Below are 57671 nucleotides of genomic sequence, written 5' to 3'. Positions count from 1 at the left end.
CGGTTTCGTTGCGGGCCGGGTGCAAGCAGCCGCGACCGAAGCCGGCACGCCGGCGGTGGTGTTCAACTTCGGCGTTCCCGGCGCGGGACCGATCACGCACCTGATCTACCTCAAGCGGTTGTTGGCCGACGGGCACCGGCCGGATCTGCTCATTCTGGAAGTGCTCCCGCCGCTACTCGCGAACCTGCCCGACGGCCCGTTTGAAGGGCGCATGTTAAAAGGCGATCTGCTCACGCGCAGCGAGATCGAATTCGTCGGCCGGTACGCGATGCCGGTCGATCGCCTCCTCGGTCAGTGGCGCGACGCGACCCTCTCGCCCCTTTACGAACACCGGTTCAAGCTAGTTGGTCGGATCTTCCCCAGCGCGATCCCGTGGCAGCTCCGGTACGACTGGGGCCGCACCCCGGACCCGAACGGCTGGAACGCTTCCGATTTGGAGACCGTCAGCGACGAGCAGCGCGAGCGGGGAATCGCGGGCGCGACCGCCGAGTACCGCGACCTCCTCCGACACGACCTCCCCGCCGGTCCGTCCGTTGCGGCCCTGCGCGACTTGCTGGCGCTGTGTCGTGACGAGCACATTCCCGTTGCACTGACGGTCCTCCCAGAAGCCACCACGTTCCGTGCTCTCTATCCAGCGTCTACGGAACTGAAACTGTCACGCTTCTTCACTGAATTGACTGCCGAGTTCGGGTGCCCGATCACCGATGCACGAACCTGGATCGGTGACGACGTGTTTCTCGACAACCACCACCTGCTGCGTACCGGCGCCACGACTTTCACTGACCGACTCGCGGGGGACGTAATCCTGCCCTTCCTTCGCGCGCGAAGTTTGCGGGAGGCGCGCTAGTGGCCGTCACCGTGCCAACGAGTTGGCTCCCGCACCGGACGCGAACGGGCGCGGGCGCGATTTCGCAGCGCTCGCGTCCCGCTCACGGACGGAAAGCTCGCGGAGCGGCCCTCGCGGTCGCGCTCGGGTTCACGGTCGCGTTGGCGGCTCAAATCGTTACCGGGTGGGTCGCACATACTAATTGCGTGCCGCTCAGCGACCCACAATACAGTAACAAACTTACCCTTCTCCGCGCCCACCCTGGCTTTGCGGGCGGGAACGACGGTCAGACGACGCTCCTGTTCCTCGGCAGTTCGCGCACGTTCGACGCGATCGATGCCGGGGCCATCGGCTCGGCTCTGTCGCGCGACCTCGGCACACCCGTTGAGGCGTTCAATTTCGCCCACGCCGGCGCCGGCCCGGTCACCACCGCGGTCTACTTGCGCCGGTTGCTGAAAGCGGGAGTGAAGCCGAATGCGGCGGTGATCGAAGTTCACCCGGCGTTTCTGGCCGAACAAACGTCACCGCCCCCGGAAGCGCGGTGGCTCCACCCCGTCCGGCTGCGCCCGGACGAACTCGCACTCGTGAGCCAACTTGGGCTCCCGATACCCGCGCCATCGGCCCACGGCCCGCGCGGGTGGATCGCGCCGTGGCACGAGTACCGCGTTCAGTTGCTCGACCGCTACGCGCCCGTGTTTTCGGCCCTCCAGTTCCGCCTCGCGGAGCACGCGACCGACCGGCACGGTTTTGTGCGCGTTCCCGAATTGTCCGAGGCTCAACGCTCGCGCCTGCGCGAACTGACCCGCAAACAGTATTCCGATTGCTGGGCCGACTACCGCCCGGGTGGTAGCGGGGTGAAGGGGGTGCGCGACGCGCTCGAAACCTGCCGCGCCGCGGGCATCCATGCGGCGCTACTCATCACACCCGAATCGACCGAGTTCCGCAGTTGGTTCCCGGAACCGGGGCGCTCGCAGATTGTGCCGCTCGTGTCCGAACTCGCAAGTGAGTTCCGCGCGCCGTTCTTCGACGCGCGCGAGTGGCTCGCGGACGAGTTCCTCGGGGACGGACACCACCTGAGTGGCGCCGGCGCCGATGTGTTCACCGCGCGCCTCGGGCGCGAATCGCTCGGCCCCTGGCTCCGCGCCTGCGTGACGGGAGGCGCGCCGTGATCGCAACCCGCACTGCGCCGCGCACGCGCCTCAACATGCGGTTGCGCCTCGTCGCGCTCCTGCAAACGCCCGAACGCAACCCGCGCCGGCCCGCGCGCCCGCGGATCGTGCTGGGGTGGGTCGGCGCGGCCGCCCTGCTCCTGAATGTTGCCGCACTTGTTGCGCTTGACGCACCCTGGCCGAACCTGCGAGATCCGGAATACGGGATGCGTGTCGCGCGCCTACGTGCGCGTGTCGCCGAGAACCCGAACCGGCCACTGGTACTGGTTCTCGGGTCGTCGCGAACGTGCATGGGTGTGAAGCCGGCCGCGTGGGAAGCCGTGCGTCCCGGAACGCCGGGTGACCCGCTCCTGTTCAACTTCGGGACGGTCGGTGCGGGGCCGATTCAGCAACTCATCGCGCTGCGGCGCGCGTATGCCGACGGGGTCCGCCCCGCGGTCGTGTTACTCGAATACTGGCCCCCGGTGCTCCGCCAGGACGGGGCGTTCGCGGAGCAACACCGCGTCGGTCAGAGATTGCGGTTCGATGACGCACCCGTTGTTCGCGACTACTTCTCCGATCCCGAGCGCGTCGAGCGATCGATGGTGACGGCACGCGCGAACCCGATCTTCGCGAACCGCGAGCGCTGGCTGGCGCTGGCGTCGCCCAAGTACCTCGCGATGAACCAGCACGCCAACGTCCCCTGGAGGGAACTGGACCGCTGGGGCTGGTTGCCCGGGATGGACGTGCGGTCCGACGACGCGGCGACTCGGCGCGTGTTCCTCGATCACTACCGCCCGGACTATCAGCGCCAGTTCGCCGGGCACGCGATTCACCCGGACTCGGATCGCGCACTGCGCGCGGCCGTTGCGTTCGCTCGCGCGCAAGGCGCGCGGGTCGGTTTCTTCTACCTTCCGGAATCGCCCGAGTTCCAGAGTTGGTACCCGCCGGGCGTGGAACGTGCCGCGCGCGAACACTTCGCGGGTATTGTGCGCGAATTGAGCGTTCCCGTGATTGACGCGCGGAACTGGGTGGCGGAAGACCAACTCGCGGACGGTCACCACCTGTCGCGCAGCGGTGCGGGAGCGTTCACCGCGCGGTTCGGCCGTGCCGTTAGTGCCGCGTTCCCCGCGCCCGGAGTGTACCCGTGAACCAAGCGCCCGGCGCATCGCCGCTCACCCGCTCGCGGTTCCTTCCGCAGCTGCGTAAGCCCGTTTTCGTGCAGACGGCGTACCCGCCTGCTTACAGCGCCCGCCGGCGCGCGGGGCGAACGGTCTTGTGGGGCGCGATTGCGCTCCTGGTCGCGAACGCGGCCCTGTCCGTTTCGGTCGAGACGGTGCTGCCGCAGGTGCGCGACCCGGAGTACGGTTACCGCCTCGTGCGCCTGCGGGCACAACAGCGCGCGCACCCGGGCCGGTCACTCGTGCTCGCCATCGGCACGTCGCGCACGCAGAACGTGATCGACCCGACCGCGATGGGTTTCCCCGACGAGCCCGGATCGCCCCTCGTGTTCAACTTCGGACAGTCCGGCGCCCGCCCGCCGCACCTGCGACTCGCGCTCCAGCGCCTGTTCGCCGAAGGCGTGCGCCCGGCCGCGGTCGCGGTCGAAATCCTGCCCGCGACGCTCGCCTATGACGGGTCCGTCGACGACCTGTTCCGCGAGCAGCCCGCGCGCCTGACCGCGGCCGACCTGGCGCGCCTGGCGCCGTACCTCGACGACCCGGCTGTGCTCCGGCGCCGGTGGCTCGGCACGCGGGTGAACTCGTGGGAGGCGTTCCACATGACGATCCTCAGCCACCTCGCGCCGGAGATCCAGCCGTGGCCGGAGCGCGTCGCGTTCCAGTGGACCATGACCGACGCGCACGGGTTCAGCGCCTACCCGCAAACAATTTCCGCCGCCGATCGCGAGCGCAAGCGGGAGCGCGCGTTTGCCAGCTACGGCTCTGCCGCGCGCGACCTCCAGGTGCGCCCGCTCGCCGAGCGCGCGTTCCGCGACCTCGTGAGCGATTGCCGCGCAGCGAACGTTCCGATCGCGTTCTACCTCGCGCCCGAGTCACCGATCTTCCGAAGTTGGTATTCGCCCGAGTCCCGAGCGACGCTGGCCGCGTTCGCGCGAATGCTGTCAGACGAATTGAAGTGTCCGGTATTTGAAGCGCCGACGGATTTCGCGGAAGAGGACTTCGCCGACGGGCACCACGCCCTGCGCCCTGCGGCGGCTCGATTCAGTCGCGGGCTCGCCGAGCAGCACCTCAAGCCGTGGCTCGGGTCCGTTCGGTAGGCACACTTACTTCCTTCGCCAGGTTCGCTGATGCCCGGTTCGCCGCGCCTGAATTCGCTGATATTGGGTCAACTGTCCCGCGTCGTCTCGTTCCGCGAGCGCCGCGACGGGTCGGACGACGCGCGGCCACTCGAAAGCGGTGACGCTTCTCGGGAACGGGTCGTTGCGGCCCGGTACCGGGAAGTCAAAACCAACACCGCAGGCCGCTCCTCTCGCCCGCGAAACGTGACTCGCTCGGCGCGCACGAGCCGAGGTCGATCGGCCCGGATCGCGCTGGGGATCGGGTTCGGACTGTTCGCGGCACTCACCGGCGCGCTGACCATAGCATCAGAAACGGTGAGGCCGGAGTTACGAGACCCGGAATACGTGTACCGGCTGAAGCACGCACGGAAGTGGCAGGCCGAGCGCCCCGAGCGCCCACTGGTTCTGGTCCTCGGCTCGTCGCGCGCTCAGATGGGCGTCGCTCCCGCTGCGATGAACTTCCCCGACGAACCCGGCGCGCCGGTCGTCTACAACTTCGGGTACCGCGCCGCTCCCCCGCTCGTTTCGTGGCTGACGCTCGCTCGTGCCCTTGATGACGGCGTGAAGCCCCGCGCGGTACTGCTGTTTATCGGTTTGGCCGAAACGGTCACGGGCGGGCCGGCCGAGGTACAAGCGTGGCCGCGGCGCGACGGACTTTCGGGTGCCGACCTTCGCCGACTCGCTCCTTACGACGCGGGCGGCACGGAACTGCGACGCGCACTCCGAACTGCGCGAATCAACCCCTGGGCCGTGCGCTGGGACGCGATCCTCGGGGAGTTGGCCCCGAGCACGCGGACCGGGTCCGTGAAGTTCGAGAGCCGATCGTGGGAGGAGATGGATTCGTTCGGCTTTGTCCGGTTCCCGGTCGAACACCTCTGGGAATCGAAGCGCGACCTGTTGCGGGAGAACGCGCGCGCGCAGGCCCGCGTGACCAACCGCAAGAGCATCAGCGACGTTTCGGACCGGGCGATACGCGACTTGGTGGCGCGGTGCCGCGCGGAGGGGACCGCGGTCGCGGTCGTGTGGGCACCCGAATCGCCGTGGTTGCGCGGGTTGTACTGCCCGTGCGCGCACGGGCGCGTCGAGTACTATACCCAAACGCTAGTAGACGAAGTCGGGGTCACGGTGTTCCCGGCCCCGACCCACTTCGCCGAAGAGGATTTCGTAGACGGCTACCACCTGACCCCGGACGGGGCCGCGAAGTACAGTCGGTGGTTCGCCGACACGCACCTCCGCCCCTGGTTGGCGCAGGTGGGCGAATAGCAACTTACTTTTCCGCCTTGCCCAACAGGTCGCGGCTTTTCATCCAGTCGAGGAGTCGATCGGGCCACGTCTCGACCGACTTCTCGCCCCCGGTCCACTTCGGGTCGCGGCCCAACCCGACCCCGTGCCGCCCCTTCTCGTAGATGTGCATCTCGATCGGTACGCCGGCCTTCTTGCACGCGAGGTAGAAGCGCACCGCGTTCTCGGGCACCACGGCCGTGTCCGCGCTCGTGTGGAACAGGAACGTCGGCGGGGTGTCCTTCGTCACCTGTTTCTCGTTCGAGTACAGGTCGATGAGTTTCGCGCCCGGGTTGTCGCCGAGCAGGTTCTTGCGACTCCCGCCGTGTGTCACGCCGTCCTCCATCGAGATGACCGGGTACGCGAGGACCGCGAAGTCCGGGCGGCAGCTCTCCTTCTCAACGTCGTCGTCGTTCTTCAGCTCGCCCTGATTGAAGTGCGTGGCCGCGGTGCTCGCCAAGTGTCCACCCGCCGAGAAGCCCATGATGCCGACGCGCTTGGGATCTATGCCGTAATCCTTTGCCTTCGCGCGCACCAGTCGGATCGCGCGCTGTGCGTCCGAGAGCGGCGCCTCACCGAGTGGACCGGGGCGGTCCTTCCCCACGATCCGATACTTCAGCACGAACGCGGTTACGCCGGCTTTGGTGAAGAACTCCGCGACCTGCTTGCCCTCGTGGTCGTCGGCCAGGAACCCGTACCCCCCGCCGGGGCAAACGACGACCGCGGCGCCGTTGGGCTTCGCGGGCCGATACGCAGTGAGTTCCGGTTTGTCGGTCGCCGAATCCCCGACCGCGTGCGGCGCCTTGCCGGACCACAGCGGGATCGGTTTCGGGGCGGGATCGGCCGCGACGAGCGCGATAACGAGAGAGGCACAGAACATGCTTAAAGACTCCGCAGAGAGAAACGGGTGTGAAGCAGTTCGGGGCGAACTTTTTTCCCGGGGCACGAATCGTATAATACCGATGCCTATCAAAGGAGTAGGTACTTAAACCGGGGGCGATCTGGTATCGACCGGGTGTCGGAAGTGTTCGGTGGCGTGTCGTGGTTGATCAGTTGGCCACGTAAAAAACTGATCAAAATTTAACTGCTGAACCGCAGTACTCCCTCGCGGCGTAATAACCCGTGAGCCGTCCCGGCCTCTTCGCCTGAGAGGTGCCGGTTCGGACGCAAGTCAGGCTCGTGGGAACTCGAGGGTCGGGGACACCACCCGGTCCGGCTCGGCGGCCGTTCCCGCTAAAAAATCTGGCCGATAGTTGTCCCGGAGTCCCGCCCGTTGGAAACCGGTTCAACAAACGCGCGGTAGCCCCGTAAGGGACGTACCGCGGAAGTAAACGGGCTACACACGTAGATGCCGGCGCGGAAGCGCCTCGGGACCGGGGTTCGATTCCCCGCGCCTCCACTGTTCAGATTTTCAGTGTCTCGCAGATTGTCGCACGGAGTAGCGTAACCCGCTACTCCGTCGGCGTTTACGCTCCCCTCTTCGCAACTCACTGCTGAGTGAGCGCAAAACGGCACTCACATTACCGTCGGCGCTGAACGCCGCCGTAGCGAAACACTGTTACCCTTTCTTGGGAGCGGATTTCTTCTTCGCGACGGTGGTCTTTTTCGCGGGCTTCTTCACGGCCTTCTTGGTGGTCTTTTTCGCGACCGGCTTTTTCGGAGTGCCCGAAGCTGTTGGAGGTACCGGGGCGCTGCCAATCTCGATACCGAAGATGGCTCCCAGATCGCCGGTTGCAATCACCGGGGCCGTACCCTTACCTGCGAGCGGGGCGGCAGGGATCGCCTGCTCGATCAACTCCATGTGGTCCACGCACCGGAGCGTAAATAGCAGTTCCGGTGTGGAATCGAGGCGGTTCCCGATCCCGTACATCGTTGCGGCGACGTGCTTGCACATGCCCGCGTAGTCCGGGCAACTGCACCGCATCTTGATCTCGTCCGGCTTCGGGAACAGTCCCTTCTCTCGGTCCGTGACCAGTTCCATCACCGCTTTTGATAGTTTGCCTTGCAGCAGTTCCACGAGCGTGCCGATCTTGCCCACACACAACTTTTTCAGCGCCTCCCACTTCGGCCGCGGCAGGGTCGTGATGTCGACCTCGACCTCGTACAACTCCGACCCGCTTACCAGGGCCTTGATGCGCCCCTTTTCGATCTTCAGGTCCACGACCGAGCCGTTGCGGACATAGCTCCGGCCGCGCGGCAAGCGGTTGGCGAAGTCGCTGTAGCTTTCCAGGTTCGTACACCACGCCTTCCCCCAGAACGTCGAGGCGATGGCCTTGCCTTGAACGTTCACGGGCGCAACCGGCTGACCCTTTTTGGTCCGCTTGGCGACTTCCTTCGCGGCCTGCGCGCGGCGCCGGGCCACCGGAACGTAGGGTTTGAAGCCGTACCAGCTCATATGTGGCCTCCCAAACGGGAACATCAGCCGTCGGTGGCTTGATGCAAGTCCAGTTTCACGAATTTTAGCAGCGTATCATTGTCCATTTCGGTCAACAAGACTTCCCCGCCGTCGCTCCCGCCGAGGGCCTCGTCCGCGACCCGGCGCTTCCGAGCGATCATCTCGTCGATTCGCTCCTCGACCGTCCCCCGGCAGACGAATTTGTGAACCAGCACGTTCTTCTTCTGGCCGATCCGGAAGGCGCGGTCGGTGGCCTGGTTCTCGATGGCCGGGTTCCACCAGCGGTCGAAATGGATCACGTGCGCGGCGGCCGTCAGGTTCAGGCCTGTGCCGCCCGCCTTCAGCGACAGCACGAAGAACGGTGGGCCGTCTTCGCTCTGGAACTGGTCGACGAATTCCTTCCGCTTTTTCACGCTCGTTCCCCCGTGGAGAACCAATCCGGGCCGGCCGAAGATCGTGGCGAGGAACTCGGCCAGCGGCTCCGCGATCTCCCGGAACTGCGTGAAGACGAGGGCCTTCTCCTGACGGGCAGCGACCTCCTCGGCGATCTCCGCCAGGCGGCGGAACTTGCCGCTCCGGTCGGCCGCGTAATCGCCCGTGCCGGCCACCTGAGCGGGGTGGTTGCAAATCTGCTTCAGCCGCATCAGTTGTGCCAACACGATGCCCCGGCGCTGGAGGCCGTCCGCGTGCTCCAGCTGTCGAGCGAGTTCCTCGACCGTGTGCTGGTAAAGGGCCGCCTGGTGCTTGCTCAACGCGCAGTACGCTTTCACTTCCGTCTTGTCCGGCAGGTCGGAGATCACGCGCTTGTCGGTCTTCAGGCGCCGGAGGACGTAGGGCCGTACCAGGTTCCGCAGCGGCTCGAACGAGGGCGTTGAGGCGCTTTGCAGGCGCTTGACGAACGAACCGAACTGCTTAGCCGTTCCCAACAAGCCGGGGTTCAAGAAATCGAAGAGTGACCAGAGGTCCGAGAGGCGGTTCTCGACAGGCGTGCCGGTCACGGCGATCCGGCTGTCGGCCGCCAGTTCCTTCGCCGCACGGGTCTGCTTCGTGCCGGAATTCTTGATCGCCTGGGCCTCGTCGAGAACGACCAGCCGCCAGCGGTGTTGAGTCACCCAGTCCTGGCGCACGAGCATTCCGTAAGTGGTCACGATCAGGTCGAACGAGTCGGCGGTGTCGGGGCTTATTTTACCAGCGCTCACTTCCGAAGGGTGTGTCACCGCCAAGGAGAGCGACGGCGCGAACTTCGCCAGTTCCGACTTCCAGTTCGCGATGAGCGACGCGGGCACGACCAGGAGGCTCGCCTTGTTCGGCCCGTCGCGCTTCAGATCGAGCAGCAGCGAAATCACCTGGATCGTTTTGCCGAGGCCCATATCGTCGGCCAGGCACACCCCCAACCCCAGGCGGGCGGCGAAGCGCAGCCAGCCGTAACCGGTCCGCTGGTACGGTCGGAGTTCTGTTTTCAAGCCGGGCGGGGCCGCTTCGCGCTGAGTGCCTGGGGAGCGCAGATTTTCGAGCACTGCATCTAGCCCCGGCCCGGCGGTCAGACCGGACCACTCGCGGGTCGCCTCCGGGAGTTCTTCCTCCTCCCCTTCAAGGACGTTCGCCCCGGAAAGAAGACGCATGCCCTCGAAGAACGAAAGCCCCTCGCGGCGCACGTCCCGCTCGACTTCCTTCCAGTGCTTCAAAGCTTCTTGCAACTTCTCCCGGTCCACCTCGACCCACTTCCCCTTTAACGGAACCAGGCCCCCACTGGATTCGAGCAACTGGGCGATCTCGTCCGGTGCGAGCGTTTCCCCGTCGAGGCTCATATCAACAGAGAATTGCAGCATCGCATCGACGTTGATGCCGGCGGTATTTTTCGAGTCGATCTTCACGCTGACGCGCGGGCGGGGTGGCTTCTGGGCGTGCCACCAGTCCGGCACACGAACAATTAGCCCACTCGACTCGAAGAGGGGAATCGCCCGGAGGAACTCGTATGCCTCGCGCGGCGACCACGCGAGGGGCGAGTAGATTTCCCCGGAATCGACGAGGCGCTGAACCAGTTCCGAGGACTCGGCCGCCCGAGAAACCGGCAGTAACAGGTTCAGCATCGCCGCGCGGTTCCGCTCCCCGGCGTACTGCTGAAGTGCCCGGCCCAGTGGCTCGTGTCGCACCTTGCCCTGTGGCGTCAGACCGTTAGCGAACGTCGCCAGGAACGCGAACGGGTAGTCCGGGTTCTGCTTGTTCTCGGCGAGGTGAAACGTAACGCGGCCGACGAACCGCCAGTGCGGATTGCGCTCCCGCAAGTAACCGGACACGCCGCCCGAATGCTTTGCGATCTCGCCTCGAACCAGTGAATCGAGGTCGCGCCACCACGTCGCTAAGACCTCTGACGTCAGATACTCCAGCCCGGTCATGGGCGGAGCTTGGAGGACGGCCCGGTCCAGGTCAGCCGCGGGTGGTGGGATCTCAGGAACAGATTCGCCCGATTCCGCAGTGGTGGCCTTGCAAAGTGTGGTCAGGTAGAGCCGGGTGATCGATCGCGCGAACTCGAAGGAGGGCGGCAGTGCCGCATCCGCCGCTTCGCTCGCGGAGTAAAGCATCCCTCGGGCCGCGCTCGCGTGATAGGCCTCAAGTAGCCCCTTCGAGGGCTCCTGCTTTGAAGCGCCGAGCGGCTCCTCGCGGACGAGGAGGTGCCCTTGCGGTGTGATCGTCAGGTCGTGCATCTTGCCGCTACTCGCGACGTCCGGAGAGGGGGCTGGCACGGGTACCCAGTTATTCTACACCGCCAATCTTCCGAACGGCCTCACTCCGCTGGCACGGGGCGAATAACGCCTGTGATTGCCGGGCTGTAGGAACCTAAAGTGCAGCTCACTTCCCGGACCGCTCTCAACTATCTTTACTTTCCTGGTGCCCAAGAGAAGGAAAATGAGATCGTATCACCTCTACGAGCCGAAGTGCGGGCACAGGGTGCCGCGCGCCCCATTCAAGGGCAATCATCGCCCCGCGCCCGATCGGCCGGATCTCCGGTATCGAGGCGGAGGGCGCGGCACCCTCGCGTCGTGCAGTTTTTTCAATGTCTTCTGCGACACACCACCCATTGTTGGCTTCCCCAGCAGCGGCCGGAAGGACAACCAGAGCAACATCGAGACAAGATTTGAAATTACTGCGAGAACGGGAGGTATGCTCGAAGCTCAGCGCCTCCGATTGCTATCGAGAACCGCAAATTGTCGCAGCTCTCGGTGGCTCTGTTATGTAGGAGAGCCTCGAATCGTGGGTGCGCGTCTCAAAACATCTCGCGTTCGGTCTGATTTCCCTTATGGGTGCCATGCCAGCGCGGGTTCAAATTGCTTCACATCCTCGAATCGTTCGCCACGAACGGTTCCCGGTGAGGCCGACCGACGAGACGTGCTGACCTTAGACTCGACTACTCGGTTCGCAGCGAATCAAATCGCGCCCGCTTGCCGTACTTCATGGGCCGCGCTCTGGAGATCCGCAACTCACGGGGCTTGGTCTCTTCACGTTCACTTGGCGCTATCGGCACGAGGGTTGCTTTAAAAATCGCGATCCTCCGCACGGCGGTATGTGCCCCACACATACGTGGTCGCTAAAAGCGATCCGCCAGCTCGGTGCGGTGTTGGACGAGATCGCGCTCCGCGGTATCTTCGGAACAGGGCGGAGCGGTCGAACGTGGAGCTACCATGTCGAAACGGGTACTTTGGGGCGGATCGTGTCTGGGTGCGCTACTCATCGCATTCACCGCCGGCTGTCGCCAGAAGCCGGCCCAACAATCTGGTCCCGCCCAGCCGGTGGTGCCGGTCAGCCGCCCGGTTCAACGCGAGGTCACCGAATTTGTCGAGTACACCGGCCGAACGGACGCTGTGCAGTCGGTTGGCATCCGCGCCCGCGTGACCGGGTATCTGGTTCGCTCCCCGTTTAAGGAAGGCGATATCGTGCGGGGGCCGTCCACGATCTTCGGGGCGCGGCTCCGGGAAGGCGATCTCCTCTTCGAGATCGACCCGCGTCCGTACAAGGCCCAACTGGAGCAGGCCCAGAGCCAAGTGAAGCTGGGCGAAGCTCAACTCAAACTCTCCGAAGCGAACTACGCGCGGGCGAAGGACACGTTCGATAAGGGGGCCGGGAGCAAGCAGGATCTCGACACGGCGAAAGCAACGGTCGATGAAGCGAACGCGCGGATCGAAGCGGCCAAATCCTCGGTGAAACTGTACGACCTGAACCTGAGTTTCGCACAGGTTCGCGCACCGATCAGCGGACAGGTGAGCCGGTACTACTACACGCTCGGCAACCTGATTAACCAGGACTCCACGCTGCTGACGACGGTCGTTTCGGTCGACCCGATGTACGCCTACTTTGATCTGGACGAGCGCACGCTCCTGCGGGTCCGAACGGCCATCAACCAGGGGAAGATTCAGGTTCGCACAGAAGGCACCGAGATACCCGTCGCGATGGGGCTTGAGGGCGAAACCGGGTTCCCGCACGAGGGCACACTCAATTTCGTCAACAACGTCGTCAACCCGTCTACCGGAACGATCGCGGTTCGCGGGCTGTTCCCGAACCCGAAGCCGGAAAATGGTCGGCGCCTTCTCTCCCCGGGCATGTTTGTGCGCATCCGGCTGCCCATCGGCCAACCTCGCCCCACGCTACTCGTTGTGGATCGGGCGCTCGGTTCGGACCAAGGGCAGAAATACGCCTACGTCGTGAACGAGGAGCACAAGATCGAGTACCGGCGCGTCAAGGTGGGCGCGTTACAGGACGACGGGCTGCGGGTGATCGAAGAGGGGCTGAAGCCGACGGACTGGGTCGTGGTTGGTGCGCTCCAGCAGTTGAAGCCCAAAATGGAAGTCGATCCCGAGCAGACCGCGATGCCAACTCCCGGCGCGCCGACACAAGATCCCAGCGCACCCGCTCCCCCAAAACAGTGAGGACCAACCGTGTTCTCACGTTTCTTTATCGATCGACCGATTTTCGCATCGGTGCTGTCGATCGTCATCACGCTCGCGGGGGTGCTGGCGCTGCTCAACCTGCCGGTCGCACAGTACCCGGAGATCAGCCCGCCGTCGATTTCGGTCTCGATCAGTTACCCCGGGGCGAGTGCCCAGGTCGTCGCCGATACCGTCGCCGCGCCGATCGAGCAGCAGGTGAACGGCGTCGAGGGTATGCTCTACATGTCCTCGCAGTCCGGCAACGACGGATCGTATTCACTGAGTGTCACGTTCGAGATCGGAACGGACCTGAACACCGCGCTGGTGATGGTCCAGAACCGCGTGATGCTCGCGATGCCCCAACTCCCTTCGGAGGTCCAGCTCCAAGGCATCACGATCCGCAAGAAGACGCCGGACATCTTGCAGGTCATCAGCTTTTACTCGCCCGACAACCGGTACGACATCATCTACATGAGCAACTTCGCCACGGTGAACGTGCGCGACGAGTTGCTGCGCATCGATGGCGTATCGGACATTAACGTGTTCGGTCAGCGCGACTACAGCATGCGCGCGTGGTTGGATCCGCAGAAGTTAGCCGCACGCGGGCTGACCGCGACCGACGTTGCTGCGTCGGTCCGGGCACAAAACAAGGAAGCCGCTCCCGGACAGATCGGACTTCCCCCCAGCGGGCGCGGGCGGGCGTTCCAGTTCCCACTCGACACGCGCGGCCGGTTGGTCGAGGAGGACGAGTTCGGGGACATCATCATCAAGGCCGGACGAGCCAGCCGGCCGCAAGCCCTGATCGCGAGCGCGAGTACCGGGAGCGGCGCGCGATCAGCCGGAACGCTCGGGGGCAGCTTCGCTGGCGGTGCGGCGACCAATACCGGGACGCTGGGCGACGCTCCGAACCTGAGCGCCATCTTCCCCACAACGACGAGCGCGACGAGTTCCACCAACTCCTCGGCGACGCCGGCGACGTTCAGTTTCCCGAGTTACGTCACAAATTCGTCCCCGGGCAGTTCCGCCACCGGCTCAGCGACCCTCGCCACCGGTCCCGCCACGACCGGCCCGGCGCTCAGCATGTCGTCTTCGGCCGGAGCTTCGGGGGCAAGCAGTTCGACCGATCCGACCGGAACGGCCTCGGACGTGACGGACAACGGGAGCGGAATGTCCGCGAATTCGCCGTTGGGCACGGTCGCGCCCGGGATGAGTTCTTCCGCCGGCGCGACGCGAGCCGCACCCGTCACGGGTGGAACCGTCGGGATCAGCGCACTGAACGGTGGATCTCTGGACGGTGGAACGACGCCCTCTGCCGCCATCGTGCGTTTGCGCGACGTGGCGCGGCTCGAGCTCGGTTCCCAGTCCTACACGAACGGCGCGACGTTCGATGGCAAACCGTCGGTCGGGCTGGCGATCCACTTGCTCCCTGGCTCGAACGCACTGGAAGTGGCCGAGCGCGTCCGAATGAAGATGGACGAACTGAAGGCGCGGTTCCCGGACGGGATCGAGTACCAGATCGCCTACGATACGACCCCGTTCATTCGCGAGTCGATCCAGGACGTGGTGCAAACGCTGTTCGAGGCGATCGCGCTCGTCGCCCTCGTCGTGTTGCTGTTCTTGCAGAACTGGCGCGCCGCGGTGATCCCGCTCGTCGCGGTACCGGTCGCGATCATGGGCACGTTCGCGGTGATGCTCGTGCTCGGGTTCACGGTCAACAACATCTCCCTGTTCGGTTTGGTGCTGGCGATCGGGATCGTAGTCGATGACGCGATCGTGGTGGTGGAGAACGTGGAGCGCTGGCTCGAACAGGGGTTGGAACCGCGCGAGGCCGCGTACAAGGCGATGGAAGAGGTGACCGGGCCGGTCGTGGCCATCGCGCTCGTGTTGTGTGCGGTGTTCGTGCCGTGTGCGTTCGTGGGCGGTATTACGGGGCAGTTCTACCGTCAGTTCGCGGTCACGATCACGGCCTCCACGGTGTTCTCCGCGCTCAATTCGCTCACCCTCAGCCCAGCACTTGCAGCAATCCTTATGCGGAAGCGAGAAGACAGCCGCGACTACCTGACGCGCGGGCTGGACTTCGCTCTCGGTTGGTTCTTTCGACTGTTCAACCGCGGGTTTGCGTTCGGCACGCGGATGTACACGGCAACGGTGGGGTGGTTACTCCGGCTCAGCCTGATCGTGCTCGTTTTGTACGGCGGGTTGCTCGTCGCGACGTACTGGGTTTTCCAGAAGGCGCCCACCGGTTTCGTCCCCGATCAGGACCAGGGCCGGCTCATCGTCAGCATCCAGTTACCCGACTCGGCCTCACTGGAGCGCACACAAGAGATCATGGCGCGTGTGGATCAGCTCGCGCTGAACACGCCCGGCGTGCAGCACACCGCGTCCGCGGCGGGCATGTCGCTGCTCATGTCGGCGAACAGCTCGAACTTCGGCACCGTGTTCCTCATTCTCGATCCGTTTGAGAAGCGCCAGCGCCCGGACCTCACGGCCGACGCGATCATGGCGAAACTGCGTAAGGATTTCGCCCGCGAGATCCGCGACGCGGACGTCAAGATTTTCGGGGCGGCCCCGGTGCCCGGTTTGAGTGTGGCGAGCGGTTTCAAAGTGATGGTGCAGGATCGCGGTGGGATCGGGCTTCCCGAGCTTCAGAAGCAGACGGACGCGGTCGTCGGCAAGCTCCAACCGAACCCCGCGACCGTGGGAGTGCTCACGCAGTTCCGCTCGAAGACACCGCAACTGTACCTCGATGTTGATCGAACCAAAGCGCAAGCGCTCGGCGTACCGCTCAACGACGTGAACCAGGCGATGCAGATCTACCTCGGGTCGCTTTACGCGAGCAGCTTCAACGAGTTCGGTCGCCACTGGCAGGTGACGCTTCAGGCCGAGGGGCGCTACCGCACGCGGATCGAAGACGTGAACCTGCTCCAGGTGCGCAACAAGTGGGGCGAAATGGTGCCACTGGGCACGCTCGTGCAGCTCCGCGAGATCAACGGCCCGGTGTCGGTGACGCGGTACAACCTCTACACTTCGGCCGCGGTGAGCGGGAACGTGCCCCCCTCTGTCAGTTCCGGGGAAGCGATCAACGCGGTCAACGCGGCCGCCGAACAGACGCTCCCGCGCTCGATGAGCATCGAGTGGACCGAACTGATGTACCTCCAGTTACGGGCCGGAAACACCGCGATCTACGTGTTCGCGCTCGCGGTCGTGTTCGTGTTCCTGGCGCTGGCGGCCCTGTACGAGAGCTGGGCGCTTCCGCTGGCCGTCATTCTGGTCGTCCCGCTGTGCCTGCTGTGCTCGATCGGCGGGGTGCTCATCGCGCACAAGGCTGTAGACGTGTTCGTCCAGATCGGGCTGGTCGTGTTGGTGGGGCTGGCGTGCAAGAACGCCATTCTCATCGTCGAGTTCGCCGAGGTACTGCACCGCGAGGGAAAACCGCGGCGCGAGGCCGCGCTCGAAGCGTCGCGGTTGCGCATACGGCCGATCCTGATGACCTCGCTCGCGTTCATCCTGGGCGTGCTGCCACTCGTGGTCGCTTCGGGCGCGGGCGCAGAAATGCGCCGGAGCCTGGGCATCGCGGTGTTCAGCGGCATGCTCGGCGTCACGCTCTTCGGGGTGTTCCTCACGCCGGTGTTTTTCGACCTCATTCAGCGCGGCGTGGACTCCAAGGTCTTTTCCGAAACGCTGAGCCGGGGATTCGGGGCAGGCATACTCGGCGCGCTTTTGGGGTACACGGTGGCCCACGTGTTCGTGGGGCTGGAGTTGGCACGGTCTCCGTGGGCGGAAATCGCGGGCGGGGTTTCCGGCGCGGTGTTGGCGAACGTGATTCCCCCCGCGTGGCGGTGGATCAAGGGGCACGTGAAGTGGGAGCGGTAACCCTCGGCTCAGCTAACGGAGGACTTCGGGCGTGATTTCCCACTTCTTCATCGACCGGCCCATCTTCGCGGCGGTACTGTCGATCGTCATCACGCTCGCGGGGGCCGTGGCCGTATTCAATTTGCCCGTCGCACAGTACCCCGAAGTCACGCCGCCGACAGTGGTCGTCACCGCGTCGTACCCCGGAGCAAACGCTCTGACCGTGCGCGACACCGTCGCCGCCCCGATCGAAGAACAGGTGAGCGGGGTCGAGGGCATGATGTACATGTCCTCGCAATGCACCAACGACGGGACGTATACGCTCACCGTCACGTTCAAGTTGGGCACCAACGCGGACATGGCCCAGGTGCTCGTGCAGAACCGCGTGAGCCTCGCGCAGCCGGTCATTCCCACGCTCGTTCAGCGCGAGGGGATCACGGTCAAGAAGCAGTCGCCGTCCACGCTCATGATCGTGAACCTCGTTTCCACCAACGATCGGTACCGCGATCTCGAGCTGAGCAACTACGCCACGATCGAGATCCGCGATGAACTCGGTCGGCTCCCCGGGGTGGCCGGGGTGGGGTACCTGGGTCAGCGCGACTACAGTATGCGGGCGTGGTTGGACCCAGAGAAACTGGCTGCACTCAACCTGACCGCGGCCGACGTGGTGAACGCGATCGGCACGCAAAACGTGCAGGTCGCAGCGGGGCAAATCGGTCAGCAGCCCGTTCCGAAGGGTCAACAGTTCCAGCTCACGATCAACACCCGCGGGCGGCTCATTGAGCCGGACGAGTTCGCGGACATCATCATCAAGGTGGGCCAGGGCGGACCGGCCGGTGCCCAGACGTCGCAGATGACGAGCGGAGCGACCGCGAGCGGCACCAGTAGTTCCGGCACTTCTGGCAGTTCGTCTCAATCCACTTCAACCGACCAGGCGGGTACCGCGGCTAGCCCCACCGGGCAGTCGGCCGCAGTCGTTCGGCTGCGCGATGTTGTGACTCCGCGGCGCGAAATCATCGACGAAACCGGGCGGAAGCAGACCGTCGGCGGGGTCGAACTCGGCGCACAGCAGTACGACCAGTCCGCGACGCTCGACGGCCAGCCGACGGTGGCGCTCACCATCTACGGCCTGCCTGGAGCGAACGCGCTCGATACGGCCAGCGGCGTGTACAAGAAGATGGAGGACTTGAAGAGGCGGTTCCCGGAGGGGATGGATTACCGCATCGTTTATGACACGACGCCGTTCGTCCGCCAGTCGGTCAACGAGGTGTTCAAAACGCTCCGCGACGCGATCATTCTCGTGGCGATCGTGGTGCTCGTGTTCCTCCAGTCGTGGCGCGCGGCGCTCATTCCGCTCGTAGCGGTTCCGGTCGCCGTGATCGGCACGTTCGCAGTCATGGCCGCGTTCAAGTTCTCGCTCAACAACCTCACGCTGTTCGGTTTGGTGCTGGCGATCGGCATCGTGGTGGATGATGCGATCGTGGTAGTCGAGAACGTCGAGCGCTGGCTCGAGAAGGGGCTGGAGCCGCGCGAGGCCGCGCGCAAGGCGATGGACGAAGTGACCGGCCCGGTCATCGCGATCGCGCTGGTGCTCACGGCCGTGTTCGTCCCCGCCGCGTTCATTACCGGAGTGACGGGGCAGTTCTTCCGCCAGTTCGCGGTGACGATCGCGGTCAGCACGCTGATTTCGGCGTTCAACTCGCTCACCCTCAGCCCGGCACTCGCGGCCCTGTTGTTGAAACCTAAAGACGCGCCGAAGGACGTGCCGACGCGGGCGCTCGACTTCGTACTCGGGTGGTTTTTCAAGCTGTTTAACAAGGGATTCGGCCTGACCACCGAGTGGTACGCGGGCGGGGTCAAGTGGCTGGTGCGCCTAAGCTTCATTGTGCTCGCGGTCTACGGCAGCCTACTCTTCCTGACTTACCGCGAGTTCACCCATACTCCAACGGGGTTCGTGCCCCAACAGGACAAGGGCTACCTGCTCCTCAATGTGCAGCTCCCGGACTCGGCTTCGGTCGAACGCACCCGGCGGGTGATGGCGCGCATCGAGACGATCGCCAAGAACACACCGGGCGTGGACCACACGGTCGGCATTTCCGGTCAGTCGCTCATTCTGAACGCGAACGCCCCGAACCTCGGATCGCTGTACGTCATGCTCAGACCGTTCGACCAGCGAACCGGAGACAACCAGACGGCGGACGAGATCGCGGCATCGATCGAGGCGCAGTGCCGCAAAGAGGTCCGCGGCGCGAACGTATCAGCGTTCGGCGCCCCACCGATCGAGGGGCTGGGAACGACCGGCGGGTTCAAGATCATCATCGAGGACCGCGGGAACCTGGGCCTCGCGGATCTCCAGAGGGCGAGTGACCAGATTGTCGCCGACGGGAACGCGACTCCGGGCCTTCAGGGGCTGTTCAACAGCTCGCGGTTCGACACCCCCTGGGTCTACCTCGACATCGACCGCACCAAGTGCGCCGCTCTCGGGCTGTCGATCGACGACGTGTTCAACACGCTCCAGTACAACCTGGGGTCGTACTACGTGAACAACTTCAACGAGTTCGGCCGGAACTGGCAGGTGAACGTGCAGGCCGATCCGATGTTCCGTGACCGAGTGCGCGGAATCGGGCAGCTCCAGTTGCGTAACTCCCAGGGGAACATGGTGCAACTCCGCACGGTAATGACCGTGCGCGACACGAGCGGACCTGTAATGGTGCAGCGGTACAACATGTACGCCGCCGCCGCGATTACGGGGAACGTCAGCCCGGGCACGAGCACCGGGCAGGCGGTCCCACTCATGGAGGGCGTCGCCGCGCGTGCGCTCCCGCAATCGATGGCGACGGACTGGACCGAGCTGACTTATCTCCAGAACCAGGCTGGCAACACCGCGGTGTACGCATTCGTGCTGGCCGTGGTGTTTGTGTTTTTGGTACTGGCCGCGCAGTACGAGAGCTGGAAACTCCCGCTCGCCGTTATTCTTGTGGTGCCGATGTGTTTGCTGTTCGCCGTCATCGGGGTGAACGTGGGGCATCAGGACATCTCGATCTTCACACAGATCGGGCTAATCGTACTGGTGGGGCTGGCGTGTAAGAACGCGATCCTCATCGTCGAGTTCGCCAAACAGCGCCAGGAAGACGGGATGTCGCGCCAGGAAGCAGCGGTCGAAGCGAGCCGCCAACGGTTGCGGCCCATTCTGATGACGAGCTTCGCGTTCATCCTGGGCGTGGTGCCGCTCGTGATCGCAGAGGGCGCCGGGGCCGAGATGCGGCGCTCGTTGGGGATCGCGGTGTTTAGCGGCATGCTCGGGGTGACGCTTTTCGGGATCTTCCTGACGCCCGTGTTCTTCTCCACTATTCAATCGATCGGCTGGAACTCAAAGCCCGCGACCGAGCGCAAAGAGCCGCCGAGCGATTCGCACGCGGAGGGCGAGAACAAGCCTCCGGCGCCCTTTGAACGCGCGAAATCCGAGCCACAGCAACCGCCTGCAAACACGACAACGCCGGAGTAGCGCGATCCGGCTCAGGCGATCACGTCCTTCACGACGCGCCCGTGAACGTCGGTGAGCCGGAAGTCGCGGCCCGCGAACTTGAACGCCAGTTTCTCGTGGTTAAGCCCGAGTTGGTGCAGGAGCGTTGCGTGCAGGTCGTGCAGGTGGACCTTGTCGGTCGCCGCTGCGGAGCCGAACTCGTCGGTCGCGCCGAACGAGAACCCCGGCTTGAACCCGCCGCCCGCGAGCCACACCGTGAACCCGCCCGGGTTGTGGTCGCGGCCCGTCCCGTTCTTCTCCGCGTAGGGCGTCCGGCCGAACTCCCCGCCCCACCACACGATCGTGTCTCCGAGCAGCCCCCGGCGCTTCAGGTCCGCGAGCAGCCCCGCGATCGGTTTATCGACCGCCCGCGCGTGGTCGCCGTGTTTGGGCAGGTTCGAGTGCTGGTCCCACGCCGGGTTCGCGGTGTTGTCGCCGTAAGTGACCTGCACGAACCGCACGCCCGCCTCGCTCAACCGGCGCGCCATCAGGCACTGCTTGCCGAAGGTGTCGGTCTCCTTCGTGCCGATGCCGTAGAGCTTCTGCGTCTCCTTCGTTTCCTTTGCGATGTCCATCACGTCCGGCGCGTTCTTCTGCATCCGCCACGCGAGTTCGTATGACGCCGCCACCGCTTCCAGTTCCGCGTCACCGGGTTTCGTTTTGAGTTGTTCGGCGTTCAGCTCGCGGAGCAGGTCGAAGTGCTCTTGGGCGGCACCGGCGGGAAGACCGGGCGCGAGGTTGCGGATGGTCGCCTCGCTCGCCGGTGCCCCCGCGCGCCCGACGGGCGTGCCCTGGTAGATCGCCGGGAGGAAGGCGTTGCCGTAGTTCCGCGCCCCGCCGTTACCGCTCGAGGGGGCGATGCTGACGAACCCCGGCAGGTTCGCGCTCTCACTGCCGAGCCCGTACAGCACCCAGCTCCCGAAGCTCGGGCGCGCCAAGCTCGTCGACCCGCAGTGCAGGAACAGCGTCGCCGGGCCGTGCGCCACGCCCTCCGTGTGCATCGAGTGGACGAAGCACAGATCGTCGATCACTCCGTTGACCTCGGGAAACAGGTCCGATGCCCATTTTCCCGATTGGCCGCGCTGGGCGAATTTCCACAGCGGTTTCATCACCCGTTGTGCGCTCCCGCGCATTCCCGTGTTGGCGACCACGCGGGCGTCGTCGAACTTCATTTGCTTACCGTCTTCTTTGTCGAGGATCGGCTTGTGGTCGTAGGAATCGACGTGCGACACGCCCCCCTGCATGAACAAGAAAATGACCCGCTTGGCCTTTGCCGCGTGGTGCCCCGGCTTCGCGGCCAGCGGGTTCGCGACGGGGGCCGCGCGCGCCTCTTGCGAAGCGAGGCCGGCGAGCGCGAGCGCGCCGAACCCGCAACCGGTGCGTGAGAGGTAGTCGCGACGGGAGAGAATCGGCAGCATGGCGGTTCTCGTGCGGAGACTCGATGGGAACCCCGTGACCCGGGCGAGTTCGTGCCAGTGGCCGGTCGTGCGGGGCCGGGCCAGGAAATCAATTCACGTAACGGAACTCGGCCGACGCGAACAGCGCGTGGAACACCGCCGTCCAGCCGTCCGCGTCGGGCTTGCCCTTCAGGAAGCGTTCGGCCACCGCGCGCTCGCCCAATGTCGGCTCGCGACCGAGGGTCAGACGGTACGCCCGGGTGATCCGGGCCGTATCGTCGGCGTGCTTTTCCCCGAGGAGCCGCGCCGCGGCCCGCTTCGAGTGCTCCAACACAAACGGGTGGTTCATCATGAACAGCGCTTGCGGGGCCACCGTCCCGGTGTTCCGCTTACCCGTCGTTACGCTCGGGTCGGCCGCATCGAACACTTCGAGCATTTCCGGCAGCGCGTTGCGGAACTGCGGGAGGTACACGCTCCGGCGCGCCGAGTTCGCCTTGTACCCGTAGTCCGCCGCGAGCGAATCCGGGAACGTCGGCCCGCCGCGGGTGAGATCGAGTTGACCGTTCACTGCGAGAACCGTGTCGCGTATCTCTTCGGCTTCGAGGCGCCTGCGGTTCGCCCGGCCGAACAACCGGTTCTCCGGGTCCGCGGTCACGGTTACGGACTGGCGGTACGTGCGGCTGAGAACGATGTACCGGACGAGCTTCTTCACGCTCCAGCCCATCCCCCCGGTCGCGGGGTCGGCCGGCGCCTGAAATACACTCGCCAGGTAGTCGAGCAGCTCCGGGTTGCTCGGAGTCTCGCCGGTGGTGCCGAAGTTGTCCACGGTGCGAACCAGGCCGGCGCCGAGCAGCCAGTACCACACGCGGTTCGCCGCGACGCGGGCAGTCAGCGGGTTGTCGCGTGAGGCGATCCACTCCGCCAGTTCCGCCCGCCCGCTTTGATTTTTGGGAATCGTGAGAGGCGCGCCGTATCGCGCCACCGTCAGGACGCCGCGCGGGGCGACGTCACCCAAATTGTGAACGCTCCCGCGCACGTGAACGTTCGTGTCCTCGATCACCTTCTCCTCGGCGACCGACATCGCCATCTCGCGCTTCGGCCCGGTCGCCTGGAGCTTTTTCAGTTCGACTTCGAGTGCTTTCACGGTGTCGGGTTCCGCCCGGGCGGGTTCGTCGCCCTGTTCCTTCCTGTCGAGCGATAGGAATACGACCGCGTCCGCCGTGACGTGCCCCTTCGTACCCTCATTGGAAATCATGACATATGCCTGCCCGCCCTTCTCGAACCGGTACTCGCCCAGCGAGACGAACCGGCCGTCGATCGCGGGGGGCTTCGTCATATCGACGCTCACCTCGGCCTCGCCATCGGCGCTGAAGACGTGAACGACGACCTTCGCGGCCCGGTTCGTGCCCGGCGAGTACGCGAGTCGCACCTCGAATTTGCCCGGCGGGACCGCGTCCGGCTGAAACGTCAGCGTCTTTTGTCCTTTTCCTCCGTCGCTGTCGTGAATGTAGCCGGCACCGATAAACGTCTTGTTGAACGTGGACGATGCCCATGCGCCGACCTTCTTCGCCCGGGTGTCGTCCACCACGATTCCCGGAACGTCCTTCACCGCGAGCGCGCCCGCCGCTGTGGTGCCCGCGGCCTTCTTCGCGGCCGCGATCTGCGCCTGAAGTGAAGCGAGCGCGGCTTCGTGTTTCTTGAGCGCCGATTCGGTCGCGGGGTCGGCCGGTAGCGGCACCTCGACCCACTTCGACACGTTCGCGTGTTCCATCGCCTTGACGTTGCGGAGGATGCCCGCCAGCGCGTAGTAGTCCTTCGTCGGGATCGGATCGAACTTGTGGTCGTGGCACCGGGCGCACGTCACGGTCTGCGCCAGGAAGCCCTTCGTGATGACGTCGAGTTGCTCGTCCACGACGTCCATTCGGAGGGCCTTCTTGTCCTGCTCTTCGAGATTGGTATTCCCGAGTTGAAGGAACGTCGTCGCGACGAGTTGGCGTTTTCGATCGTCCAGAGTGGCCGCGGGAAGCAGGTCGCCAGCGAGTTGTTCCTTGATGAAGCGGTCGAAGGGCACGTCCGCGTTGAACGAGTCGATGACGTAGTCGCGGTAGCGCCAGGCGTGCGGGTAGACGAACCCGCGCAGCGTGACCGACTCGGCGAACCGGGCGATGTCGAGCCAGTGGCGCCCCCACCGGACGCCGAACTCCGGCGACGCGAGTAACTTGTCCACGAGCTTTTCGTAAGCGCCCGGGGCCTTGTCATTCACAAACGCATCGGCTTCTTCGGGGGGCGGCGGCAACCCGGTGAGGTCGTAGTAGAGGCGTCGGGCGAGTGTTGCTCGGTCCGCTTCCGGGGCGGGTTTCAGCCCCTTCGCATCGAGCGCGGCGAGAACGAATGCGTCGATCTCGTTCCGGGCCTCCCACTTCGGGTTCTGGACATTCGGCACCAGAGGTCGGACGGGGAGCTTGTACGCCCAGAATTTCCGGCCCTCTTCAATGGACAGCCCGATCTGCTTCTTCGAGCCGATCGGGGCGTTGTCGCGCGGGGTCGGGGCGCCCATCGCGATCCACTTTTCAAAGTCCTTGAGGGCCGCAGCCGGGAGCTTGCCCTTGGGGGGCATCTGCACGTCCCCGTCGTACTTCATCGTTTTGAGGAGGAGACTATCGGCCGGTTTGCCGGGCACGACCGCGGGGCCACTGTCGCCGCCCTTAAGCATCCCCTCACGTGAATCAACGAACAGCCCGCCCTTGAGCTTCTTGTTCTTCTCCGCGGCAACGGAGTGACACGCGGCGCAGTGCTCGACGAGTACGGGCCGGATTTTCTTCTCGAAGAATTCGAGTGCGGCTGGGTCGGGGTCAGCGGCGCGGGCGGGCGGTTCGATACGTGTGAAGGAGACCAAGGCGAAGAGCGCAGTTACGGTGACGACAGCAAATCGCATCGCGAGCACCCCGGCAGCGGGCGAGTGATAGCCCGAAGATCAATTATGCCGATTCGCTGGGCAAACGCACTCGGAATTCGCCGGTACGGGCAAACCGCCGTGAGGTCGTTTATCGCTTTCGGAGTCGCGCTGAAAGCCCGCCGAACCCGCGCCGCACCACTTGAAGTCGCACGGGTCACGAAACCCAAAGATGGCCGATCGTTACATCGAGCCCCTGAAGATATCAGGGAGACCGCCGGTGATCGGCCGACCTGGGGCCGATTCACCGGCCGGCAATGGGAAGTGCGGTCGGATCGGCCGCCCCTTCAGTGAGCCGCCACCAACGGCGACCGGGAACCTCTTCGTAGACCTGCTCGCGACCGGACGGCCAGCGCACCGTCACCCGCGCCACCCGGTCCCCACCCAATCCGATCAGTTGGCGCCGTTCGCTGGCCGACAGGTAGCTCCCGCCTCCGTTCACGAACCGCACCTGCACTCCGCTCGCGGTCCGTACTTCGATCCGCGCGCCGATCGCGTTCCGGTTGCTGCGTTTGCCGTCACCGACCAGTTCTAGGCCGAGCCAGTTGTTAGTCGTCTCGGTGCGGTTGTGGAGCACCGCCGGAGGGCCGCCGACGTGACTGAACACCAGATCCGGTTTGCCGTCGTTATCGAAATCCGCCCACGCGAGGCCGCGCCCGACCCGCGGCTCCCGGAAGTACGCCCCGATTCGATCCGATGCGTCGCGGAACGATCCGGGGCCGGTGCCGACGAAGAGTTGTGCCCGCTGAGCATACGGCGCGCGGTACACCTCGGCGGCGTCCCGGTGGAGGTGACCGTTGGCCACGGCCAAGTCGGGCCGGCCGTCGAGATTCGCGTCGAGTACCACCGCGCCGAACCCGAGCCGGTCCCGGCGCCCGGCCAACCCGGTTTCAGTCGCAGCCTCCAAGAACCGCATTTTTCCCCGGTTGCGGAACAGGACGTTCGGTTGGTTGTAGAAATTGGTGACGAACAGAGACGGGCGCCCGGTGCCGTCCGCGTCGAACGCTTCGACTCCCATGCCGGACACGGGTTGGCCGGCCGGCCCCAACCCCACCCCGGAGAGCAGCCCCTTCTCAACGAACCGCCCGCCCCCCTGGTTGTGGAACAGGTACTGGGCTTTGAGGTCGTTGGCGACAAAGAGGTCGAGGCGCCCGTCGCCGTCCAGGTCCGTGGCGACGACCCCGAGACCGGGGGCCGGAGGTGCGTCCGCGATCCCGGACGGAACGGTTACGTCCGTGAAGGTGCCGTTACCGTTGTTGCGGAACAGGCGGTGGCGGACGTGTGGGAAACTCGTCGGCGGGCACACGAACAACTTTCCGTCCCGCGCGCACCGCGGATAGCGGTCAATATCGACTTCGACGTAGTTACAGACGTAGAGGTCGAGGAACCCATCGCCGTCGATGTCCCCCCACGCGCAACTCGTGCCCCAGTGCGGGTTGGTGAGTCGTGCGGCCGCGGTGATGTCTGTGAATGTCCCGTTCCCGTTATTGCGATACAGAGCCAGCCCGCCCATGTAGGTGACGACCAGATCATCAAAGCCGTCGTTGTCGAAATCCCCGACGGCGCAGCCTTGGCCGAACCCGGTGCGCGCGAGTCTGGCTTTCTCAGTGACATCGGTAAACGTGCCGTCGCGGTTGTTGCGGTACAGGCGGTTGGTAGTGGGCGGCGGGCCGGAGCTGCGGACCGGGGCGTCCTGAATACAGAACAGGTCCGGCCACCCGTCGGCGTCGTAATCGATCCAGCCGACACCGCTCCCCATCGTCTCCTGGATGAAGTGCGAATCAGTCGTCGGGTCGAAGTGAACGAAGTCGATCCCGGCGTCCCGCGTCACGTCCACGAACCACGGGCCTCCGGGCTCGGGGCCGGCGTCGATTTCGGTGGGGGATGGGTCCGCGTTCGGCTTCCGGCTGGCAAAAAAGGTCGCCGCGCCGACCGCCGCGGCGATCGCCCCGAGTACACCCAGGAGCCACATCCGGCGGGGAACGGTCATGGGGCGTCCTGAGCGGTTCGCCGGCGGTGTTCGGCGGCCTGTGCGGGTTGGCCCACGCGGTCGTAGTAGGTGGCCTTAGCGCGGTGGGCCGGGGCGAAGTTGGGGTCGGCGGCGAGAACCGCATCGAGTTCCGCGTTCCCGTCTGTTAGTCGGCCGACGCCGAGCATGGCCTCGGCGATCTGAACGCGCATCGCCGGGTTGTTCGGAAAGTGGTCGTTCGCGACCGCACCGGTGAGGTTCAGCAGGTCCACTTCGGCCAACACTTTCCGCGCCTCGTCGGGCCGCCCGGTTGCGGCCAGCGCGAGTCCGAGTCGGTACAGGCACTCGCGGCGCGGGCACCCGTTCAGGGCGAGCGCCTGTTGCAGCAGCGGGACGGCCCGGTCGGGTTGCTCGCTCTCGTGGTACAGTACCGCGCGGAGCAGCAGTGCCTCGGCGAAGTCGGGCCGCGCCCGCACGACCGGGTCCACAGCGGCCTCGGCGTCGGCGCGCTTCCCCTGGGCGTGACAGATCTTGGCGAGGAGGTAGTTCAACCAGCCATCACGAGGGGCGGCCGACAGGCAGCGCCGGCATTCGACCTCCGCATCGAAGAACCGCCCCACTTGGAGGGCGAGCCACGCGACCTCGCGCCGAACCGGATCGTTGGCGGGGTCGAGTTCCAGCACCTGCTGTCCGTCCGTAAGGGCCGTTTCCAGCACCCGGTGCCGGTCGGCTTGGAGCACCATGCCACGAGCAACGCGGTGCCGCAGGTCCATGCGCAGTTGGAACGACCGCGCTTCCGTGGGGCGCAGCGCGCACCACCTCGACAGGTACTGTTCGGCGGACCCGGCGTCGGTGCCGCCCAGTTTCGCGAGCGCCAGGGCCGCGACGACTTCCGCGTCGTTCCCGTCCCGCTCGGCGGCCGCCAAGAGGAGCGGTTCGGCCTCAACCAACCGGCCCTCTTTGGCGAGGCGGAGCGCCTCCTCACGCCGGTCCGCGGTGCCACCCCATTGCCAATAGGCAACAGCGCCGAGCAGGACCGTAGCAACGGCCAGCACCACGCGCCACCGGGTACCTAGTGCGGGGCCGACGGTTTTGAGTCGCGGGTTACTCATCGGGTGCCTGATAAATCTAATCAATAAGAACAATTTGAGTTTCAGATTTGTCACGGGGCCGCGTGTCCGACTGAAGAATGATCCCCGTCCCGTATTCTCGCAACAACGGGCGCGCCCGTAGCCGAGACCCACGATCTGCTTCTGCGGTCAACCGCGGATGCCTCAACGCATTCTGCGCGCCCGGCAGAGTGAGCACAAGTGTCAATCAGTATCGCGTCGGCGGGAGGTCGCAGCGCGGGAGATTCTGGAACGGTCGTCGACGTAAGCCGAGGTCGGGGCGAGGAGGGATCGCGACAGCGCCACCGTCGGCGCGGACCGGATAGGAGAGGGGGCGGCCCGTTGGGGTGGTGCCGGGGATCAGTGGGATCGAATGTAAGGCGGCAAGTCGTGGGGCCGTAATGCTTCTCCAGAGGAAGGGGCATCCTAACCGCCCTACCATTGCTCCGCCCGGAAATGATAGAGACATCCGAGGTTGGGTAACTCGGCTAGACACCGCCGGCGGGCGTGCTATGAGGCCCACCAAATTGGCCCCGCGAACCGGCGGAGAATAGCAATGCGCGGAATGGGCTCTCTGGGTCTCGTTGCAGTCGGACTGGCCGTCGGAATGGCCGCGACCATGTTCTACTTCGGCCAACCTCGGCCGGCGGTCGCGGCGTCCAACGACCGCTTCCAGGACTACATCATGGCGACGGGCGCCGTATCGGTGAACCCGCGCGTGCAGACCGACGGCGTTTGGCTCCTCGACTACAAAGCCGGCAAACTGCTCGGCACCGTCATCGACCGCACACAGGGCAAGATCGTCGGCTGGGCCGAAGTCGATCTCACCGCCGAGTTCGGGCTGAAGGCCCAGCAGGACGTTCACTTCATGATGACCACGGGGTACGTCACGCAGGGGCAGTCGGCGCTGTACTTGTCGGAAACCAGCACCGGGCAGTTCGGCGTGTACACGATGGGGCCGGGCGCGAACGGCAACGGGATCGTCATCCGTCGCCACGACATGACGAAATTCCGCCAGCAGGTCGCGGCGCAACCGCAAATCGGTGTGCCCCCTGCGATCCCCGCCCCGGGCGCTGGCCCCGGGATTCCGGGAATTCCCGAACTGGCCCCGAACAAAATGCCGTAACCTTCGGCGACACGATCGAGACGAACACCCGCGGCGCACCGCGGGTGTTCGCGTTTCTACTGTTCGCGTATCTACACTAAATGCAGTACACGAACCGCGCTCCTTCCCCGCACGAGTCGGGCGATGATCGACGTCCACATCCACGCCGTTCCGCCGAACTTGCCGGGGGTCGGCTCGCTCTCGCAACTGCTCCGCGAATCGCCGGAGCGCGTCGCGTCCGAGTTGCGGCGCGAGATGCAGACCGCGGGCGTGTCGCATGCCTTCGCGATGGGGGCGTGGAGCGCCGGGGACGACGACCCACTCGGTATTAACCGCACGCTGGAGATCGCCCCGTTCGTTCCGGGCCTGCGTCCCATCGGGATCGCGGACCCGACGCGGACCGATTCCGAGCACTTCCGGAAGGTGGAACTGATTCTTGCAAGCGGGGTTGTGGTCGCACTGAAAGGCTACCTCGGATACCTCCACTTTGAGCCGGCTCACCCGAACTACCAGCGGTACTACGAACTCGCGGCCAAGTACCGGGTTCCCGTGATGTTCCACACGGGCGACACCTACTCGCCACAAGCGAAACTGAAGTACGCGCACCCGCTCGGCGTCGACGAGGTCGCGGTCGATCACCCGGAGTGCCGGTTCGTGATGTGTCACCTCGGCAACCCGTGGATGACCGATGCGGCCGAGGTGATTTACAAGAACGTCAACGTCTGGGCCGACCTCTCTGGCCTCCTGGTCGGCGATGACGGGAGCTTCGCTTCGGAAGAGGGGCGCGAAGCCGCGTCCGAACTCGCGCACGGGATTCGGCGCGCGATGAAGTATTCCGAGCGCCCGAACCGGTTCTTGTACGGTACCGACTGGCCACTCGCGCCGATGGCCGCGTACCGCGAGTTCGTCCGAGAAGCCGTGGCGCCCGAGCACCACGAGCAGGTCTTCGAGGAGAACGCGCGGCGGTTGTTCCGCCTGGGCTGAGTACGTTCCCACCCGCGCCCGCGTCGCCCGCGGCCCGAATCGCACGGTCCCGACGCGCCAACTTAACGCAGCAAACGGAACTCGCCCCGAGCAAGGTGTTGCGGTCCGCCGCGCTCTGCCGTACCCTCTGGTTCTCGCCTCGTTCACTCCCGCCCCGTAAGGAACTCATCACCCATGAAGAAGATCACGCGCCGAAGCGCCCTCAAGGTCGCCGCGGGCACGTTCGCCGCGCCGTTCGTGTGGCGGTTGCACGCGCACGCGGCGCCGAGCGAAACCGTTCTGCACGCGAGCTTCGGCGCCAGCGGCATGGCCGCGGCCGACATCAGCGATCTCACCAAAGGCAAACACCTGAAGCTCGTCGCGGTCGCGGAGGTCGATGAGAACCGGGTGGCGAACATCAAGAAGAAGTTCCCCGCGTGCGTCATTTACAAGGACTACCGCCAGCTCCTCGACAAGGAGAAGACGCTCGACTCGGTGAACGTTTCCACGCCCGACCACATGCACGCGCCGATCACGATGCGCGCGATGAACCGCGGGCTGCACGTGTACGGGCAGAAGCCCCTGACCCAAACGATCCACGAGGCGCGCCGGATCACCGAAGTGGCCGCGGAGAAGAAACTCATCACGCAGATGGGGATTCAGATCCACTCGCACCCGGTTCACAAGCTCGTCGTCAAACTGGTGCAGGACGGGGCCATCGGGAAGGTGAAAGAGGTTCACTCCTGGAGCGGCAAGTCGTGGGGCGACACGGCCCCGAAGCCGGACCGGAACGACCCGATACCCGCGGGGTTCGACTGGGATCTGTGGCTCGGGGTCGCGAGTGAGCGGCCCTTCATTGGCGGCGAATATTACCACCCCGGCAACTGGCGGAAGCGGCTCGACTTCGGCACCGGCACGTTCGGCGACATGGGGTGCCACATCCTCGACCCGGTGTTCGGCGCGCTCGGCGTCGGGAACCCTCTCTCGGTCCGCTCCGAACTGGCCGGCCCGAACGACTACAACTGGACGCTCGACGTTCAGGTGAAGTACGTGTTCCCCGGAACGAAGTTCACGACCGATACCGTCGCGCTGACGTGGTACAACGGCAAGGTACTGCCGCCGGCCGACGTGCAGAAGTTGGTGGGCCGCAAGCTGAACGATCAGGGCTCGATCTACATCGGCGAGAAGGGCGTGATGTACTCGCCGTACATTGCGGCGCCCGTGCTGCTCCCGGCCGATGGCTACAAGGACTTCAAGATGCCCGAGGTGAAGGGCGACGACCACTACCTCCAGTTCGTCGAAGCCGTTCGCGGGAACGAGAAGACGTCGGCCCCGTTCAGCTACTCCGGCCCGCTCACGGAAATGGTGCTCCTCGGGTGCCTCTCGACCCGGTTCCCCCAAACCGACCTGAAGTGGGACACGAAGGCGCTGAAGTTCACAAACAACGACAAAGCGAACGCCTTTGTTAAGAAGGAATACCGCAAGGGTTTTGAAGTGGAAGGACTGTGAGTTCTCTGCGGCGCGGGTTTTTCGACTCCGTGCCGCGCTGCTTGGTGGGGCGAAGGGTAAACCCATCGTGTGAAAGTCAGCCAGGGGTTGCGCTCGCGTAGCTCGCTTCACCCCTGGCTACCATCGGTCGCCCCATCCGGGGCTACAAAACAAACATACGTCCCTGTCCTCTGATCTTTTGTGTCTCTTGTGCCCTTGTTGCCAATGCGTCTTTACTTCTCTCGTGTCTGATCCGTGTTCTCGGTGTTTATCCGTGGCTCTTCTGCTCGGTCTTCTTTTGTGCCTTTTCGTGGCCATTCCGCCTTCTGTCTTCAATCCGTGGTGCCCGTCACCCCGCCGCCTGAAAGCCGTTCGCCGCGATCCGGTATCCGCCGTAAGAAAACGTGCAGTATCGTTCACCCCGGGCGGGCTATGCGAATCGCGTTTATTACCGCCGGTGCTGCGGGCATGTACTGCGGCAGTTGCATGCGCGACAACACGCTCGTCACCGCACTCCGGCGCCTCGGGCACGACGCGCTGCTCATCCCCGCGTACATGCCCATCAAGGTGGACGAGCCTGATGCGTCGCAGCAAAAGGTGTTCTTCGGTGGCGTGAACATCTACCTCGAACAGAAGTTCTGGCTGTTCCGCCACACCCCGCGGTTCCTCGACCGGCTGTTCAACTTCCGCTGGCTGCTGAAGTGGGTATCGCGGTTCGCCGTGCGCGCGAAGTACAGCGAACAGGGCGAACTCACGATCTCGATGTTGCAGGGCACGCACGGGAAACAGTCCAAGGAAGTCGAGAAGCTGGTGGAGTACCTCCGGGACGAGAAGCCGGACGTGGTGCTGTTCACCAACGCGCTCCTCTCCGGCGTGATCCCCGCCGTGAAGAAGGCGCTCGGGGTGCCCGTGTTCGTCACGCTCCAGGGCGACGACATCTTCCTGGACGAGCTTTCCGAGCGCGAACGGCAGCGGTGCTTCGCGCTGATTCGCGAGAACGGGCGCTCCGTGGACGGGTACATCAGCACGAGCGCCTACTACGCCGATCACATGGCCGAATACATCGGCATACCGCGCGAGAGCATTCGCGTCGTCCGGCCCGGTATCAACCTCGCGGGCCACGGCGGAGCCGCGGACGCGCGCGGCACGCGCCCGCTCACGGTGGGGTACTTCGCCCGGATCTGCCCGGAGAAGGGCTTCCACCGCGCGGTCGAGGCGTTCATCACGTTGAGGCAAACTCCGGGCGCGCCGGCCGCGAAGCTCAAAGCCAGTGGGTGGATGGGAGAGAACAACCGGGCGTATTTCGACGCGCAGGTGAAGCGGCTCACGAGCGCGGGGCTAATCGATGATTTCGAGCACGTGGAAAGCCCGACGCACGAAGATAAAGTGCGCTTCATGCGAGCTATTGATGTGCTCTGCGTGCCCACCGTGTACCGCGAACCGAAGGGGCTGTACGTCCTCGAAGCGTGGGCGAACGGCGTGCCCGTCGTGCTGCCCGCACACGGCACGTTCCCGGAACTGATCGACTCCAGCGGCGGCGGGCTGCTCGTTGCGCCGGATTCCATCGACGCACTCGCTGATGGACTGCGACAAATACTAACCGACGACGAACTCCGCACTCGCGCCGGGCGCGCGGGCGAAGCCGCCGTGCGCGAGCGCTTCACCGCGGATGTGATGGCGCGCGAAACCGTCGCGTTGCTCGATCAGTTCATCTCTAATCAGGTACCGGTCACCGTATGACCCCATTTCGCATCACGCGCCGCGTCGAGTTCGGGGACACCGACATGGCCGGCATTATGCACTTCTCGAACTTTTTCCGCTTCATGGAAGTGGCGGAGACGGACTTCCTTCGCGCGCGCGGCTTGTCCGTCAGTTGGATCGAGGACGGCGTGAAGTGGGGCTTCCCGCGCGTCTCGGTGACCTGTGACTACCAAAAGCCGGCGAAGTTTTCGGACGTGCTGACGATCGCGGTGAGTTTGGAGAAGCTCGGGAAGAAGTCCGTGAGCTACCGGTTCGATTTCACGAACCAGCGCGGCGAACCGGTCGCGGTCGGGCGCATGACCTCGGTGTATTGTCGGGGCACCAACTCGGACCAAATTGAGTCCCTGGAGATCCCGACCGCCGTGCGCGAGATCCTGGAGAGGCCACTGTGACCGAAGCCGAGCCGTATCTGATGCGCCTCACGACCCGGCTGCTCGAAGGCATCGAGCGGTTGCCCGCGGACCAGCGCGAACGGAACACCACGTACCTGCTCGAAGCCCAGAACCCGGACGGCGGGTTCTCCGGGCGCGAGGGCGGGTCCGACCTCTACTACACCGGGTTCGCGCTGCGCTCGCTCGCGGTGCTTCAAGCGCTGAACTCAGACGTGTGCAATAAGGCCGCGAACTTCCTCCGCACGAAGATGACCGGCAGCGCGGGCGTGGTGGACTTCTTTTCGCTCGTCGTGAGTTGCTACCTGGTTCCGTTGGGCGGTGGTCCCGATGTACTGGCAGACGCGCCGACCGACTGGCCCGAGCGCGTGGCGTCCACACTCGAAACGTTCCGCTCGCCGGACGGCGGGTACGGCAAGACGCCCGGAGCACTGTACGGCAGCACCTACACCAGTTTCCTCGTTACGCTCTGTTTGCAACTCCTCGGCCGCTCCAATCCCGAAGCCGATCGGTTGGCCGCGTTCGTGAAATCGCGCCGGCGCGACGACGGCGGATACGTGGAAATTTCCGCGATGAAGCGGAGCGGGACGAACCCGACCGCCGCAGGTGTGGGACTACTTCAAATTCTCGGCGAACTCGACGACACCGCCCGCGCCGGCACCGCGAACTTCCTCGCGGCATTGCCATCGCCCTTTGAAGGCGGGCTGCGAGCGAACGACCGCATCCCCGCGGCGGACTTGCTCTCGACATTTACGGGCGGGTGGACGCTGGACCAACTCGGCTTCGCGAACAAACTCGATTGGGAAGCCGTTCAGCGCTACGCCGAGGAGTGCGAGCGGCCCATCGGCGGGTTCCGCGGTGGGTTGTGGGACGAATACACCGACGTGGAGTACACCTTCTACGGCCTTGGTACGCTCGCGCTCGCGGCCCTCATGCTGGAATGAGCCTGGGGCCGTGGGCGCCCGTCCGCATTGTTGGAGATGATGTCCGCCGGAAGACACGAAGGTTCACCAGTCAGGGTTTCCGGGAGCTCGCCAGGGGTTGCGCTAGCGCTTCACCCCTGGCTACACGCTGTCGCCCCTATCGGGGCTAAAAATCATTCCCCTGTCTGATCTGCGCGATCCGCGGCTCTGTTCTCTGCCTTTTGAACTCTGCTCTCTGTCTTCTGACCTCTCTGTCTTGATCCGCGTAATCTGCGTTTATCCGCGGCGGCATTCGGCTTTCGTTCGCCCTTATCCGACCGGCGACGGGTTACGCTCGACGAACCCGCGCTGGTGCCAGTAGGGGTAGGCGAGTGTCACCGCGCTGGCCGCGTCGAGCTTCGCGACTTGGGCCGGTGTGAGGTTCCAACCCACCGCGCCCAAGTTGTCACGTAGTTGTTGTTCGTCGCGCGCGCCGATGATGACGGTCGCTACCGTGGGGCGCTGTAACAGCCAGTTGAGCGCGATTTGCGGCACCGTTTTGCCAGTCTCTTTTGCTACCGCGTCGAGTGCGTCTACGACCTTGTACACGTACTCGTCGGCGACCGGCGGACCCTTCTCGTTGCTGATCTGGCTGTTCAAGCGGCTCGTCTTCGGGAGCGCCTGTCCGCGGCGCATCTTGCCCGTGAGCCGGCCCCACCCGAGAGGACTCCACACCACCGCGCCCACGCCCTGATCGATCCCGAGCGGCATCAACTCCCACTCGTAGTCGCGACCCACCAGCGAGTAATACGCTTGGTGCGCGACGTACCGCGACCAGCCGTAACAGTCGGAGGTGGCTAGCGACTTCATGAGGTGCCAGCCGGAGAAGTTCGAGCACCCGATGTAGCGGATCTTCCCGGCTCGCACCAGATCGTCGAGCGCCGCGAGCGTTTCTTCGACCGGGGTGGTCGCGTCGAAACCGTGCATCTGGTAGAGGTCGATGTAATCGGTACCGAGGCGCTTCAGTTGCGCCTCGCACGAGCGGACGAGGTGGAACCGGGACGAGCCGACGTTGTTCGGTCCGTCGCCGAATCGGAACGTGGCCTTCGTGGAAATGAGCACTTTATCGCGCCGGCCTTTGATGGCGGCCCCGAGCACTTCTTCGGCCAGACCGTTCGAGTAGATGTCGGCCGAGTCGAACATCGTCAGTCCGGCGTCGAGGCACACGTCGATGAGGTGCGATGCGCCTTTCGCGTCCGTGTCGCCCCACGCCTTGAAGAACTCGTTCCCCCCGCCGAACGTCCCGGTACCCAGGCTGAGTACCGGAACCTTGAACCCCGACCGACCCAACTGACGGTATTCCATCGCGTCCTCGACGTGCAGTGATTCGGGCGACACTCTGCACGCCGTTATACTCCGATACGACCACGAAGCTTACGTAGTCGGCGTTTTGCCGGCGCGGGGAAAGGCGGTTGCTCGGCCTCGATCACGCGGCCCCGGATTGAGGGAACGCACCCAGCGCTTTCCGAAGCGGGCAGTTCTCCGGGATGGCTTCCCCCTTTCGGTAGCGGTCGAGCAGTTCCTGCGACCGGCGCGCGAGCATGCGCCGGACTTCCCGGCGCTTGCCTTTCACGCGCGCGATGCTCATGGAGTCGTAGGCGGTAGTCTGGTGCCGCATCCACGCGATGACGGCGGCTTCGGCGCGCTGTTCGACCGGGATGCGCTTGGTGCGCGCGACCGTTCCGCTGCCGACGGGCGTGGCGTGGTCGGCCACCGCACGGGCGAGGCGGTCCGCAAGTTCGGCGTGCGGCGCCGAGAAGCGTAAGAATGTGCGAACCGCGATCCAGAATTCCTCGACGTACTCGGTCTGAGCCTTTTCGCGGCGCCCCGCGTCGGCCTTCTTGCGGCGCGCGTAAGATTCCGTGGAGCGCTCGGCTTCGAGTTCGACCTTCACCGCATCCACGGTCGCGGCCGGTGCCCACACGCCGCGCGAGAACACCTTGCGCCCGCGCTTCTCCGCGACGGACCAGCTCTCGCCCGCGGCCCGGATGCGGCGCGTGAGCCCCGCATCGCCGGGCGGCACGAGTACCCAACCTTCGGGGATCGTGCTAACCGTGCCATCGGGTGCCCGCACCGAGTTCGGGGTCGGGCCGGGCGCGAACGTGGGGGGAGTGTCGTTTGTGCGCATTGGTGCAATATCGGCCAAACGGGGTCGGGGCTTCAGTCGTTCGTGTCGGGCGCGGAGCGGTTCGGCCCGCAGGCGCGTGTATCCGCTGAAAGAGCGCCACGCGAGTCGCCGTAATGACTCTGACGGTGGCGCGAAACCGACACATATGGGACGAAACAATGAAGCGCATTCTGCGGACGCTCGGCGTCATGAACAAGAACAAACTCGGGAGCTGGAAGCGGTTCAACAATCTGGTAACCACGGCCCGCGATCTCATCGCGTTTCACGGGGATAACCGGCCCCCCTCGATGATCCTTCAAGCCGGGGGGCTGCACCGTTACATATCCAGTACGACCAGCTCGAAACCCACGATCATGGACGGCGGCGGGACGAAGAATACCGTGACCACCACGACCCAAGTGGACGTGGCGGCGAACTACGCGACCCGGGGCGGCTCCGCGCACCCGACCGCGGTCACCGGGGGCGGCTGGCCCCGGTACATCTACGCCGTGTTCATCCGCGCCGGCGACGGGATCTACCTCCCGGACGCGCTCCCGGAAGACGATATCGCGCTGCCCGGAGTCATCACCACGGCCAACATCAACACCCACGAAGTATTGACCCTCGACGTCCCCATCGCTCAGGTGATCGGGTGGCGCGGGGTGGCCCAATCGCGAAACGTTGGAGGACTGAGTTGCGAAGCGGGCAGTTTCTTGGCCAACCACCTGTTCAACCGAACGCTCTTCCCCGGCACCGCGGACGGGGCCGCTCTTCAGCAGTTGCACATTCTGAAGACGGCCAGTCCGCTCCCAGTCGCTCAAACCGTTTGACCGGCGCCGGGGACTCAATTCGTGCCGGTTACAACTTGATGGCACGCAATCTGAGTGCGTTGGCGATCACGGACACGGAACTCAAACTCATGGCGGCGGCCGCGATCATCGGGCTCAGGAGCAACCCGAACGCGGGGTACAACACGCCGGCCGCGACGGGCACGCCCAGCAAGTTGTAGGCGAACGCGAAGATCAAGTTTTGTCGGATGTTCTGCATCGTCGCCCGGCTCAGGGTACGGGCCTTCACGACGCCCCGCAGGTCGCCCTTCACCAGCGTCACCCCGGCCGATTCCATCGCCACATCGGTACCCGTGCCCATCGCGATTCCCACATCGGCGGCCGCGAGAGCCGGAGCGTCGTTCACCCCGTCGCCGGCCATCGCCACCACGCGCCCCTCGGCCCGCAACCGGCGGACGGCTTCGACTTTCTGTTCCGGGAGAACGTCGGCGAGCACCTCATCAATGCCGAGCTTCTTCGCGACCGCCTCGGCCGTCGCGCGGTTGTCGCCCGTCAGCATGACCACGCGGACCCCGGCCGCGTGCAGTTGTTTCACCGCGTCGGGCGTCGTCGTCTTGATGGGGTCCGCCACGCCGACCAAGCCGGCCGCCTTGCCGTCCACCGCGACGAACACGACGGTCTGCCCGTCCCGGCGAAGCTCCTCGGCGCGAGTGGCGAAGGCGCCCAAGTCACGGGCTCCCTCGGCCTCCATCATCGCCTGATTCCCGAGCGCGACGCGCCGGTCCGCGGCGCGCCCCCGCACACCCTTCCCAGCGACCGACTCGAATCCCTCGACTGCGGCCGGCGTCACCACGCGGTCTTGTGCGCCCTTCAGAATTGCAGCCGCGAGCGGGTGCTCGCTCCCGCGCTCGAGTCCGGCCGCGAGGCGGAGTAATTCGACCTCGGTGAACTCGCGCGTGGGCAACAGTGTGACCAGTCGCGGCTTGCCTTCGGTCAGCGTGCCCGTCTTGTCCACGATGACGGTGTCCAACTTTTCCATGCGCTCCAGTACGTCGGCCGAGCGGATGAGGACGCCGGCCGATGCGCCGCGGCCGACGGCCACGGTGACCGACATGGGGGCGGCTAACCCGAGGGCACACGGGCACGCGACAATCAGAACCGCGACCGCGTTGACGAGCGCGTAAGTGAGTGCCGGTGTCGGGCCGAAAATCATCCACGCGCCGAACGTGAGAACCGCGACCGCAGCGACCGCGGGAACGAACCACGCGGCCACGCGGTCAACGAGCTTCTGAATCGGTACGCGGCTGCGCTGGGCCTCGCCCACGAGCCGGACGATGCGGGCCAGCACGGTCGCGCTCCCCACGTTCGTCGCGGTCATCACGAACGAACCGGTGGCGTTCACGGTGCCACCGGTCACCGCGTCGCCCGATTGTTTCGGCACCGGAATCGGTTCGCCGGTCAGCATCGACTCGTCCACCACGCCCGAACCTTCGGCCACCGTGCCATCGACGGGTACCTTCTCGCCGGGGCGCACGCGCAACTTGTCACCGACGTGAACGTGGTTGAGAGGAATGTCCTCCTCCGCGCCACCCGGACCGACTCGTCGCGCGGTCGCGGGGGCGAGCGCAAGCAGCGCGCGAACCGCGGCTCCCGTACTGCGTCGGGCACGGAGCTCGAGCACCTGACCGAGCAGCACGAGCGTGACAATGACCGCGGCTGCTTCAAAATACGTCGGGATCGTGCCGTGGGCATCGACGAATTCGGCCGGGAACGTGTCCGCGGCGAGCGTCGCAACGGTGCTGTACGCCCACGCCGCGCCCGTGCCCAACGCAATGAGTGTGAACATGTTCGCGGTACGGTTTCGGAGCGCCTGGATCGCTCGAACGAAGAACGGCCAGCCGGCCCAAAAGACGACCGGCGTAGCCAACACGAGCCCGATCCCGTTCGCGGCTTGCATCAGGGCGTGTGGCAGGTGTACGCCCGGGATCATCGGGAGCATCGCGAGGACGAACACCGGAAGCGTGAGCACGCCCGCGACCACGAACCGCCGGCGCATGTCGCGCAGTTCCGAGTCGTCTTCTTCGCCTGCTTGTGGAACCATCGGTTCCAGGGCCATCCCGCACTTGGGGCAGGTACCGGGGCCATCGTTCACCACTTCCGGGTGCATCGGGCAGGTGTACTTTGCGGCCCCCGTCGGGTCCGTCGTCGCGGGCGAGTGCTGATGCTCGGCCTTCGCTCCGCCACAGCACGAGTGAGCTTCAGGTACGGACGTGGAAGACGTGAACCGGGCGGGGTCGGCCTCGAATTTCGCTAAACAGTGCCGGCTGCAAAAGTGGTACGTCGTTCCCGCGTGGGTGGTAGAACCGGCCGCTGTGGGGGGATAGACGGTCATTCCGCACACGGGGTCGATCGTCGGTTCCTGCGCGAGTGGTAACGAGAGGGCAGGGCGGTTCCCGCTGTTATGGTTGTGGGTTGTCATGGCGCGTTCACTCCGAACGTTTCGTGTCTCACTGCTTGAAGTTTACGGTCCGTACCTAAGTACGGAGTCAAGCGGTGAGTGGGAGAAACTTTGGGAACGCGCAATCGGTGTCACTCGGTGCGAGCGATTGCGGTGAGGATCGGGCAACCGACCACCGGCCCGGAACCGTGGCAGGTCGCAACGAGTTGAGTCAGGTCGGTGCGCATCGCCTCCAGGTCGCGAATGCGCTGGTCGATGTCGGCTAACTTGGCCACCGCCTTCGCGCGCACCTCCTGGCGATCAGCGCCGGGATCGTCGCGTAGCGCGAGCAGTTCCTTGATGTCTTTGAGCTGGAAGCCGAGGAGCTGTGCGCGGCGAATAAATTGTACCCGCGTCACGGCGTCGGCCGGGTACTGGCGGTAACCGGACGTGCGTCGCGTCGGTTCGGGCAGTAGTCCTTCGCGCTCGTAGAACCGGAGCGTCTCGACCCCAACCCCGGCTTGCTTGGCCACCTGCCCGCTCGTCAGTGTCATCGGATTCGCTCCGCGGCCGGTTCCGTGTACACACGGCGCTCACGCCATCGGGAGCGGGCGCCGGCCTTTCACTTCGGGTTCCGGTTCGGAAGTCGCACACTTGCCGCAACCCGAACCGCAACCGGATTTCGACGTGCGGAACCACGTCTTCCACGTCGCACGCAGAATGTAACCGGCCGCGAGCGCGACGACCGCACCAACCGTGACGAACTGAAGTGTTGTGGACATATTTCGCCTCACCGGTCCGCGCTATAACGACGCCAACTTTGTCACACGCGGGTTCCGACCCACCCGATCCCCTCCCAGCGGTAACAATTGCTAACATTTTGGGCCGCAGGGGTTGTGTGCGGCGGATGATCGAGCGAATAACGCAACAAGTCGTTGATAGCTAAAGGCTTTTGACGTTTTCGCCCCTGCGCTGTTTCACTCCGGTGGCTAACAATCACTCACATTGTCGCGATTCTGGGCCAAAATCTGCCATATTTCTTGGCTTTATAGAGTGTGTTACCCATCGGTTCTTTAAGAATCGATGGGCACTGGCCGCTTCATGAAAAGACACTCGGCTACACCCAATTATACCACACTGGACATAGGAATACAAACGGTTCCCAACGGAACTGCAGGGCCGTTGAGTTCTCGTAATTGCGTGACTCCACCCGCTCGTTAACACTCGCGGTTCGCCTGAGTCTCTTGGCGAACCGCGAGTGTTAACGAGCGGGTGGAGTCACATTGTTGGGGTTGACAAGTGGTTGTTTGGAATGGGTAATCGTTTGCACCCGAGGAGGGGTCGCGATGAATCCGTTACCGAAATCGTTCGGGGCTCAGGAGTTCGGTGATGTGGAGCTGGGGGACGTGCGGCGCACGCGCCGGCTCGTGGCCCTCGCCGATGCGTGCGCGTGCGCTCCGGGCCACGCGCTCCCGGACAAGTTCCACGACCCGAGCGGTTACCAGGGTGCGTTGCGCCTGCTCCGGAGTCCGCACGTCACGCACGCGGCCGTGCTCGCCCCGCACCAGGCGCGCACCCTGGACCGGGCCGAGGCCCACACGGGCACGGTACTCATCGTTCACGACACCACGGACCTGGACTTCTCCGGGCACCGGACCCTGGCCCCACAACTCGGACCCATCGGTAACGGGGGCGGGCGCGGGCTCCTGTGCCACAACAGCCTCGCGGTCGACTCCGGGACCGGGGAGATCCTGGGCCTGGTGGCCCAACAGCTCCACGTGCGCGTGCCCGTGGGGAAGAACGAGTCCCGGGGCACCAAGCGCGCGCGGGCGACCCGGGAGAGCCGCCTGTGGACCCGGGCCCTCGACGAGATCGGGCCGGCCCCGGGCGCGAACCGGTGGGTCCACGTGGCGGACCGGGGGGCCGATGCGTTCGAGTTCGTGTCCCGGTTGGCGCGCACCGGTGAGCGGTTCGTGGTGCGCGCCCAACACGACCGGTCCTTGGGCCCGGGGGCCAAGCTGTTCGCTACGGCACGGGCCACGCCCCCGGTGGGCGCGTGGGAGCTCGAGTTGCCCCCCACCCGAGCCCGCGCGGGGTGCCGAGCGCAGGTGCGCGCGAGCCTCACGACGGTGACCGTGCCCCCGCCCCACAACCGCAAGGGCGAGTACCCGGCGCTCCCGATCCGGGTCCACGTGGTGCGCGTGTGGGAGCCGGACCCGGGGGCCGGGGCGGACCCCGTGGAGTGGTTGCTGTTGACCTCGGAACCGGTGACGGACGTGCCCGGGTTGCGCCGGGTCGCGCACTGGTACCGAACCCGGTGGGTGATCGAGGAGTACCACAAGGGCCTGAAGACGGGCGCGGGGATCGAGCGCTTGCAGCTCGATCCCCGCGGGGCCCTGGACCCGGCGATCGGGGTGCTCAGCGTGGTCGCGGTGGCCCTGGTGAACCTGCGCCAACTGGCTTCGGGTTCGGGCGGTGCGGACCGACCGGCACACGAGGTGGTCCCGGGGCGCTGGGTCGAGGTGCTCAGCACGTGGCGCTATAAGGCCCCGCGCGCGTTGAGCGCCGAGGCGTTCGTGCAGGCCCTGGCCCGGTTGGGTGGGTGGATCCCGCGCAAGCAACCACCCGGGTGGCTCGTCCTCTGGCGCGGATGGACGAGGCTACACGCCTTCCTCGAATTCGAGGCCGCAATACCAAAGATGTGACCAACTGGAAGGTGTTAACGAGCGGGTGGGGCCTCACACCTGCCCACTTCCACACACTAAACAGTTCCCAATCGCAGCCGCCCGAATCAGCGCGGCGGGGTCGCGGCGGGGCCATTCGCCCCGGGTTCCCTCATGGGCACTTCGCCATCGAGTCTCCACACGCTCAGTTTGATACCGGAATCACCTTCATCGAGCGTCGCAACCAAGTGCCGACCGTTCGGCGTTACTTCGATGCGGGACGGCAGTCCGGCCGGCAGTGCGAGCTGATGGGCGATCGCGCCGGTCGTCGTGTCCCAGAGATTGATGCGGTGCGGAACGGCGATCTCTTTCGCGAAGGTGATGTTGTCGCACCCGATCAGCACCCGGCCGCTCTGGGTGTAGACCATCTGCGGGACGTTCATGGACCGCTTCGTGCCGTTGTCGAGTTTTTGCACGACCTTCCGCGTGTCCAGGTCACGAATCTGAATGTTCTCGTGCGGCGCCGGCCCTTCCGCGAGGAACTTGCCGTCCGGCGAGAACGTCAGCGCCCCGACGCACCGCCCGAGGTCGATCCGCTCGTGCTTTTCGTCCTCCCACCGCCACAGCACCAGTTCGTTGCGGTCGGAGATCGCGAGGAGCTTGCCGTCCGGTGAGAACTGGGTCGCATCGATCCGCGTGTGTTTGAACGGGGCCGTCTTCAGCAGTTTCGACGTAACGCTGTCCCAGAGCTCGATCTTCTTCTCGCGCACGACCGCGACGACTTTCCCACCCGAGGCGACGTTCAACAGCGCCTCGCACGACAGGATCGTTTGGTGCTTCCATGTCCTCATGTCCCTGACGCTGACATCGCAGGTACGGGCCGGCGGGGGCGCCAATTTCGGATCGACCGGTGCGTACTGTTCCATCGCCAACCAATTCTGGTCTGCGGACAGCAGCATTTTTCCGATGGAGAAGTTACCCAATCCGAGGCGGGACTGGATTCCCCCGTCCGTGACGCGGATGAGGTCGATCGCTCCCTCCTTGGCCGCGGGCATCAGGAGCGTGTTATTGTAGAGGACGACGAAATTCGCGGAGCTGCCCTTGGGCAACTGCTTGGTGTACAAGTGCTTGGGCACGAGCTGGGCCTTGGGCTCGGCCGCAAGTTCCCACACGCGGACCTTGCCGCTGAGTTCGCCGAGTCGGTTGAGCCAGGCTTTGTTAATCGCGCACCCGGCGAGCCTCTTCCCGTCGGGCGAGAACGTCAAACTCGCGTAGCTCTCGGCGGCGCGGAAATCACTCAGATCGGTGTGGATCGGCTTCATTCCGCGTAGCGGTTTTGTACCCTCCCACGCGAAGAGTTCGCCCTGCTTGCCGAGAACGTAGGCGGCCGTGAACTTCGCATCCGAACTGACCGCGAGGGCCGCGACGCGCCCGCCGAGTTCTACGCGGCCCGTTTCTTTCATCGATTTTGCGTCCCAGACGATCACGCGGCCGTCGGCGTCGCCGGTCACGGCCGTACCGCCGTCCTTCGCCCACGCCGCGGAAACGACGGGCGCGGCGTGGCCCTCGAGAATGCGGTTGCCGGGGCTGCCCTTGGATTGGTCGCCGCAAACGTAGGCCCACAGCACGTTCTTCCCCTTCGCGTCGCGCGGCCCGGTCATGATCGCGGAACGGCCCTTCGGGTCGACCGCCAGCGGCACCGCCGAGGGGTCCGGTTTCGCGTCCTTCGCGGCGGTCGTCGTCTCGATCGTGCCGACGGTGTCGGTCAATTTGCCCTCGGCCCACGTTTTGATGATGTACCCGTGGGCGTTGCCGAACACGATCTTCGAGGTGCTGAATCGGGGGACATCGTTGAGGATTTGGACGTCCGGGAAGACACCGATGTTGAGGGGAGAACTACCCTTCTGCTCGATAGACTCGATGATCTTGCCGTCTTTCGCGTTCAGCACTTTTATTCCGTCGGTAAACGCGGCGTACACCCGTTGTTGTCCCGCCGAGAACGCGACCGCGGCGTGCGATCCCCCGACTTTGGCCTTCCAGAGCCATTGGGGGTCGTCGCCGGTAAATATCAGGGGCATCACCTCGCCATTCGTGTCGCCGGTGAGCAGTATCTTCCCGTCCGCGGAAAATTCCACCGACACGGGTAAACTGCCCGGGTAATCGACCGTGAAATTCTCCTTCCAAATCGTCCCCGCCTTCACCGCGTCGGGCGGCGCAGCGGCTTTGGGGCGCGCGGCCGGCTTGTCGTCGGGGTCCGCGGACCCGCCGGCGCGGATCAGGCTTCCTCCGGCGACCGCGAGCGCGACCGCGACGAGGCCCGCGAGGGCGTAACGTTTCAGGGCACCGACTTTGAGTGAACGCATGACGCTCTCCGCCAAAGTTTTTGCCGTTACGGAACCGTGTACCTGACCGAGTGAAAACGCGACCGCGTGGCGCGCCGTTTCCGACACGAGCGGCGCGGGAACCGACGCAGTGGCCCGGGTCGCAATAAGAGCCGCCAGCGCCCCGGCACCGAGTGTGACGCCCCGGCGATTCAACCGCGCTGCCAGCTCTTCGTGCGCTTTCGCCAGGCGCTTCGTGATCGTGCCCTTCGCCAACCCCAACGACTCCGCGGCCCGCGCGTGCGACCACCCGCCGAGATCGCAGAGCAGCACCGCCTCGCGCAGCGGGAGCGGCATTCGCGCGAGTTCCTCGTCGATGACGGCCCAGAAATCGTGTTGGGGTTCTGCCGGGTCCACCCGTTCGGGCTTGGCCGCTGACATTTCGCGCAACCTCCGCTGAACGATTTGACCCCGGAGCTTTTTCGCGACCCGCAGGGCCACGCCGTGGAGCCACGGGCCGATGCCGCGGTCCAATTTCAACGCGGGCGCCCGGCGCGCGAGGACGAAGAACACCGCTTGGAAGGCGTCATCGGCCTCGGCCCGGTTCCCGAGTACGCGCTGACACGTTCCGTAGACGAGGGGGCCGTGGTGTCGAACGAGAGTTGCGAACGCCTCTTCGTCACGCTCGGTCAGAAAGCGCGTGAGAAGACTCGAATCCGGGTCGGTGACGGGCACCCCCGCCCGGCGGTCGAGGACTTGCACGAGTGCGGCATTCGACATCGATTGGCTCACACGCTGAGGGCTCGCCGGGCGTCACTGATGAGTAACTGCCTTCAAAGTGCGCATCGCTCCCCGAAAAATGGCGGTGAGCACAAAAATGCACAGGGCGGAAGCACCGTGCGTTCGGTTTCCGCCTGCGTTACAAAAGGGAGCCTCTCCAGGGCGAAGACCAGAATCCTCAGTGCCTTTCCGCCCCGGCGGGGCCGGCGTTTGTAGCACAGGGCGGGAGCCCTGTGCGTTCTTGTGTGTTTGGCTTTACTCTTCCGCACGCGGGGTGAACGCCCCGTCCCAGTCGGCCGGCTTCCGGCCGTTGTGCCGTTTCATGTGGCGCACGAAACATTTCGCGGCTGGGTCGTCGGCGAACAGGCCGTCCAGGTCGTCGTTTGCTTCGGCCCACGCGCCCCGCACGAACTTCTCGACCGCTGCGGACCAGAGCGCGAGGTTGGCCTCGTAGGTGTCGCTCGTGACCCACGACTCGGCGCTCGTTACGGGGCTGATCGGCGAGAGCTCGTGGGCCGTCAGTGGTTTCTTCATCCCGCGCGGGCGGACCGTACCGAGCCCGCGCAGCCGCCAGCGCCGGTTCATCGGGTCGGCGGTTTGCAGCTTCGCCGCGACCTCGCCGCTCACCACGATCCCCACGCCGTAGGCCTTCGTCATCTCTTCCAGACGGAACGCGAGGTTCACCACCGGGCCGTAGAGGTCGACCACCGCCAGATCGTGCGCGCCCAGGCGCCCGGCCAGCGCCCGCCCGTGGGTAATGCCGAGCCCGCACCGGCGCTGCACCATGCGCCCCGAGAGGCGCTCGTAGATGCGCAGCGCGGCCTCGGCCGCGCGCTCGATCTGATCGGGGTGCTTTTCCGGCCAGCCCCAGAACCCGAGCACCGCGTCGCCGCGGAACCCGGCCACGACGCCGCCCTTCTCGGTCACCGCGCCGCTCATCGTGTCGAGGGCCGATTGCACCTCGCGCCACGCACTCGACAGGCTCTCGCCGTGCTCCTCCGCGAACCCGCTGAACCCCCGGAGGTCGCAGAACAGCACGGTCACGTCCTGTTCCTGCGGGGTCTTGAGCAGCGCCTCCAGTTTTTCGGGGTCGTCCAGATACTTGCGGAGGTTACTGGGCCACGCCTCCTTCGTGACCGCGACCTGCCGCGCCAGTCGGAGCGTCCGGCGCGTCGATTCGAGCAACCCCACCAGGATCTCGATGAACTTCTGGTACTCGGTGAGGTAGGCCGCGTCGGGTTTGGGTTCGAGCGGGTTCCGGTTGGTGAGCCGCCCGCTCACATACAGTGCGTGCTGGGAGCCGTCCTGGAACGGGGTGCAGATGGCCCACGGGGTCGCCCCTTGTTGGTGCAACACCCCCAGCGTGAGGTTGTGGTCCGAGCTCCCACCCTGGGTGAAGTCGGACGGGTCCGTGGACCAGACGTGCAGGCAGCTCTTCCGCTGCTGGCACACGACCCGGCGCACCAGTTTGCGCGACGGCACGAACTCCCCAACGGCACCGACGTTCGGGTTGCGGACGTTCTGTTCGATGACCGTGACGCGCAAGTCCCCGATCGGGCAGTCCGGCGGAATCCGCACGATCGCGGCGGCGTCCGCCTTCGGTAGTGCGGCGACGGCGACCTTGAGCATCTGCTTGAACAGCGCGGGTTCGCTCGCGACCACCTTCAGGTACGCGGGGAGCTGCTCCAGCGCCTTGAGAAGCATTCCCGGGTTGGTGAACGTGACGTTTTCTAGCTCGGCCCGGCTGCGCTCCTCCTGGCGCTGCACGATGGTCGCGTCCAACGGGGCGTCCGGGTCCGCGTCGGAGTCGCCGCGCAGGGTGAACCGGGTCTGGCCGATGACGAACCACTCGCCCGGCCCCACCTCGCACCGCTCGACCGGCTTGTTGCGGAACCAGATCTGGTTGCCGGGCTTGTTCGGGTAGTCGGGCAGAATGACCCCGCGCCGCGCGACCACGAGGGCCGCTCCGGTCCACTCCAGGGTCGCGTGGAACCGCGAGATCATGCGGTCCTCGGGCACGGCCCAGTCGCACTCCTTCGATTCGCTGCCGAGCTTGAGGACCCGGTTCTCGGGCAGCGTGTAGCGCCAACTGTACTGGCCCGGGACGGACATCACGCTGGACCCGGTGGCCGCGCTCGGTTCGATGCGGGTCAGTGCTTCCAGGTCAGCCATGAGACGCGAACTCCAATCGGCGAAGAACTCGGACGAGCCAGCCCCAGAGCACGAGCGCGAGAAGGACCAGCGCGCCGCCCGCGCCCGCGCCGATGGCCACCAACTTGCGCTCCAGGTCCGTGAGGGGCGCGAGCGCGAGGCGCTTGTCGACCTGGGCGACGAGCACCCACTTGCGCGGGTGCCCGGGTTCGGTGGTCGGGTCGTCCTCCCCGTAACGGCTTTGTGCGTAGGGGTTGAACCGCGTGAAGCAGGCGATTTCCGGGTCCGTGTTCGCCTCGGCGTCGGCGCGCTCGGCCTCGACGAAGTCGATGTAGTCCGCGCTCTCGGCGAACCCGTACCGACGCCCCGTGCCCGCCGCGGGTGCGGGGACGCGGTCCCACGGGCACGTCTGATCGGCGCTCGCGCCGTGGGTACGGGCCAGGGCCCGGTAGTTGTGCGGGAGCCCGTCGGGGCGGTCCTCGATCAACCGCTGCTTGCAGTCCGGGTGCCACACCCACTGGTCGCGGTGGTCGATGAGTACCACCTTCACCCGGCGCCCGATCCCCAAACGCTGGCTCCCCGTAGCGCCGAGGTCGGCCGGTTCGAGAAGGGGGGCCAGGTCGCGCTCGAGATTCAACCCGAGAATCAGTAACCCCACGACGCGCCGACGGGCCTCGGTGTTGTCCCAGATCGGGGTGGCGACGTCGACCTTCCACGGGCGCGTGAGCACCTGACCGTCCGCGGTCCGATCGTCGCCGGTCGAGCGGTACGGTTCGCTGATGTGAGTCGCGCGGACCGGGGCGTGCGGTTGGCCGATTTCGTCCGTCTGGTGGCCGCGTGCGTGGAAGTAGTCGCGGTACGAAAAATCGTGGGTGAACACGGCGGGCGTGTCCGCGTTCCGGTGGGTCTCGATTTTTCCGTCCGGGTGCGCGCGAACGAGGAAGTACCCGCGGGACCGACCGGGGGTGCCCGAATCGGCAACCAGAACCAGCCTCAGCGGGACCGCGCTGTCCCCGCGCCGCAGCCGGGCGAGCCGGTCCTCCTGGGTGACCGTCAACCACTTTTGGCACGTCTCGAAGTCGGCGGGGGCCGCTGTGCCCGGGTTCCAGGTCGGGCCGTGAGTTCCGCGCCCCAAACGGTCGAGGGCCGCGGCAACGGCGGGCGGGCGCTCGAACGCGATCCGTTCCGCTTGCGCGATGTGGCGCTGGAGCCGGTCCTCGATGGCCGGGGCGCCGTACCCGGCCGTTCGCGCGAGACTGCTGCTCACCTCGGCCGTCACATCGCCCTTCATCCGGTCGGTTTCGGCGTTCGCCAGTGCGATACCGACACCTGCTATCAACCCGATCACCAGCAGCGTCGCGGCGGCCGCTAGTGCTAATACGGGCCGCGTTCGGCGCCAGCGCGCCCGGGCGTCGAGCAGCGCGACCAGCGCGCCGGCGTCGCGGGGCCGGGTGTCCGGGTTGAGGCTCAGGCACCGGTCGATGATCCGGCCGAGTTGCCGGTCCACGAGTTTGTGGTGCGCGCTCGGGCGCGGGGCCGCGAACACGCCCTCGCGGTACACCGCCATCTTCGCGGGGAGCTGTTTGGGCGCCTTTTTGATCTTCTCGGCCAGCTCGGGGCTGCGGCGCGGGGGCGAACCGGTGAGCAGCTCGTGGGCCACCGCGCCGAGTGCGTACACGTCCCAGCGCGTGTCGGGCGGGGTGCTGACTTGCGCCGCATCAATCTGATCCGGCGGCATGTAGAAGAAGGTGCCCAGCGCGGGCGTGTCGTCGGTGGCGAGGTGCCCCTGCCCGAAGTCCGCGACCAGCGGTTCCGGTTCCGCGCCGGGTTCCGGGCTGTGCAAGAGGATGTTTTGCGGTTTCAGATCGCAGTGGTGAATCCCGCGCCGGTGAACGGCCGCCATCGCGCGCGCGACGCGGGTGAAGAACCCGGTGGCGAGGCGCGCCCGTTCGCGGGGCGGGAACGCGCCGGCGGTTTTGATCCACTCGGCGAGCGACCCGCCGTTCGCGAGCTGCATGACGTACAGCGGGCGCCGACCGTCCCCGCCGGGGCGCACCTGCTTCACGATCACGATCCCGCGGCACCCCTCGACGGCCTGGAGCAGCCCGACCTCGCTGAGCAGCTTTTCCCAGTCCGAAGCGCCCGCGGTGAAGAACTTGATCGCGACGCGCTCGTTGGTGAGCCGGTCCACGGCCTCCCATACCGTGCCGAACGAGCCGGAGCCGAGCTTGCGGACCAGGGCGTACCCGTCGGCGATGTCGCCGCCGTCCGTCTGGAGGCGCTCGATCTCGCGATCGAGTTCGTGAAAAGCTTGGCCCGACGGCCCCGAGCCGGACGAGCCGTGTGCGCCCGACAGCGGCTGGACCCAAACCGGGGGCTTGTCCTGCACGACCGTGCCGTCGGGGGCCGGTTCGTGGACCGCGACCTCAGCGCCCCGGTTGCCGCGCGAGGTTTCGGGCGTGCCGTCCGCGCGCGTGCTGGTCGGATCGGGGCCGTCGGAAGGCATTTCAGGCTCGGGTGGCGGTATTCGCTGCGAAAAGGGCCACCCGTTTTCTAGCCCGTCGATTGACGAGATGCAACCAATTGGAGGGGAAGCTCTCGCACCCGCCGGAGTTACACCGGCGCGGTCGCTTCAAATCCGCGCGCCATTTCGACGATCGCGCGGACCATGCAGCCGGTTCCGCCGGCGTCGAGGGCGGCGGAATCGCCCTCCGCGAACGAGGGGCCGGCGATATCGAGGTGGACCCACTTCGCGTCGCCGACGAACTGTTCTAAAAACTTCCCGCCCGCGATGGCCCCGGCCCAGCGCCCGCCGCCGGTGTTCCTCATGTCCGCGACCTTGCTCTTGATGAGGCCGTCGTAGCTCGAATCCATCGGCAGCTTCCACGCCCGCTCGCCCGCTCGTGTCACCGCGGCGAGGATCTGATCGGCCCACCCGTCGTTGTTCGCCATGAGGCCCGAGGTCTCGGTGCCGAGCGCCACCATGCACGCCCCGGTAAGCGTGGCGAAATCGACCAGGAACTTCGTCTGCTCCGAGGCGAAGCACAGCGCGTCCGCGAGAATGAGCCGCCCCTCGGCGTCCGTGTTCAGCACTTCGATGGTCTTGCCGTTGCGAGCGGTCAGCACGTCGCCGAGCTTCATCGCGGTTCCGCTCGGCATGTTTTCGACGAGCGCGAGCACCCCGACCACGTTCACGGGCAGCTTCAGTTCCGCGATCGCCTGCACGCCCGCGAGCACCGCGGCGGCCCCGGCCATGTCGCACTTCATGTCCACCATGCCGTCGCTCGGCTTGAGCGACAGCCCGCCGCTGTCGAACGTGACGCCCTTTCCGACCAACCCCAGCACCGGCGCCCCAGGCTTACCGGCGAACCGCAGAATCGCCAACCGCGCGGGGCGGTGGGAGCCCTCCGCGACGCCGAGGAGCGAGCCCATGCGCTCGGCCGCGAGGCGCGATTCGTCCCACACTTCCACATCGAAGCCGGCCGCGCGTCCCGAATCGGCCGCGACGGTCGCGAACGTCTCGGGGTAGAGTTCGCGCGGCGGGGCGTTCACGAGCTCGCGCGCGAGCCATAGCGCCCGTGCCTCCGCGCGCACGCGGGGCATGTCGGTCCCGTTCCCGCCGACCAATAGAAGCGATTCCGGTGCGAACCGCGTGGGCGCGGCCTTACGAATCCCCGGCCCTTGAACGCCCTGTGCGAGACCGACCCCGGCCGCGAGCGTGAATTCCGGCGCCGGCACCACGAACGCGACCGCCCCGGTCTTCTTCGTGGTGATGTGCCGGGCGGCGGCGGCGGCCGCGTCGTGTAGCGTCGCGCGCTTCGCGTCCGCACGATTGCCCAATCCAACGAAGAGCAAGCGCTTCGCCGCGACGCCGGTGGGGGTCAGCACGGGTACCAGTTCGAGGGGCTTCGCGCCGAAGTCGCCGCGCTCGCGCAACTTTTCGAGGACGGCGCCCGCCGGTCCGCTGTACGACTGGTCGGCCCACACGCCGACCGCGAGCCAGTCCGCGGGGACGCTCTCGGGCGATTCGGAGGACGTGTTGAATTGGGTCTTCGGGAGGTTAATCACGGGTTGGGCCAGGTTGGTAACGGAGTGTGGGCCGCTCGATCCGCGAGCGGCCTACGTTAAAGCTATAAATTGCTGCTGGGATGACTGGTTTCGCGACCCGGTGATGTGCGGCCTATTTCTTCGGTGCCGGCTCGTACAGCTTCAGCATTTCCTCGACCGCGGCGACCAGTTTCGGGTCGGTCTGCTTCACGGAAGCGACGAACTTCTTGGCGTCTTCGTTGGGGCAGCTCAGCGCGTAGCGAACGATCCCGCGCCGGACGATGGGCGCGGAGTGCGTGGGCTTGGCGAACTGTGCGAACACGTCCGCGCTCAAGTCCCACCACCCCCACCGGCGCAGGTCTTCGATCGCTTGGTCGGCGAAATCGCCGTCCGGCAGAAGCGCGGCACAGCACTTCAAAACCTCGGCCTTGCAATCGTTGCCGCGCGTGGCCTGGAGGAACCGCACCGTGCCGAGGGTGGAGAGCCGCACCGAGTACGACTGGTTGGTGTCGGCGAGTGTTGAGGTCGTGAACGGCCAGCCGTTCTTGCCGTCGAGCAGCACGTAGCCCGCGAGCAACCCGCCGAACGCCTCGCGCACGCGCTCCGGCGCCGGGGACTGCTTCAACAGCTTTTCGAGGAACGCGGCGTCATCGCGACCGCCACTGGCACCCAACAGGAACGCGAACACCCCCAGCCGTTCGGCCGGCACGTTTTCGTCCGCGATGAGCTTCCGCAGCACGCCCGGATCGAAGTGTTTGGCGGCTTTCACAATGTCCGAATCGCTCGCGCGGGCGAACTCCACGAACGCATCGGCCGCGACGACCGCGTCCGCCGATCCGAGGTGCTTGAAGAAGTAGCCGAGGCGGGCGGGCGCATCGGTCGCATCGAGCTTCACCGCGCCCTTCAGGTACCCCACCACGGCGGCCGATGCAGGCGCCCCGCCAGTTACGGCGAGTTTGCCGTCGGACACGCCACAAAACACGAGATATTCGGGCGGCGTGTCACCGACGACCGGCAAATAACTCCGCAGAACGATGACGTTCTGGTTCCCACGGGCCGGGTCGTCCTTCAGCGCCGTGCCGATGTTCAGATCGGTGAAACCCTCGTCCGTTTTCGGGTCGATGCGCGGGTTCTTGAGTTGCCCGTGTAGTACGGCTTTTGCCTGGGCGTACTGCACACGCAGAGTGGGTCGCGTGCGCACGTTCTCGCCACAGAAGGTACACGCGGGCGCGGGCGGGACCGCGAGTAAGAGTGCGGCAACAGCGACGAGGACGCGGAGCATGTGAACTCCCGAAACGACGAACGGCGATCGGGAAGAACCCGACCGCCGTTCATACACCGAGAAACGCTGACAGCGGAAGGGGAAATTGCGCCGGGCAACCCGCCAGGGGTTGCGCTGCGCTCCACCCCTGGCTACTATCGGTCGCCCCATCCGGGGCTCAAAATCAAGCGCCCGTGTGCCCGGATCGCGTTCACTTCTTCGGCGGTTCCGGCGCCTTCGGGGCCACCTTGACTTCGTCCTTCAGCAGGTCCTCGACCAGTTTCACGCGCTCGGGGTTGTCCTTGCGCGCTTTCTCGACGTGCGCGGCGGCCGCGGCGTTCTTCGGGTCGGCCCAACTCGCGGCCAGTGCGAATTTCAGGATGGCCCGGTTGTTGATCGGCAACGTGTTGTGCGTTTCCTTGTCCGCCAGCTTCAGCACCGCGGGGCTCATCTCCCACGCCTTCCACTTGCGCAGGTCGTCAATGGGCATGTCCGCGAGGTCCGGGTGGTCGAGGAGGACGCCCATGCCGTCGAGCACCTGTTGGCGCGTCAGCACGTCCGAGCGGTACTCCCAGAAGAACCGCAGCGCCTTCAACCCCGAGTGCTTGACGAGGAACTCCTTGTCCTTGTCCGCGATCAGCTTCGTCAGGTACTCGTACCCGTTCTTTTTGTCGAGCAGGATGTAGCCCATCAGCAGCCCGTCCAGCCCGCTGCTGAACTTGTTCTCGGGCGCGTCCATCAGCGCGCGAATTTCCTTCGCGTACTCGGGCTTCCCGGAGTGGCCGACGAGCAGACCGTACAGCCCCAGGCGCGAGGCCCGCGTGTTCGGGTCTTTGAGCCACTTTAGGAGCGTCTCGGGCGGGAGCTTCGGCGCCAGTTCCGACACTTCCTGGTAGGTCGCGACCGCGAACTCGTTGTAAGCGTCGCCGCTGATCTCGATTTCGTTCGATTCGAGGTAGTCGAAGAAGTACCGGAGCCGGGTCGCGGTGTCCTTCTGCTTCACGGCCAGCGCGCCCTTCACGTATTCGGGCAACTTGCTGTCGGTGCCCACCACCACACCGCGGTACGGGTCCACGTCACCGTTCACGACGTTGAAGAACACCATGTACTTGAACGGCTTCGGGTCCGGCGGAACGAACCGCGGGATCGTGAACACCTTCTTGTCCTTCACCAGCGCGTGCTCCTTCACGATGGAGTCGATGGTGATGTCGGTGGTGCCCTTCGTGGACCCCGGGTCTTTCGGATCGGGCTTCGCGTTGCCGAGCGTGCCGTAGAGGATGAAGTCGGCCTGCGCGACTTCCATCGTGAGTGTCTGGCCGGAGGGCGGACCGCACCCCGGGCACGCGCTCACCGGTGGCGTGAACGAAAGGCACACGACCGCCGCCAGCGCGGTCGGGACCAAGCAGCGAAGTAACATGGGGGTCTCCGAAGACGGTTTCTCAACCGCGCCGGCATGGGTGCGGGCAAGAAGCACACCGACATTATTCCGATTCCGCGCGTCCGGCCAAAGCTGCAATCCCGCAAGCGAACAAGAATATCACGGCGTTAGACTGCGTTCGAGTTCTGCGAGCCGTTGCTCGACCAGCGCGAGCGCGGGCCGGATCGGGTCCGGTAGCGGTTGGCGAATGGCGTCGAGGTAGAACCGCGTTTTGGCCGCGGTCTTTCGGCGCCCGCCCGGGGAGAGGTGCTTGGAATCGCTGAGGTTATCGTACATATCGGCGAGCTTGAGCGCCTTCACTTGCCACTCGGCCGCGGCAAGTTCCTTCGCGTAGACAGCTTCGCGCTCGTCGTGCGGGAGGCGCATATCTTTGGTGAGCGCGGCGACCCACCGGGCGACGTCCGCGCCGAACTGCTCGATGATGTCGTCACAGTCGATCGTGGTGTCTTCGATGGTGTCGTGCAGCAGCGCCGCGGCGAGCATTTTGGGGTCGTCGAAGCCGAACGTGTGCCGCACCACAAGACATACGCGGAACACGTGACTGACGTAGGGCGTCTGGTTGTCCTTGCGCTTCTGGTGCTGGTGCGCCCGCGCCGCGAGCGCGGCCGCTTCAAACGGCATGTCGGCAAGAGGAATCGTAGTTGACATGAGGGGATTGTAGCAGAAGGAAACACCGGGTTTCTGCGCGTTCTGTATGACATTCGCGGGCCAACACCCGGGCGTGCGACCACGCGGCGAACCCGATTGGGATGGACTTGTGCCTTGACGCGGTCGATAATATTACTGTGGTTGATACGGACACATTACGGTTTGGGGGCGGTGGCAAGATGTTGCGTCGGGCGCTGATGTACTGCCTGATTTTCGCCGTAGCGGTGGGGCCGTTGCTCTGCTGCTGCTCGGCGGGGAAGGCCTCAGCGTTTTCGCAATCAACAGCATGGCCCGACCGTGTTTCTGTTGAATCACCGTCTTCGTGCTGCGCGCACAAACAGATTCCTACTACGCCGGACCATACGAAAAAGTCGGCCCCACAGAAGCCCACTACGCCCTCGGAAAAGTGCCCCTGCAAGGACGGTTCGAGCCAGTCCCAGACGGTCCAAACGGAATCCGCCTCGGGCGACGTTACGACCTTCCTCCGACTGCTCGCGCTCGACGCGGACCCGCTGTTCGACGCGCTCACCGCGGGCGAAGTCGCCGCCTTATTACCCGAGACTTCGCGCGAGCGGTGCGGGACCGACCACTCACGATTGACCACGGCCGATCTCCTCTACGCGCACCACAACCTCCGCTGCTAATCCACTTCACGTCGCGCGACCGCGCCTGGTAACGGGCGTGGCGACCAGCCCGTGTTTCGCCCCGCTTCAAGCGGCGTGACGAGCCCAAACATTTATCTTCGTTCGTTGCTGCGGCGAACCGCGGGAACGAATCGCATCCCATTTTTCACACGCACGCTGTGCCAATGGTTCGGGTGACATCACCCACGAACCGGCCCAGCGGGAGAATAGCCATGTTCCGTAAATGGGTTTTGTTTGGTGGCTTCTTTGCCGCGACCGCGGTTCTCGTCGGCTGCAACAACAGTCCGCCACCCACCGAAAAACCCACAGAAACGAAAGCGGCGCCCACCAAGCCCGACGAGGCACACGGGCACAAGCCGGGCGCGCACGGCGGCACCCTCATCTCGCTCGGGGCGGACAGCTATCACGCCGAAGCCGTGTTCGCCAAAAACGGTGCGGTGAGGTTGTACACGCTGGGTAAGGACGAGGCCCGGATTCAGGAGATCGAGGTGCAAGAGCTGGCCGGGTACGTCACCGTCGCCGGCTCGACCGACGGTGCTACGGAGATGAAGTTCGCGGCCGAACCGCAGAAGGGTGATTCGGCCGGGAAGACGTCGCTGTTCGTGGGCCAGTTGCCGGAGGCCCTCGTGGGGAAGACGGTTCGCGTCACGATCAACAACATTCGGATCGGTTCCGAGCGGTTCCGAATCGCATTTTCAAATGAGAACGCGGCCCACGACGCGGACCCGATGCCGGAGGGCGCTAACGGCGAGGACGCAAAGGCCCTCCACCTGACGCCGGGCGGGAAGTACACGGCAGCCGATATCAAGGCGAACGGGAACACGTCCCCGGCCGCGAAGTTCAAGGGCATCAAGTCCGACCACAACGCCAAGCCGAAGCCGGGCGACAAGACCTGCCCGATCTCGATGACCCTGGCGAACTCGAAGTTCACCTGGGTGGTCGGCGGGAAGACCTACGAGTTTTGCTGCGTGCCGTGCATCGACGAGTTCGTGCAGCTCGCGAAGACCAAACCGAACGAGATCAAAGATCCGTCCGAGTACGTTAAGAAGTAACTCGCTCACTACTCACCACCCCAACCACGGAGAACGCCAATGTTCGTGAACACTTACACCCTTACTCGGGCGGCCGCCGTCGCGGTCTTCGCGCTCGCACTTGCTGGTTGCGGGGAGCGCACCGCGCAGAACGCGACCGCACCCAAACCCGATGTGCCCGGCAATGAGGCGCCCGCGGACGAAATCGCCGCGGAGCGGGCCAAGCTCAGCCCGGAGGACCGAGCCCTGGTGGAAGCACAAGAGTGGTGCGTCATCTCGAGCGACGAGCGGCTCGGGTCGATGGGCGCCCCAATCAAACTGACGATCAAGGGGCAACCGGTGTTCGTGTGCTGCAAGGGGTGCGTGCGCAAGGCCGAAGCGAACCCGGATGCGACACTGACCAAGGTAGCGGACCTGAAGGCCAAAGCGAAGCCGAAAGCCCCGTGAATGTGACTCCTATACCAAGGTGGGAAGGCCGCACCGCACCCGGTTAGTGGGTTTACTCGGGTACGGGCGGCCCGGTCCGAACGAACGGGGGAGTCATGAAACGTTTCATCGCATGCACCGTGATCGCGCTCGCCGGGTGCGGAACACCTCCCGCATCGCCCCCGGCCGTGCCCCCGAAGGAAGAGCACGGGGAACACACCCACGAGCGAGACAAACTGCTCATCGCGGACGCCGGGCCGTATCACGCGCTGCTGACCGCACACCTGTCGAAGACCGGGCACGAGTTGGACGTGTTCTTCGAGACGGCGGATGCCGCCGCGAGCCCGGTCGCGATCCCAATCGGGTCGTTCACCGCGGAGGTCCAGATCCGCGCCGGAGAGGGCGGAGTCAAGAAGGTCGAGTTCAAACCCGCGCCGCTAAACGAGCGCCCCGCGGGGGAAGGTTCGGACCGCTGTTCGCACTTCGTCGCGGCGGTCCCGTGGATCGACCCGGACGTGCCGCTGCGGGTCACGTTCGAGTTCACGGTAGACGGGAAAAAAGTGTCGGCCCGCTGGAACGACTTTGTT

Annotated in this window: 39 protein-coding genes and 1 other RNA gene (2 of these 40 cut by a window edge); 21 read left to right on the top strand and 19 right to left on the bottom strand. The window is 65.5% G+C overall.

Going from position 1 to position 57671, the window contains the following annotated elements:
* The 5 genes in view from J8F10_RS35635 to J8F10_RS35615 are tightly spaced (at most 30 nt apart) and all read left to right on the top strand, a layout consistent with a single transcriptional unit that may run on beyond the window.
* A protein-coding gene (locus J8F10_RS35635) for a hypothetical protein (protein ID WP_210662774.1) crosses the window boundary here: on the top strand, nucleotides 1-847 show its 3' portion. Its footprint begins 302 nt before the window's first position; 847 of the gene's 1149 nt are visible here — the last part of the coding sequence; its start codon lies off the left edge, out of view; it ends in the stop codon at nucleotides 845-847.
* The gene (locus J8F10_RS35630) at nucleotides 847-1995 is read left to right on the top strand and encodes a DUF1574 family protein (RefSeq protein ID WP_210662772.1); all 1149 of its coding nucleotides are present in this window, start codon (nucleotides 847-849) and stop codon (nucleotides 1993-1995) included. Before J8F10_RS35635 ends, J8F10_RS35630 begins: the two co-directional genes overlap by 1 nt.
* Complete coding sequence (locus J8F10_RS35625; RefSeq protein WP_210662770.1) at nucleotides 1992-3125, top strand: hypothetical protein; 1134 nt, start codon at nucleotides 1992-1994, stop codon at nucleotides 3123-3125. Before J8F10_RS35630 ends, J8F10_RS35625 begins: the two co-directional genes overlap by 4 nt.
* Nucleotides 3122-4252: a hypothetical protein gene (locus tag J8F10_RS35620; protein ID WP_210662768.1), complete on the top strand. Its 1131-nt coding sequence runs from the start codon at nucleotides 3122-3124 to the stop codon at nucleotides 4250-4252. The genes J8F10_RS35625 and J8F10_RS35620 overlap by 4 nt, the downstream gene beginning before the upstream one ends.
* Before the next feature lie 30 nt (nucleotides 4253-4282).
* Nucleotides 4283-5536 (top strand): hypothetical protein, encoded by a 1254-nt coding sequence (locus J8F10_RS35615; RefSeq protein ID WP_210662766.1) that lies wholly within the window; start codon nucleotides 4283-4285, stop codon nucleotides 5534-5536.
* Nucleotides 5537-5540: 4 nt separating this feature from the next.
* On the opposite strand, the gene J8F10_RS35610 is transcribed toward J8F10_RS35615, so the two are convergent.
* Nucleotides 5541-6434 carry an alpha/beta hydrolase gene (locus tag J8F10_RS35610; protein ID WP_210662764.1) on the bottom strand — a complete coding sequence of 298 codons (894 nt, stop codon included), beginning with the start codon at nucleotides 6432-6434 and terminating at the stop codon, nucleotides 5541-5543.
* Between the two features lie 112 nt (nucleotides 6435-6546).
* Between J8F10_RS35610 and ssrA the strand changes: the two genes are divergently transcribed.
* Nucleotides 6547-6956, top strand: a transfer-messenger RNA (tmRNA) gene (ssrA, locus tag J8F10_RS35605).
* 156 nt (nucleotides 6957-7112) lie between these two features.
* Here ssrA and J8F10_RS35600 read toward each other — a convergent pair.
* Both J8F10_RS35600 and J8F10_RS35595 read right to left on the bottom strand, forming a co-directional pair.
* On the bottom strand, nucleotides 7113-7949 hold the full coding sequence (locus J8F10_RS35600) for an SWIM zinc finger family protein (RefSeq protein ID WP_210662761.1): 837 nt from the start codon (nucleotides 7947-7949) through the stop codon (nucleotides 7113-7115).
* Between the two features lie 23 nt (nucleotides 7950-7972).
* Nucleotides 7973-10693, bottom strand: a complete 2721-nt coding sequence (locus J8F10_RS35595; protein WP_315854254.1) for a DEAD/DEAH box helicase — start codon at nucleotides 10691-10693, stop codon at nucleotides 7973-7975.
* Between the two features lie 936 nt (nucleotides 10694-11629).
* Here J8F10_RS35595 and J8F10_RS35590 point away from each other — a divergent pair.
* From J8F10_RS35590 to J8F10_RS35575, 3 genes are read left to right on the top strand one after another with little or no spacing between them, the layout of a single operon-like run.
* Nucleotides 11630-12871: an efflux RND transporter periplasmic adaptor subunit gene (locus J8F10_RS35590; RefSeq protein WP_210662759.1), complete on the top strand. Its 1242-nt coding sequence runs from the start codon at nucleotides 11630-11632 to the stop codon at nucleotides 12869-12871.
* A 9-nt stretch (nucleotides 12872-12880) separates the two neighbouring features.
* Entirely contained in the window at nucleotides 12881-16744 is a 3864-nt protein-coding gene (locus tag J8F10_RS35585) for an efflux RND transporter permease subunit (protein WP_210662757.1), read from the top strand.
* A 31-nt stretch (nucleotides 16745-16775) separates the two neighbouring features.
* Nucleotides 16776-20228: an efflux RND transporter permease subunit gene (locus J8F10_RS35575; RefSeq protein WP_315854253.1), complete on the top strand. Its 3453-nt coding sequence runs from the start codon at nucleotides 16776-16778 to the stop codon at nucleotides 20226-20228.
* Nucleotides 20229-20239: 11 nt separating this feature from the next.
* Here J8F10_RS35575 and J8F10_RS35570 read toward each other — a convergent pair whose 3' ends face one another.
* From J8F10_RS35570 to J8F10_RS35555, 4 genes are all read right to left on the bottom strand, one after another.
* Nucleotides 20240-21664 (bottom strand): DUF1501 domain-containing protein, encoded by a 1425-nt coding sequence (locus J8F10_RS35570; RefSeq protein WP_210662755.1) that lies wholly within the window; start codon nucleotides 21662-21664, stop codon nucleotides 20240-20242.
* 88 nt (nucleotides 21665-21752) lie between these two features.
* A complete protein-coding gene (locus J8F10_RS35565; RefSeq protein WP_210662753.1) occupies nucleotides 21753-24578 on the bottom strand; it encodes a DUF1553 domain-containing protein in 2826 nt (941 codons plus the stop codon).
* 262 nt (nucleotides 24579-24840) lie between these two features.
* Nucleotides 24841-26586: a CRTAC1 family protein gene (locus J8F10_RS35560; RefSeq protein WP_210662751.1), complete on the bottom strand. Its 1746-nt coding sequence runs from the start codon at nucleotides 26584-26586 to the stop codon at nucleotides 24841-24843.
* Nucleotides 26583-27677, bottom strand: a complete 1095-nt coding sequence (locus J8F10_RS35555) for a tetratricopeptide repeat protein (protein WP_210662749.1) — start codon at nucleotides 27675-27677, stop codon at nucleotides 26583-26585. Before J8F10_RS35555 ends, J8F10_RS35560 begins: the two co-directional genes overlap by 4 nt.
* A gap of 553 nt (nucleotides 27678-28230) precedes the next feature.
* Between J8F10_RS35555 and J8F10_RS35550 the strand changes: the two genes are divergently transcribed.
* From J8F10_RS35550 to J8F10_RS35525, 6 genes are all read left to right on the top strand, one after another.
* Complete coding sequence (locus J8F10_RS35550; RefSeq protein ID WP_210662747.1) at nucleotides 28231-28800, top strand: hypothetical protein; 570 nt, start codon at nucleotides 28231-28233, stop codon at nucleotides 28798-28800.
* A 123-nt stretch (nucleotides 28801-28923) separates the two neighbouring features.
* Nucleotides 28924-29763, top strand: a complete 840-nt coding sequence (locus J8F10_RS35545) for an amidohydrolase family protein (RefSeq protein ID WP_210662745.1) — start codon at nucleotides 28924-28926, stop codon at nucleotides 29761-29763.
* Nucleotides 29764-29937: 174 nt separating this feature from the next.
* The gene (locus J8F10_RS35540; protein ID WP_210662743.1) at nucleotides 29938-31251 is read left to right on the top strand and encodes a Gfo/Idh/MocA family protein; all 1314 of its coding nucleotides are present in this window, start codon (nucleotides 29938-29940) and stop codon (nucleotides 31249-31251) included.
* Nucleotides 31252-31662: 411 nt separating this feature from the next.
* Nucleotides 31663-32970, top strand: coding sequence for a glycosyltransferase family 4 protein (locus J8F10_RS35535; protein ID WP_210662741.1), 1308 nt, complete (start codon nucleotides 31663-31665; stop codon nucleotides 32968-32970).
* Complete coding sequence (locus tag J8F10_RS35530) at nucleotides 32967-33383, top strand: acyl-CoA thioesterase (protein WP_210662739.1); 417 nt, start codon at nucleotides 32967-32969, stop codon at nucleotides 33381-33383. Before J8F10_RS35535 ends, J8F10_RS35530 begins: the two co-directional genes overlap by 4 nt.
* On the top strand, nucleotides 33380-34324 hold the full coding sequence (locus tag J8F10_RS35525) for a prenyltransferase/squalene oxidase repeat-containing protein (protein WP_315854252.1): 945 nt from the start codon (nucleotides 33380-33382) through the stop codon (nucleotides 34322-34324). The genes J8F10_RS35530 and J8F10_RS35525 overlap by 4 nt, the downstream gene beginning before the upstream one ends.
* A gap of 288 nt (nucleotides 34325-34612) precedes the next feature.
* Here J8F10_RS35525 and J8F10_RS35520 read toward each other — a convergent pair whose 3' ends face one another.
* Together J8F10_RS35520 and J8F10_RS35515 are read right to left on the bottom strand one after the other, a co-directional pair.
* Nucleotides 34613-35647, bottom strand: a complete 1035-nt coding sequence (locus J8F10_RS35520; protein ID WP_210663733.1) for an aldo/keto reductase — start codon at nucleotides 35645-35647, stop codon at nucleotides 34613-34615.
* A 121-nt stretch (nucleotides 35648-35768) separates the two neighbouring features.
* Complete coding sequence (locus J8F10_RS35515) at nucleotides 35769-36470, bottom strand: DUF2293 domain-containing protein (protein WP_210662737.1); 702 nt, start codon at nucleotides 36468-36470, stop codon at nucleotides 35769-35771.
* Between the two features lie 158 nt (nucleotides 36471-36628).
* On the opposite strand from J8F10_RS35515, the gene J8F10_RS35510 reads away from it, so the two are divergent.
* Nucleotides 36629-37279 (top strand): hypothetical protein, encoded by a 651-nt coding sequence (locus tag J8F10_RS35510; RefSeq protein WP_210662735.1) that lies wholly within the window; start codon nucleotides 36629-36631, stop codon nucleotides 37277-37279.
* Nucleotides 37280-37307: 28 nt separating this feature from the next.
* Here J8F10_RS35510 and J8F10_RS35505 read toward each other — a convergent pair whose 3' ends face one another.
* From J8F10_RS35505 to J8F10_RS35495, 3 genes are all read right to left on the bottom strand, one after another.
* On the bottom strand, nucleotides 37308-39716 hold the full coding sequence (locus tag J8F10_RS35505) for a heavy metal translocating P-type ATPase (RefSeq protein ID WP_210662733.1): 2409 nt from the start codon (nucleotides 39714-39716) through the stop codon (nucleotides 37308-37310).
* A 110-nt stretch (nucleotides 39717-39826) separates the two neighbouring features.
* On the bottom strand, nucleotides 39827-40228 hold the full coding sequence (locus J8F10_RS35500) for a heavy metal-responsive transcriptional regulator (protein WP_210662730.1): 402 nt from the start codon (nucleotides 40226-40228) through the stop codon (nucleotides 39827-39829).
* A gap of 39 nt (nucleotides 40229-40267) precedes the next feature.
* A complete protein-coding gene (locus J8F10_RS35495; RefSeq protein WP_210662727.1) occupies nucleotides 40268-40456 on the bottom strand; it encodes a FeoB-associated Cys-rich membrane protein in 189 nt (62 codons plus the stop codon).
* Between the two features lie 564 nt (nucleotides 40457-41020).
* On the opposite strand from J8F10_RS35495, the gene J8F10_RS35490 reads away from it, so the two are divergent.
* Nucleotides 41021-42379, top strand: a complete 1359-nt coding sequence (locus J8F10_RS35490; protein WP_210660113.1) for an IS4 family transposase — start codon at nucleotides 41021-41023, stop codon at nucleotides 42377-42379.
* Nucleotides 42380-42465: 86 nt separating this feature from the next.
* Here J8F10_RS35490 and J8F10_RS35485 read toward each other — a convergent pair whose 3' ends face one another.
* The 7 genes from J8F10_RS35485 to J8F10_RS35455 all read right to left on the bottom strand — a co-directional run bounded on the left by J8F10_RS35485 (nucleotide 42466) and on the right by J8F10_RS35455 (nucleotide 54983).
* Nucleotides 42466-45438: a sigma-70 family RNA polymerase sigma factor gene (locus J8F10_RS35485; protein ID WP_210662725.1), complete on the bottom strand. Its 2973-nt coding sequence runs from the start codon at nucleotides 45436-45438 to the stop codon at nucleotides 42466-42468.
* A gap of 255 nt (nucleotides 45439-45693) precedes the next feature.
* Complete coding sequence (locus J8F10_RS35480) at nucleotides 45694-47610, bottom strand: adenylate/guanylate cyclase domain-containing protein (protein WP_210662723.1); 1917 nt, start codon at nucleotides 47608-47610, stop codon at nucleotides 45694-45696.
* Nucleotides 47603-50095: a serine/threonine-protein kinase gene (locus J8F10_RS35475; RefSeq protein ID WP_210662721.1), complete on the bottom strand. Its 2493-nt coding sequence runs from the start codon at nucleotides 50093-50095 to the stop codon at nucleotides 47603-47605. Before J8F10_RS35475 ends, J8F10_RS35480 begins: the two co-directional genes overlap by 8 nt.
* A gap of 107 nt (nucleotides 50096-50202) precedes the next feature.
* Entirely contained in the window at nucleotides 50203-51657 is a 1455-nt protein-coding gene (locus tag J8F10_RS35470) for a leucyl aminopeptidase (protein ID WP_210662719.1), read from the bottom strand.
* A gap of 112 nt (nucleotides 51658-51769) precedes the next feature.
* On the bottom strand, nucleotides 51770-52918 hold the full coding sequence (locus J8F10_RS35465) for a hypothetical protein (protein WP_210662717.1): 1149 nt from the start codon (nucleotides 52916-52918) through the stop codon (nucleotides 51770-51772).
* Nucleotides 52919-53108: 190 nt separating this feature from the next.
* A complete protein-coding gene (locus J8F10_RS35460) occupies nucleotides 53109-54314 on the bottom strand; it encodes a hypothetical protein (RefSeq protein WP_210662715.1) in 1206 nt (401 codons plus the stop codon).
* Nucleotides 54315-54434: 120 nt separating this feature from the next.
* Nucleotides 54435-54983 (bottom strand): HD domain-containing protein, encoded by a 549-nt coding sequence (locus tag J8F10_RS35455; protein ID WP_210662713.1) that lies wholly within the window; start codon nucleotides 54981-54983, stop codon nucleotides 54435-54437.
* Nucleotides 54984-55162: 179 nt separating this feature from the next.
* On the opposite strand from J8F10_RS35455, the gene J8F10_RS35450 reads away from it, so the two are divergent.
* From J8F10_RS35450 to J8F10_RS35435, 4 genes are all read left to right on the top strand, one after another.
* A complete protein-coding gene (locus tag J8F10_RS35450; protein WP_210662710.1) occupies nucleotides 55163-55627 on the top strand; it encodes a hypothetical protein in 465 nt (154 codons plus the stop codon).
* A 212-nt stretch (nucleotides 55628-55839) separates the two neighbouring features.
* Nucleotides 55840-56679, top strand: coding sequence for a hypothetical protein (locus J8F10_RS35445; RefSeq protein ID WP_210662708.1), 840 nt, complete (start codon nucleotides 55840-55842; stop codon nucleotides 56677-56679).
* Between the two features lie 39 nt (nucleotides 56680-56718).
* Nucleotides 56719-57105 (top strand): hypothetical protein, encoded by a 387-nt coding sequence (locus J8F10_RS35440; RefSeq protein ID WP_210662706.1) that lies wholly within the window; start codon nucleotides 56719-56721, stop codon nucleotides 57103-57105.
* 95 nt (nucleotides 57106-57200) lie between these two features.
* On the top strand, nucleotides 57201-57671 hold the 5' portion of the coding sequence (locus tag J8F10_RS35435; protein ID WP_210662704.1) for a hypothetical protein. 30 nt of this gene lie beyond the right edge of the window; 471 of the gene's 501 nt are visible here — the first part of the coding sequence; its start codon is at nucleotides 57201-57203; its stop codon lies off the right edge, out of view.

Origin of the sequence: Gemmata palustris, from assembly GCF_017939745.1 — a bacterium.
In the GTDB taxonomy this organism is placed as follows: domain Bacteria; phylum Planctomycetota; class Planctomycetia; order Gemmatales; family Gemmataceae; genus Gemmata; species Gemmata palustris.
The sequence above is the reverse complement of the archived record's forward strand: the minus strand, read 5'-3'. Positions and strand labels throughout refer to the sequence as shown.

What these genes read in the sequence shown, in the direction of transcription:
- J8F10_RS35565 (WP_210662753.1), bottom strand. Translation starts at nt 24,578, where the DNA reads ATGCGATTTGCTGTCGTCACCGTAACTGCGCTCTTCGCCTTGGTCTCC.
- J8F10_RS35520 (WP_210663733.1), bottom strand. Translation starts at nt 35,647, where the DNA reads ATGGAATACCGTCAGTTGGGTCGGTCGGGGTTCAAGGTTCCGGTACTC.
- J8F10_RS35480 (WP_210662723.1), bottom strand. Translation starts at nt 47,610, where the DNA reads ATGGCTGACCTGGAAGCACTGACCCGCATCGAACCGAGCGCGGCCACC.
- J8F10_RS35460 (WP_210662715.1), bottom strand. Translation starts at nt 54,314, where the DNA reads ATGTTACTTCGCTGCTTGGTCCCGACCGCGCTGGCGGCGGTCGTGTGC.
- J8F10_RS35540 (WP_210662743.1), top strand. Translation starts at nt 29,938, where the DNA reads ATGAAGAAGATCACGCGCCGAAGCGCCCTCAAGGTCGCCGCGGGCACG.
- J8F10_RS35445 (WP_210662708.1), top strand. Translation starts at nt 55,840, where the DNA reads ATGTTCCGTAAATGGGTTTTGTTTGGTGGCTTCTTTGCCGCGACCGCG.
- J8F10_RS35490 (WP_210660113.1), top strand. Translation starts at nt 41,021, where the DNA reads ATGAATCCGTTACCGAAATCGTTCGGGGCTCAGGAGTTCGGTGATGTG.
- J8F10_RS35560 (WP_210662751.1), bottom strand. Translation starts at nt 26,586, where the DNA reads ATGACCGTTCCCCGCCGGATGTGGCTCCTGGGTGTACTCGGGGCGATC.
- J8F10_RS35550 (WP_210662747.1), top strand. Translation starts at nt 28,231, where the DNA reads ATGCGCGGAATGGGCTCTCTGGGTCTCGTTGCAGTCGGACTGGCCGTC.
- J8F10_RS35485 (WP_210662725.1), bottom strand. Translation starts at nt 45,438, where the DNA reads ATGTCGAATGCCGCACTCGTGCAAGTCCTCGACCGCCGGGCGGGGGTG.
- J8F10_RS35545 (WP_210662745.1), top strand. Translation starts at nt 28,924, where the DNA reads ATGATCGACGTCCACATCCACGCCGTTCCGCCGAACTTGCCGGGGGTC.
- J8F10_RS35600 (WP_210662761.1), bottom strand. Translation starts at nt 7,949, where the DNA reads ATGAGCTGGTACGGCTTCAAACCCTACGTTCCGGTGGCCCGGCGCCGC.
- J8F10_RS35515 (WP_210662737.1), bottom strand. Translation starts at nt 36,470, where the DNA reads ATGCGCACAAACGACACTCCCCCCACGTTCGCGCCCGGCCCGACCCCG.
- J8F10_RS35530 (WP_210662739.1), top strand. Translation starts at nt 32,967, where the DNA reads ATGACCCCATTTCGCATCACGCGCCGCGTCGAGTTCGGGGACACCGAC.
- J8F10_RS35500 (WP_210662730.1), bottom strand. Translation starts at nt 40,228, where the DNA reads ATGACACTGACGAGCGGGCAGGTGGCCAAGCAAGCCGGGGTTGGGGTC.
- J8F10_RS35495 (WP_210662727.1), bottom strand. Translation starts at nt 40,456, where the DNA reads ATGTCCACAACACTTCAGTTCGTCACGGTTGGTGCGGTCGTCGCGCTC.
- J8F10_RS35505 (WP_210662733.1), bottom strand. Translation starts at nt 39,716, where the DNA reads ATGACAACCCACAACCATAACAGCGGGAACCGCCCTGCCCTCTCGTTA.
- J8F10_RS35590 (WP_210662759.1), top strand. Translation starts at nt 11,630, where the DNA reads ATGTCGAAACGGGTACTTTGGGGCGGATCGTGTCTGGGTGCGCTACTC.
- J8F10_RS35465 (WP_210662717.1), bottom strand. Translation starts at nt 52,918, where the DNA reads ATGCTCCGCGTCCTCGTCGCTGTTGCCGCACTCTTACTCGCGGTCCCG.
- J8F10_RS35535 (WP_210662741.1), top strand. Translation starts at nt 31,663, where the DNA reads ATGCGAATCGCGTTTATTACCGCCGGTGCTGCGGGCATGTACTGCGGC.
- J8F10_RS35610 (WP_210662764.1), bottom strand. Translation starts at nt 6,434, where the DNA reads ATGTTCTGTGCCTCTCTCGTTATCGCGCTCGTCGCGGCCGATCCCGCC.
- J8F10_RS35510 (WP_210662735.1), top strand. Translation starts at nt 36,629, where the DNA reads ATGAAGCGCATTCTGCGGACGCTCGGCGTCATGAACAAGAACAAACTC.
- J8F10_RS35455 (WP_210662713.1), bottom strand. Translation starts at nt 54,983, where the DNA reads ATGTCAACTACGATTCCTCTTGCCGACATGCCGTTTGAAGCGGCCGCG.
- J8F10_RS35615 (WP_210662766.1), top strand. Translation starts at nt 4,283, where the DNA reads ATGCCCGGTTCGCCGCGCCTGAATTCGCTGATATTGGGTCAACTGTCC.
- J8F10_RS35475 (WP_210662721.1), bottom strand. Translation starts at nt 50,095, where the DNA reads ATGCCTTCCGACGGCCCCGATCCGACCAGCACGCGCGCGGACGGCACG.
- J8F10_RS35555 (WP_210662749.1), bottom strand. Translation starts at nt 27,677, where the DNA reads ATGAGTAACCCGCGACTCAAAACCGTCGGCCCCGCACTAGGTACCCGG.
- J8F10_RS35440 (WP_210662706.1), top strand. Translation starts at nt 56,719, where the DNA reads ATGTTCGTGAACACTTACACCCTTACTCGGGCGGCCGCCGTCGCGGTC.
- J8F10_RS35450 (WP_210662710.1), top strand. Translation starts at nt 55,163, where the DNA reads ATGTTGCGTCGGGCGCTGATGTACTGCCTGATTTTCGCCGTAGCGGTG.
- J8F10_RS35570 (WP_210662755.1), bottom strand. Translation starts at nt 21,664, where the DNA reads ATGCTGCCGATTCTCTCCCGTCGCGACTACCTCTCACGCACCGGTTGC.